The organism is Lysobacter sp. Soil_C_59, assembly GCF_057656415.1.
On record NZ_JBDGKK010000002.1, the window covers coordinates 564,094 to 621,764 of the forward strand.

Annotated in this window: 45 protein-coding genes (2 of these 45 only partly in view); 30 read left to right on the forward strand and 15 right to left on the reverse strand. The window is 67.8% G+C overall.

Annotated features, from left to right (window positions below):
* From AC3A3Q_RS06035 to AC3A3Q_RS06065, 7 genes are all read right to left on the reverse strand, one after another.
* Positions 1–522: the 5' portion of an HvfC/BufC family peptide modification chaperone gene (locus AC3A3Q_RS06035; protein ID WP_487585360.1), read on the reverse strand. It extends 240 nt beyond the left edge of the window; 522 of the gene's 762 nt are visible here — the first part of the coding sequence; the start codon lies at positions 520–522; its stop codon lies off the left edge, out of view.
* A 26-nt stretch (positions 523–548) separates the two neighbouring features.
* The gene (gene bufB / locus AC3A3Q_RS06040; RefSeq protein WP_487585361.1) at positions 549–1,430 is read right to left on the reverse strand and encodes an MNIO family bufferin maturase; all 882 of its coding nucleotides are present in this window, start codon (positions 1,428–1,430) and stop codon (positions 549–551) included.
* Between the two features lie 2 nt (positions 1,431–1,432).
* The gene (bufA2, locus tag AC3A3Q_RS06045) at positions 1,433–1,885 is read right to left on the reverse strand and encodes a BufA2 family periplasmic bufferin-type metallophore (protein WP_487585362.1); all 453 of its coding nucleotides are present in this window, start codon (positions 1,883–1,885) and stop codon (positions 1,433–1,435) included.
* Positions 1,886–2,118: 233 nt separating this feature from the next.
* The gene (locus tag AC3A3Q_RS06050) at positions 2,119–5,802 is read right to left on the reverse strand and encodes an indolepyruvate ferredoxin oxidoreductase family protein (protein WP_487585363.1); all 3,684 of its coding nucleotides are present in this window, start codon (positions 5,800–5,802) and stop codon (positions 2,119–2,121) included.
* Positions 5,803–6,069: 267 nt separating this feature from the next.
* The gene (gene nagA, locus AC3A3Q_RS06055) at positions 6,070–7,206 is read right to left on the reverse strand and encodes an N-acetylglucosamine-6-phosphate deacetylase (RefSeq protein ID WP_487585364.1); all 1,137 of its coding nucleotides are present in this window, start codon (positions 7,204–7,206) and stop codon (positions 6,070–6,072) included.
* Between the two features lie 4 nt (positions 7,207–7,210).
* Positions 7,211–8,245, reverse strand: a complete 1,035-nt coding sequence (locus AC3A3Q_RS06060) for an SIS domain-containing protein (RefSeq protein ID WP_487585365.1) — start codon at positions 8,243–8,245, stop codon at positions 7,211–7,213.
* Positions 8,246–8,391: 146 nt separating this feature from the next.
* A complete protein-coding gene (locus AC3A3Q_RS06065; protein WP_200608142.1) occupies positions 8,392–9,135 on the reverse strand; it encodes a GntR family transcriptional regulator in 744 nt (247 codons plus the stop codon).
* A 172-nt stretch (positions 9,136–9,307) separates the two neighbouring features.
* On the opposite strand from AC3A3Q_RS06065, the gene zwf reads away from it, so the two are divergent.
* The 5 genes from zwf (at position 9,308) to AC3A3Q_RS06090 (ending at position 15,711) form a co-directional block, all read left to right on the forward strand.
* Positions 9,308–10,783 carry a glucose-6-phosphate dehydrogenase gene (gene zwf, locus AC3A3Q_RS06070; protein ID WP_487585366.1) on the forward strand — a complete coding sequence of 492 codons (1,476 nt, stop codon included), beginning with the start codon at positions 9,308–9,310 and terminating at the stop codon, positions 10,781–10,783.
* 64 nt (positions 10,784–10,847) lie between these two features.
* Entirely contained in the window at positions 10,848–11,561 is a 714-nt protein-coding gene (gene pgl / locus AC3A3Q_RS06075) for a 6-phosphogluconolactonase (protein WP_487585367.1), read from the forward strand.
* A gap of 28 nt (positions 11,562–11,589) precedes the next feature.
* Complete coding sequence (gene edd, locus AC3A3Q_RS06080; RefSeq protein WP_487585368.1) at positions 11,590–13,416, forward strand: phosphogluconate dehydratase; 1,827 nt, start codon at positions 11,590–11,592, stop codon at positions 13,414–13,416.
* Positions 13,417–13,543: 127 nt separating this feature from the next.
* Positions 13,544–14,170 (forward strand): bifunctional 4-hydroxy-2-oxoglutarate aldolase/2-dehydro-3-deoxy-phosphogluconate aldolase, encoded by a 627-nt coding sequence (gene eda, locus AC3A3Q_RS06085; RefSeq protein ID WP_487585369.1) that lies wholly within the window; start codon positions 13,544–13,546, stop codon positions 14,168–14,170.
* Between the two features lie 80 nt (positions 14,171–14,250).
* Positions 14,251–15,711 (forward strand): DUF1254 domain-containing protein, encoded by a 1,461-nt coding sequence (locus AC3A3Q_RS06090; protein ID WP_487585370.1) that lies wholly within the window; start codon positions 14,251–14,253, stop codon positions 15,709–15,711.
* Between the two features lie 74 nt (positions 15,712–15,785).
* Here the strand turns inward: AC3A3Q_RS06090 and AC3A3Q_RS06095 are convergent, their stop codons facing one another.
* The 5 genes from AC3A3Q_RS06095 to AC3A3Q_RS06115 all read right to left on the reverse strand — a co-directional run bounded on the left by AC3A3Q_RS06095 (position 15,786) and on the right by AC3A3Q_RS06115 (position 21,912).
* On the reverse strand, positions 15,786–16,148 hold the full coding sequence (locus AC3A3Q_RS06095) for a cupin domain-containing protein (RefSeq protein WP_487585371.1): 363 nt from the start codon (positions 16,146–16,148) through the stop codon (positions 15,786–15,788).
* A gap of 266 nt (positions 16,149–16,414) precedes the next feature.
* Entirely contained in the window at positions 16,415–17,773 is a 1,359-nt protein-coding gene (locus AC3A3Q_RS06100) for a DUF1996 domain-containing protein (RefSeq protein ID WP_487585372.1), read from the reverse strand.
* A 165-nt stretch (positions 17,774–17,938) separates the two neighbouring features.
* A complete protein-coding gene (locus tag AC3A3Q_RS06105) occupies positions 17,939–19,267 on the reverse strand; it encodes a peptidase MATCAP family protein (RefSeq protein WP_487585373.1) in 1,329 nt (442 codons plus the stop codon).
* A gap of 134 nt (positions 19,268–19,401) precedes the next feature.
* Positions 19,402–20,436, reverse strand: a complete 1,035-nt coding sequence (locus AC3A3Q_RS06110; protein WP_200608155.1) for a LacI family DNA-binding transcriptional regulator — start codon at positions 20,434–20,436, stop codon at positions 19,402–19,404.
* 162 nt (positions 20,437–20,598) lie between these two features.
* A complete protein-coding gene (locus tag AC3A3Q_RS06115; protein WP_487585374.1) occupies positions 20,599–21,912 on the reverse strand; it encodes a sugar MFS transporter in 1,314 nt (437 codons plus the stop codon).
* Between the two features lie 369 nt (positions 21,913–22,281).
* Here AC3A3Q_RS06115 and AC3A3Q_RS06120 point away from each other — a divergent pair, with 369 nt between their 5' ends.
* The 6 genes from AC3A3Q_RS06120 (at position 22,282) to AC3A3Q_RS06145 (ending at position 33,014) form a co-directional block, all read left to right on the forward strand.
* Complete coding sequence (locus AC3A3Q_RS06120) at positions 22,282–23,292, forward strand: glucokinase (protein ID WP_487585375.1); 1,011 nt, start codon at positions 22,282–22,284, stop codon at positions 23,290–23,292.
* A gap of 139 nt (positions 23,293–23,431) precedes the next feature.
* Positions 23,432–26,200 (forward strand): TonB-dependent receptor, encoded by a 2,769-nt coding sequence (locus AC3A3Q_RS06125; protein ID WP_487585376.1) that lies wholly within the window; start codon positions 23,432–23,434, stop codon positions 26,198–26,200.
* Positions 26,201–26,319: 119 nt separating this feature from the next.
* Complete coding sequence (locus AC3A3Q_RS06130; protein WP_487585377.1) at positions 26,320–28,668, forward strand: family 20 glycosylhydrolase; 2,349 nt, start codon at positions 26,320–26,322, stop codon at positions 28,666–28,668.
* Positions 28,669–28,820: 152 nt separating this feature from the next.
* Entirely contained in the window at positions 28,821–29,429 is a 609-nt protein-coding gene (locus AC3A3Q_RS06135; protein WP_487585378.1) for a tetratricopeptide repeat protein, read from the forward strand.
* Positions 29,430–29,659: 230 nt separating this feature from the next.
* Positions 29,660–31,372 (forward strand): gamma-glutamyltransferase, encoded by a 1,713-nt coding sequence (gene ggt, locus AC3A3Q_RS06140; RefSeq protein WP_487585379.1) that lies wholly within the window; start codon positions 29,660–29,662, stop codon positions 31,370–31,372.
* Position 31,373: 1 nt separating this feature from the next.
* Positions 31,374–33,014, forward strand: coding sequence for a putative 2OG-Fe(II) oxygenase (locus AC3A3Q_RS06145; protein ID WP_487585380.1), 1,641 nt, complete (start codon positions 31,374–31,376; stop codon positions 33,012–33,014).
* 27 nt (positions 33,015–33,041) lie between these two features.
* On the opposite strand, the gene AC3A3Q_RS06150 is transcribed toward AC3A3Q_RS06145, so the two are convergent.
* Positions 33,042–34,529, reverse strand: a complete 1,488-nt coding sequence (locus tag AC3A3Q_RS06150) for an AAA family ATPase (RefSeq protein ID WP_487585381.1) — start codon at positions 34,527–34,529, stop codon at positions 33,042–33,044.
* Positions 34,530–34,656: 127 nt separating this feature from the next.
* Here AC3A3Q_RS06150 and AC3A3Q_RS06155 point away from each other — a divergent pair, with 127 nt between their 5' ends.
* From AC3A3Q_RS06155 to AC3A3Q_RS06235, 17 genes are all read left to right on the forward strand, one after another.
* The gene (locus AC3A3Q_RS06155; RefSeq protein WP_487585382.1) at positions 34,657–35,562 is read left to right on the forward strand and encodes an AEC family transporter; all 906 of its coding nucleotides are present in this window, start codon (positions 34,657–34,659) and stop codon (positions 35,560–35,562) included.
* A gap of 182 nt (positions 35,563–35,744) precedes the next feature.
* On the forward strand, positions 35,745–36,734 hold the full coding sequence (locus AC3A3Q_RS06160; RefSeq protein WP_487585383.1) for a hypothetical protein: 990 nt from the start codon (positions 35,745–35,747) through the stop codon (positions 36,732–36,734).
* A gap of 70 nt (positions 36,735–36,804) precedes the next feature.
* Positions 36,805–37,437 (forward strand): nucleotide-binding protein, encoded by a 633-nt coding sequence (locus tag AC3A3Q_RS06165; protein ID WP_487585384.1) that lies wholly within the window; start codon positions 36,805–36,807, stop codon positions 37,435–37,437.
* Positions 37,438–37,535: 98 nt separating this feature from the next.
* Positions 37,536–38,012 carry a SixA phosphatase family protein gene (locus AC3A3Q_RS06170; RefSeq protein ID WP_487585385.1) on the forward strand — a complete coding sequence of 159 codons (477 nt, stop codon included), beginning with the start codon at positions 37,536–37,538 and terminating at the stop codon, positions 38,010–38,012.
* 23 nt (positions 38,013–38,035) lie between these two features.
* The gene (locus AC3A3Q_RS06175) at positions 38,036–38,656 is read left to right on the forward strand and encodes a YceI family protein (RefSeq protein WP_487585386.1); all 621 of its coding nucleotides are present in this window, start codon (positions 38,036–38,038) and stop codon (positions 38,654–38,656) included.
* Complete coding sequence (locus tag AC3A3Q_RS06180) at positions 38,656–40,740, forward strand: phospholipase D family protein (protein WP_487585387.1); 2,085 nt, start codon at positions 38,656–38,658, stop codon at positions 40,738–40,740. The genes AC3A3Q_RS06175 and AC3A3Q_RS06180 overlap by 1 nt, the downstream gene beginning before the upstream one ends.
* Positions 40,741–41,133: 393 nt before the next feature.
* On the forward strand, positions 41,134–41,331 hold the full coding sequence (locus tag AC3A3Q_RS06185; RefSeq protein ID WP_487585388.1) for a hypothetical protein: 198 nt from the start codon (positions 41,134–41,136) through the stop codon (positions 41,329–41,331).
* 45 nt (positions 41,332–41,376) lie between these two features.
* The gene (locus tag AC3A3Q_RS06190; protein ID WP_487585389.1) at positions 41,377–41,565 is read left to right on the forward strand and encodes a hypothetical protein; all 189 of its coding nucleotides are present in this window, start codon (positions 41,377–41,379) and stop codon (positions 41,563–41,565) included.
* A 364-nt stretch (positions 41,566–41,929) separates the two neighbouring features.
* Positions 41,930–42,289: a hotdog fold thioesterase gene (locus AC3A3Q_RS06195; protein WP_245157008.1), complete on the forward strand. Its 360-nt coding sequence runs from the start codon at positions 41,930–41,932 to the stop codon at positions 42,287–42,289.
* Between the two features lie 622 nt (positions 42,290–42,911).
* Positions 42,912–45,473, forward strand: coding sequence for a glycoside hydrolase family 3 protein (locus AC3A3Q_RS06200; protein WP_487585390.1), 2,562 nt, complete (start codon positions 42,912–42,914; stop codon positions 45,471–45,473).
* Positions 45,474–45,649: 176 nt separating this feature from the next.
* Positions 45,650–46,456 carry a lysophospholipid acyltransferase family protein gene (locus AC3A3Q_RS06205; protein ID WP_487585391.1) on the forward strand — a complete coding sequence of 269 codons (807 nt, stop codon included), beginning with the start codon at positions 45,650–45,652 and terminating at the stop codon, positions 46,454–46,456.
* Between the two features lie 77 nt (positions 46,457–46,533).
* Complete coding sequence (locus AC3A3Q_RS06210) at positions 46,534–47,517, forward strand: YheT family hydrolase (RefSeq protein ID WP_487585520.1); 984 nt, start codon at positions 46,534–46,536, stop codon at positions 47,515–47,517.
* Between the two features lie 103 nt (positions 47,518–47,620).
* Positions 47,621–49,687 (forward strand): tetratricopeptide repeat protein, encoded by a 2,067-nt coding sequence (locus tag AC3A3Q_RS06215; RefSeq protein ID WP_487585392.1) that lies wholly within the window; start codon positions 47,621–47,623, stop codon positions 49,685–49,687.
* A gap of 132 nt (positions 49,688–49,819) precedes the next feature.
* Entirely contained in the window at positions 49,820–50,446 is a 627-nt protein-coding gene (locus tag AC3A3Q_RS06220) for a YbhB/YbcL family Raf kinase inhibitor-like protein (RefSeq protein ID WP_487585393.1), read from the forward strand.
* A gap of 60 nt (positions 50,447–50,506) precedes the next feature.
* Complete coding sequence (locus tag AC3A3Q_RS06225) at positions 50,507–51,586, forward strand: diguanylate cyclase domain-containing protein (RefSeq protein ID WP_487585394.1); 1,080 nt, start codon at positions 50,507–50,509, stop codon at positions 51,584–51,586.
* Between the two features lie 247 nt (positions 51,587–51,833).
* Positions 51,834–52,745 (forward strand): fimbrial protein, encoded by a 912-nt coding sequence (locus AC3A3Q_RS06230; protein ID WP_487585395.1) that lies wholly within the window; start codon positions 51,834–51,836, stop codon positions 52,743–52,745.
* A 108-nt stretch (positions 52,746–52,853) separates the two neighbouring features.
* Positions 52,854–53,366: an RDD family protein gene (locus tag AC3A3Q_RS06235; RefSeq protein ID WP_487585396.1), complete on the forward strand. Its 513-nt coding sequence runs from the start codon at positions 52,854–52,856 to the stop codon at positions 53,364–53,366.
* Between the two features lie 28 nt (positions 53,367–53,394).
* On the opposite strand, the gene AC3A3Q_RS06240 is transcribed toward AC3A3Q_RS06235, so the two are convergent.
* Positions 53,395–54,237 (reverse strand): META domain-containing protein, encoded by an 843-nt coding sequence (locus tag AC3A3Q_RS06240; RefSeq protein ID WP_487585397.1) that lies wholly within the window; start codon positions 54,235–54,237, stop codon positions 53,395–53,397.
* A gap of 83 nt (positions 54,238–54,320) precedes the next feature.
* Positions 54,321–55,175 carry an undecaprenyl-diphosphate phosphatase gene (locus AC3A3Q_RS06245; protein WP_487585398.1) on the reverse strand — a complete coding sequence of 285 codons (855 nt, stop codon included), beginning with the start codon at positions 55,173–55,175 and terminating at the stop codon, positions 54,321–54,323.
* Between the two features lie 271 nt (positions 55,176–55,446).
* On the opposite strand from AC3A3Q_RS06245, the gene glnA reads away from it, so the two are divergent.
* Positions 55,447–56,856, forward strand: coding sequence for a type I glutamate--ammonia ligase (gene glnA, locus AC3A3Q_RS06250; protein ID WP_241917733.1), 1,410 nt, complete (start codon positions 55,447–55,449; stop codon positions 56,854–56,856).
* A 206-nt stretch (positions 56,857–57,062) separates the two neighbouring features.
* On the forward strand, positions 57,063–57,671 hold the 5' portion of the coding sequence (locus AC3A3Q_RS06255; protein ID WP_487585399.1) for a TorF family putative porin. 150 nt of this gene lie beyond the right edge of the window; 609 of the gene's 759 nt are visible here — the first part of the coding sequence; the start codon lies at positions 57,063–57,065; its stop codon lies off the right edge, out of view.

The window sequence follows — 57,671 nt, forward strand, 5'->3', positions numbered from 1 at the left end:
CGGTTCCTGCCCGTCCTTGAGCGCCTGCCAGGTTTCGACGCTGTTGAATCGCGCCTCGTACAGCTGAAAGCTGGGATGGAAGGCCAGGCGCAGGGTCGGCCAGGAGACCTGCGGCAGCGCAATCACATCCTCCCAGGCCAGACGCTCGCCATCGGCAGCGTCGAAGCCGTCGAGCAGGCAGCGCTCGAACCGTGCAAGTTCCGCTACCTGCGGATGCGCGGCGAAGGGCTCGGCGCTGGCAAGGAACGCCGGCAGGCCCGAACCGAAATCCCGCAACGAGCGCACACGCGAGGGATGGGCCGCTATGAAGTCCTCGCACATGCGCTCCCACAGTGCGTCGCCCAAATAGTTGCCCAGCACCGCGTGGTCGTGCTCGAGCGCATCGCGCAATCGCGCCCCATAGGCATGGCCGTAGATGCCCAGGCCCAGTTCGGCGGGCATCTGGCCGCAGGCAAGCAATGCCTTGATGCCAGCATCGCCACCGCGCAACCGCGCCAGGAACTGCCGCTGCAGGTCGACCAAGCCATCGTCCGCGGGCCGCGACGCGATCACGCCGCCACCGCCGGCATCGCGCGGGCAAATGCCGCACGCGCCAGATCGAGCTCGCCCAGCAGCTCCGGCAGCGGCGGGAAGTGGTCGTCGCGCTCGATCATCGTGCTGACCGCGCCGAAGCGCGCGATCGCACTCTGGTACAGCGCCCACACCGAATCGGGCACGTCGTGGTCGTGGGTATCGATGCAGTGCGTACCGTAGTCGCTGTGGCCGGCCAGGTGAATCTGCCAGACCCGGTCGGCCGGAATGCCGGCGAGGTAGTCGTGCGGATCGAAGCCGTGATTGCGCGCGCTGACCTGGATGTTGTTGACGTCCAGCAGGATCCGGCAACCGCTGCGCCGGGCGATTGCGGCAACGAACTCCCACTCGGGCATGTCCGAATCGCGGAACTCGACATAGCTGCTCAGGTTCTCCAGCAGCAGCTCACGACCGAGGAACTCCTGCACCTGCTCCACGCGATCGACCACGTGCGCGATCGTCGCTTCGTTGTAAGGCAGCGGCAGCAGGTCGTGGCTGTTGATGCCATCGACGCCGGTCCAGCACAGGTGGTCGGAAACCCAGGCCGGTGCGATGCGATGCACCAGCTCGCGCAGCCGCTTGAGGTAATCGCGGTCGAGCGGATCGGTGCCACCGATCGACAGCGACACGCCGTGCATCGCGATCGGATGGTGCGCGCGGATGCGGTCGAGGTAGTGCAGCGGCTTGCCGCCGTCGACCATGAAATTTTCCGAGATGATCTCGAACCAGTCCACCGCCGGCGGTGAAGCCAGGATCTGTTCGAAGTATTCGGGGCGCAGCCCCAGCCCGAAGCCGAGCCAGGGACGGGACTCCGGCGCACGCGCGCCGGAGTCGCCTGCGCCGCTATTGGCGGCGCGCATGCTCACCCGGCATTGCCGCCGGTGTTGGAGCAGCTGGCCGCCGGCAGTGCGACGAAGCCCTTGCCCTTGCAGCTGCCGTGGCCCTTGCAGGCGTTGTCGGCGGTCTTGCAGTCGTTGTGGCCCTTGCAGGCGTTGACGCCGTAGCAGTGCACCTGGTCGCTGGCCGCGCCGGTGAAGTTGATCTTCGGATCGATGCGCTTGCCACCGATGTCGGCGCAGGCCTTCTTGGTCGCGGCGACGAAACCCTTGCCCTTGCAGCTGCCGTGGCCCTTGCAGGCGTTGTCGGCGGTCTTGCATTCGTTGTGGCCCTTGCAGGCATTCACGCCGGAACAGTGCACCAGGTCGACCTTGTCCGATGACTTGGCCTTGGCGCTGGCGGCGGGTGCGGCGAAGGCCATGCCGGCAGCGATCAAGGCCAGGGCAACGCCGGAAACGGGAACGATGGGGGACTTCATGTGGGTGTATCTCCAATGGCGGGGTCGGGGGACGCGACGTTGCGTCCTCGCTCCATAAGTGGCGGCGCAGGCGCGATAAGGTCCGCATCGGGATTGGCACAGCAGTGGCGGCGCCTTTGCAAAACCAGGCGAACGTCCGCGAAGCGACGCTGGAGGGTTCGCGGTCAACGCAAAAGAAAAAGGCCGGCTCCTGGGAGCCGGCCTTCTGCATTCCATCGATGTCGCCCGGGCGCTTACGCCACCTTGACGATCCGCAGCGGGTTGTCCCACTCCTTCAGGAGCTCGGCCTCGCGGGTCTTGGCTTTGTGCAGGTGGTCTTCCTTGACGTGGCCGTAGCCGCGGATGTGCTCGGGGATGCTGGCGATCTCGGCGGCGAGGCCGACATTGCTGCGGTCGAGCTTGCCGAGCAGGCCTTCGATCGTCGCGAAGTAATCGACGATCAGCTGGCGCTCCATCCTGCGCTCCTCGGTCTTGCCGAAGATGTCGAAGGCGCCGCCGCGCAGGAAGCGCAGCTTGGCCATCCACTTGAACGCGGTGAACACCCACGGACCGAACTCCTGCTTGATCAGGCGGCCCTGCGCGTCCTTCTTCGCCAGCAGCGGCGGCGCGAGGTGGAACTTCAACTTGTAGTCGCCGTCGAACTGCTGCTCCAGCTTCTTCTTGAAATCGCCGCTGGTGTACAGGCGCGCGACCTCGTACTCGTCCTTGTACGCCATCAGCTTGAAGGCGTAGCGGGCGACGGCCTCGGTCAGGTCGGTGGTGCCGGCGACGTTGCGCTCGGCCGCGTGCACGCGCGCGACGAAATCACTGTAGCGGCGGGCGTATGAGGCGTCCTGGTACTCGGTCAGGAACGCCACGCGGCGCGAGATGACCTCGTCGAGCGAACGCGACAGGCGCGCATCGTCCAGCGGCAGGAAGGCGACGTTGTCGCCGCCGTGAGCGGGAACGTGGCGCAGCTCGTCTTCCTTGCGGGTCGTGCGCGGCGCGCTGGTCGCGCCCCACTCGTTGCCTTCCCACGCACCCGGCGAGAGCATCGGCAGCTCGTGCGGGGTCGATTCGGCGGCGGTCTGGGCATTGCGCACCAGACCGGCGGCTTCGGCCACGGCGTTGGGATCGACCACGGCCAGGCGGCCCCAGGCGAACGCGGTCTTGTTCATTTCGATCGCGGCGCCGTTGAGCTCGACCGCACGCATGATCGAATCCAGCGACAGCGGCACCAGCCCCTGCTGCCATGCGTAGCCGAGGATGAAGAGGTTCGACGCGATCGCATCGCCCATCAGCGCGGTGGCGAGCTGGGTGGCGTCGACCACGTGCGGGTCCTTGCCACCGAGCGCGACCTTGATCGCGGCGATGATGTCGGTCGCCGGGAACTGCATGTCAGGACGCGTGGTGAACGTGCCCGGCATCGCTTCATAGCTGTTGAGCACGACCGAGCTGCGGCCCGAACGCACCTTCGACAGCGCCCAGTAATCGTTGACCACGACCATGTCGCAGCCCAGCACCAGGTCGGCCTCGCCGGCGGCGATGCGCACGGCGTGGATGTCGGCCGGGGTGCGGGCGATGCGGATGTGGGTGGTGACCGCGCCGCCCTTCTGCGCCAGGCCGGTCTGGTCGAGCACGCTGGCGCCCTTGCCCTCGAGGTGGCCGGCCATGCCGAGCAGCGCGCCGATCGTCACCACGCCGGTGCCGCCGACGCCGGTGATCAGGATGTTCCAGGGCTGGTCGAGCGAGGGCAGCTGCGGCATCGGCAGGTCGCTCAAGCGATCCTTTGCGCCCGAACCTTTCTTCTTGCGCAGGCCACCGCCTTCCACCGTCACGAAGCTCGGGCAGAAGCCGTTGACGCAGGAGTAGTCCTTGTTGCAATTGGACTGGTCGATCTCGCGCTTGCGGCCGAACTCGGTTTCCTTCGGCAGCACCGACACGCAGAACGACTTCTTGCCGCAGTCGCCGCAGCCTTCGCAGACCAGCGAGTTGACCATCACGCGCTTCTGCGGATCGACCATCTTGCCGCGCTTGCGACGACGACGCTTCTCGGTGGCGCAGGTCTGGTCGTAGATCAGGACGCTGGTGCCCTTCACTTCGCGCAGGCGCTTCTGGACGTTGTCCAGTTCCTTGCGGTCGAAGAACTCGACGTCCGACGGGAAGATCTCGCGCTTGCTCCACTTGCCGATGTCGTCCGACACCAGCACGATGGTCTGCACGCCTTCCGAACGCACCTGGTGGGCGATCTGCGGCACCGACAGCGTGCCGTCGACCGGCTGGCCGCCGGTCATCGCGACCGCATCGTTGTAGAGGATCTTGTAGGTGATGTTGACGCCGGTCGCGACCGACTGGCGGATCGCCAGCGAGCCGGAGTGGAAGTACGTGCCGTCGCCGAGGTTCTGGAACACGTGCTGCGTTTCGGTGAACGCCGCCTGCCCCGACCACGTCACGCCTTCGCCGCCCATGTGGGTGAAGGTGTCGGTGCTGCGGTCCATCCAGGTCACCATGTAATGGCAACCGATGCCGCCCAGCGCGCGCGAGCCTTCCGGCACGACGGTGGAGGTGTTGTGCGGGCAGCCCGAGCAGTAGTGCGGCACGCGCGGGAACTGCGCCCGCGGCAGGGCCAGCTCGGACTCCTTCTCGGCCATCCAGCGCAGCACGTTCTCGATGTGCTCGCTGTTATGGAACTTCTGGATGCGGCGACCGATCACGCCGGCGATGGTCGCCGGAGTCAGTTCGCCCGTGGACGGCAGGATCCATTCGCCCTGTTCGTCGTACTTGCCGACGATCGACGGACGCTGGCCGCTCCAGTTGTACATGTACTCCTTCATCTGGCGCTCGATGAAGGCGCGCTTTTCCTCGACGACGACGATGTCCTCGAGGCCCTGCGCGAAACGGGTGATGCCGACCGGTTCCAGCGGCCAGGTCATGCCGACCTTGTAGACGCGGATGCCCAGGTCGGCGCAGGCGTTCTCGTCCAGGCCCAGGTATTCCAGCGCCTGCAGCACGTCCAGGTAGGACTTGCCGGTGGTGACGATGCCCAGGCGCGCGCGCGGCGAGTCAATGACGGTGCGGTCGATGCCGTTGGCGCGGGCGAAGGCCTGCGCGGCCTTCACCGCATAACGGTGCAGGCGCATCTCCTGGTCCATCGGCGGATCGGGCCAGCGGATGTTGAGGCCGCCGGCCGGCATCTCGAAGTCGTCCGGCGTGATGATCTGCATCGCCAGCGGATTGACGTCGATGGACGCCGACGACTCGACCGTCTCGGCGATTGTCTTGAAGCCGACCCAGCGGCCGGTGTAGCGCGACATCGCCCAACCGAGCACGCCCATGTCGAGGATGTCCTGGACGCCGGCGGGGTTGAGGATCGGCATCATCGCGCTGACGAACTCGTCTTCCGAGCCGTGCGGCAGCGTCGACGAGCGGCAGGCATGGTCGTCGGCGGCGAGTGCGAGCACGCCACCGAACTTCGACGTGCCGGCGGCATTGGCGTGCTTGAACACGTCACCGGTGCGGTCCACGCCCGGGCCCTTGCCGTACCACATGCCGTACACGCCCTCGACCTTGGCGCCCGGGAAGAGGTTGGTCTGCTGCGTGCCCCAGACCATGGTCGCGCCGAGGTCCTCGTTGAGGCCCGGGGTGAACTTCACGCCGGCCGCTTCCAGGTGCTTGCGCGCGCGCCACAGCTCCAGGTCGAAACCACCCAGCGGGCTGCCGCGGTAACCGGAGATGAAGCCGGCGGTGTTCAGGCCGGCGGCCTGATCGCGCAGGCGCTGCATCAGCGGCAGGCGCACCAGCGCCTGGACACCACTGAGGTAGATGCGGCCCTGTTCGCGGCTGTACTTGTGCTCGAGCGAGTAGTCGGTATCGAGCACCGAGTTGGTAAGCGCGGTGTTCGCCGAGGACGGCGAGCTGAGTTCGGCGGTGCTGGTCATGCGTGGCTCCGGCGCGCCGGGGGGCGCGGGGGTGGCTGCGGACGCCCGTAACCATGCCTCGCGACGGGTGGTCGCGACGCAAAAGTCCGAGCAAAGACTCGGAATTGTAGCAGTCAGACCACTCTGAGCCGGGTGTCGGGCATGGCCGCGCCGAACAGGCCGCGTCTGCGCCCTGTTCAGTTATCAACTACGTAGGAGCGAGCTTGCTCGCGACCGCGGCATGGCGGAGTCCTGGCGAGCAAGCTCGCTCCTACGACCGGAGTTGGCTTAGGTCTGGCCGTTGATCCAGCTGCCCTGCACCTGCAGGTCGTGGTCGAGCAGGACCAGGTCGGCGCGGAAGCCCGGGGCGATGCGCCCCAGTTCGCCGCCCAGGCCGAGGAATTCGGCCGGGTAGGTCGAGGCCATGCGGCAGGCTTCTTCCAGTGGCAGACCAAGCCGCTGGACCGTGTTGCGGACCGCACCGGCCATGTCCAGCGCCGAGCCGGCGAGGGTGCCGTCGGCGGTGGTGCACTTGCCGTCGCGGCAGGTCATGGTCACGCCATAGAGCTCGAAGTCCTCGCGCTCGCCACCGACCGGTGGCATCGCGTCGGTCACGAGCATCATCTTTCCAGGCGGTCGTGCCGCGATCGCCACCCGCAGGGCGGCGTCGTGGACGTGGTAGCCATCGACGATCAGGCCACTCCAGGTGTACGTGTTCTCGAGTGCGGCGCCGACCCCGCCGGGCTCGCGACTGTTCATTGGCGTCATCGCGTTGAACAGGTGGGTGACGCCGCGGATGCCGGCGCTGAAGCCGTCGCGCATCTGTTCGTAGGTGGCGGCGGTATGCCCGGCGCAGAGGATGAGGCGCCGCGCGGCGAGCTCGCGCAGCGTTTCGGCGGAGAAGCGCTCCGGTGCCAGGGTCAGCATCGTGCGGCCGTTGCCGAGCGAGGCGACCAGGTCGAGTTCGTCCTGGTCCGGGGTGTGGAACTTGGCCGGGTCGTGCACGCCCTTGCGCGCGGCGTTGAGGTACGGGCCTTCCAGGTGGATGCCGAGGATGCCCGGCACGCCCTGCGAGATGGCCTCGCGCGTGGCCGCGATGGCGCGCGCCATCACCTCGGTGTCGTCGCTGATCAGCGTCGGCATCATGCCGGTGGTGCCGAACCTGCGGTGCGCCTTCGCGATTGCGCGCAGGCCTTCCACCGTCGGCTCGTCGTTGAACAGCACGTCGCCGCCGCCGTTGACCTGGGTGTCGATGAAGCCTGGCACCAGGTAACCGCCGGCGAGGTCCACCACGGTTGCGCCCTTGGGCGCCTGGCCAGGCAGCACGGCCACGATGTGGCCGTCTTCCACGATCACGCAGACGTCGGTCTCGAAGCCGTGGTCGGTGAGGACGTGGCCGTTGTGGAAGGCAGTGGTGGTAGTCATGGCATCAGACGGTTTCGGTGACCTTGTTCAGATGCGGCGGCACGTCGGGGTTGTGCCCGCGCGCCACGGCCAGTGCGTTGACCGCCTTGTAGAAGCTCTGCACCGCCAACAGCGGCGTGCACGCCGGATGCGGCGAGGCCGGCATCGGCAGGGCATCGTCGCGATGCTCGCCCGGACGCGCCAGCCACACCGGTGCGCCGCGCTTGTGGAATTCCTCGACCACGGCCACGGTGCCGGCGCCGGTGTCGTCGTCCTGGGCAAACGCCAGCACCGGGAAGCCTGGGCCAACGATCGCCATCGGGCCGTGCTTGACCTCGGCCGACGAGAACGCCTCGGCGTGCAGGCCGCAGGTTTCCTTGAACTTCAGCGCCGCTTCCTGGGCCGCGCCGAGACCCAGGCCGCGACCGACCACGAACAGGTTGTGGGCATCCTTCAGGCCTTCGACCAGCGGCGACCAGTCCTGCTCCCAGGCGGCGCGAAGGGCTGCCGGCAGTTCGTCGGTGGCCTTGAGCAGGGCGGCATCGCCGCTCCAGCGTGCGGTCAACTGCAGCAGGGCGGCCAGCGAGCACAGGTAGCTCTTGGTCGCCGCGACGCTGTTCTCCGGGCCGGCGCGCAGCGGGATCACGGTGTCGGCGAGCTTCGCCAGTGGCGAGTCCTCGACATTGACCAGGGCCACGACGAGCGCGCCGGCGGCCTTGGCGATCTCGGCATTGCGGACCAGGTCCGGACTCTTGCCCGACTGCGAGATCGCCACGAACAGCGCGCCTTCCATATGCGGCTGGATGGCGTAGACCGAGCCGACCGACGGCGAGGCCGAAGCGGTGATCAGGCCGAGCGTGGTCTCGAACAGGTACTTGCCGTAGGTGGCGGCATGGTCGGAGCTGCCGCGTGCGCAGGTGACGATGAAACGCGGGGGGTCCTGCTTCAGTCGGGCGACAAGAGCATCGATGATGCCGGCATTGGCGGCGAACTGGCCGGCAACGACGTCAGCGGTCTGCTGCGCTTCGGCGTACATCTTGGTCGCGGTGGCGGCGATCATGGGGATTCCTGAAGAAATAACCCGTCATTCCCGCGCAGGCGGGAACCCAGCGTCGTTGGCTCTGCCCGGACGGGGCACCGGCAAAGTCACTGGGTTCCCGCCTGCGCGGGAATGACGGGTTGAGGGAGGTGGTTGGCCGCCAGCGCTCATTCGCTCTGCAGCTCGGCAACGAAATCGTAAGCATCGCCGCGGTAGAACGAACGCGTGTATTCGACGATGCGGCCGTCATCGAGGAAGGTGCGGCGCTCGATGAAGAGACCGGGGCTGCCCTCGGCCAGGTTCATCAGCCGCGCCTGCTCGGCGTCGAAGGCGATCGCGCGCAGGCGCTGCAGCGCGCGGGTCGGGCGCAGGCCGAGCTTGGTGAAAGCCTCGTACAGCGAGTTCTCGACCAGGCTAGGGTCGGCCAGCACCGATTGCGGAACGACGGTGCGTTCGAGCGCCAGGACGATGTCGTCGGCAATGCGCAGGCGGTAGTAGCGAACAACCTGGGCGCCCGGTGACAGGTTCAGCGCCATCGCCTCGTCGGGCGTGACCTCGCCGACGCTGCGCTCGAGGAAGCGCGAGGTCGGGTCCAGGCCGCGCGCACGCAGGTCGTCGGTGAAGCTGGTGAGCTTGGAGAAGGATTTGACGATGCGCTCGGCGACGAAGGTGCCGGCGCCCTGGCGCTGCATCAGCAGGCCGTCGCCGACCAGGCCGGCAATGGCCTTGCGCACGGTGACCCGCGACAGGTCGAGCAGCTTGCTCAGCTCGCGCTCGCTCGGCAGGGCCTGGCCGGCGGTCAGTTCGCCGTTCTCGATGGCGTGCTGCAGGGTCCGGCGCAGGTGCTGGTAGGCCGGCGCGCGTCGCGCATCGGCCTGGCGGCTGAACTCGTTGACGAGATAGTCCTGCATGGACAAAAGATACCAGTGAGATACCAATGACGGCAACCCGCCCCCGAATACGTATTCAGGACTCGACTAAAGTCGGGGGTTTGCGGACCTGGTATTTGACTGGTATCGTCACTGGTATGGTTCTGGTCTGGTTCTCCTTGGCAACCCCCACCCCCTCCGCGCGGAGCATCCCGTGAGCCCCTCCATCGCGCCGATGGCGCCATTCGATCTGATCATCTTCGGCGGCACGGGCGACCTGGCCCTGCGCAAGCTGCTGCCGGCCCTGTTCCACCGCTATGTCGACGGCCAGATCGTCGCCGGCACCCGGATCCTCGGTCTCGCCCGCGACACCCTCGGCGACGAGGCTTACCGCGAACGCGTCCGCGAGGCGCTGCAGAAGACCCTCGCCGACGACCCGCGTTCGCCGGCGGCACTGGAACCGTTCCTGGAGATGCTCGGCTACCGCCGCATCGACCTCAGCGCCGACACCGGCTGGGCCGAGCTGGCGGGCGAGTTGTCCGACGAGTCGCGGGTACGCGTGTTCTACCTCGCCGTCGGCCCGGACCTGTTCGGCAGCGTCGGCGCGCGCCTGCAGGCGCATGGCCTGACCGGTGCCAACACCCGCGTGGTGGTGGAAAAGCCGATCGGCCACGACCGCGCCAGCGCCGTGGCCATCAACGACGCGCTCGGCAAGGTCTTCGACGAATCGCAGATCTATCGAATCGACCATTACCTCGGCAAGGAAACGGTGCAGAACCTTATCGCCCTGCGATTCGGCAATGCCCTGTTCGAACCGCTGTGGAAGGCCGAGCACATCGACCACGTGCAGATCACCGTGGCCGAAACCGTCGGCCTGGAGCGCCGCGCCAGCTACTACGACAAGTCCGGCGCGCTGCGCGACATGGTCCAGAACCATATCCTGCAGCTGCTGTGCCTGGTGGCGATGGAGCCGCCGTCGTCGCTGTCGGCCGACGCGATCCGCGACGAGAAGCTCAAGGTGCTGCGCGCGCTGCGCCCGATCGAGAACGGCGCGACCGCGCAGCAGACCGTGCGTGGCCAATACCGCGCCGGCGCCGTCGAAGGGCGCCCGGTGCCGGGTTACCTGGAAGAGCTGGGCCGCAACGACTCGCGCACCGAAACCTTCGTCGCCCTCAAGGCCGAAGTGCGCAACTGGCGCTGGGCCGGCGTGCCGTTCTACCTGCGCACCGGCAAGCGCCTGACCGACCGCATGTCGGAAATCGTGGTCACCTTCCGCCAGGTGCCGCACTCGATCTTCGGCGAACTGGCCGAACCGATCTATCCGAACCAGCTGGTGATCCGCCTGCAGCCCGATGAAGGCGTGAAGCTGTGGCTGATGAACAAGGTGCCCGGCCCGGGTGGCCTGCGCCTGCGTCGCGTGCCGATGGACCTGAGCTTCGCCGAGACCTTCGGCGGTCGCCAGCCGGAAGCCTACGAACGCCTGCTGATGGACGTCGTGCGCGGCAATCCGATGTTGTTCATGCGTCGCGACGAAGTCGAAGCGGCATGGGCCTGGATCGATCCGATCCGCGCCGCGTGGGAGGCCAGCGCCGAAGCGCCGAAGGCCTACACCGCCGGCAGTTGGGGCCCGAGTGCCGCGGTCGCGCTGATCGAACGCGACGGAAGGACCTGGCATGAAGACGCTGTCTGACCCCGTGCAAGCCGTCCTGCCAGCTGGCACCCAGGCTCAACGAATCCATGCGGAGCGATTCAAAGTGCTGACCCCGGACCCCTTGCCGCTGCGCGAGCATCTGTTCGATGACCGCGCCGATCTCGCCGTGGCACTGGCCAGGGCGGTCGCCGCCGACCTGCGTGGCGCCATCGCCCGGCGCGGCCATGCCCGCCTGGCGGTGTCCGGTGGCACCACGCCGCGCGCCTTCCTGATCGAGTTGTCGAAGCAGGCACTGGACTGGGCGCACGTCACCGTGGTGCCGGTCGACGATCGCTGGGTCGCGCCGGACCACCCGCGCTCCAACGAGCGCCTGCTGCGCGAGACGCTGTTCCAGGGCGACGCCGCGCAAGCGCAACTGCTGCCGCTGCGACGCCCGACCGAAACGCCGGAAAGCGCATTGCTGCCGGTGCTGACGCAGGTGGCCAACGAGGCGCTGCCGCTCGACGTGGTGGTGCTTGGCATGGGCGAGGACGGCCATGTCGCTTCACTATTTCCTGATCTGCAGCGCCGCGACATCGGCCTGCAGCCCACCGGCCGCGCGCCGGTGCTGGCGGTTCGCAGCGCCTCGGCGCCGGAGCCGCGGATCACGCTGACGCTCAGCGCGATCTTCACCGCGCCGTCGCTGTACCTGCATATCGAAGGCGCGAAGAAGCGCGGCGTGCTCGATGACGCCGCACGTGACCCGCGTTCGAAGTTGCCGATCCGTTCGGTGCTGTCCGGCGCGCCGGTGGTGCCGATGCTGTTCTGGAGTCCTTGAAAGGACTGACCACCGGGAATCGAAGTTCATGCCTGCCCTGCACCCCGTAGTTGCCGAAGTCACCCAACGCATCGTCGAGCGCAGCCGCGATCGCCGCGCTGCCTACCTGGCGCGGATTGATGCCGCCGCCGGGCGAGGGCCGCATCGCGCCACGCTGTCGTGCGGCAATCTCGCCCATGGATTCGCGGCGTGCTCGGCCAGCGACAAGGCCGCGCTGCGCAGTGGCCAGGCGCCGAACCTGGGCATCGTCAACGCCTACAACGACATGCTCTCGGCGCACCAGCCGCTGGAACGCTTTCCGTTCCTGCTCAAGCAGGCCGCGCGCAGCGTCGGCGCGACCGCGCAGGTTGCCGGCGGCGTGCCGGCGATGTGCGACGGCGTCACCCAGGGCCGCGCCGGCATGGAGCTGTCGCTGTTCTCGCGCGAAGTGATCGCACTGTCGACCGCCGTGTCGCTGTCGCACGACATGTTCGATGCCGCGCTGTACCTGGGCGTGTGCGACAAGATCGTGCCGGGCCTGCTGATCGGTGCGCTGAGCTTCGGCCACCTGCCGGCGATCTTCGTCCCGGCCGGGCCGATGACCTCGGGCCTGCCGAACGACGAGAAGTCGCGCGTGCGCCAGCGCTACGCGGTCGGCGAAGCCACGCGCGAAGAACTGCTCGAAGCCGAAGCGCAGAGCTACCACGGCCCCGGCACCTGCACTTTCTACGGCACCGCCAACTCCAACCAGATGCTGATGGAGTTGATGGGCCTGCACCTGCCGGGCGCCAGCTTCATCAACCCGGACAATCCACTCCGCGATGCGCTGACCGCGCAGGCCGCGCGTCGTGCCGCGCAAATCACCGCGCTGGGCGACGACTATCGACCGGTAGGCCGGATCATCGACGAGCGCGCCATCGTCAACGGCGTCGTCGGCCTGCATGCGACCGGCGGTTCGACCAACCACCTGCTGCACCTGATCGCGATTGCCGCGGCGGCAGGCATCGAACTGCGCCTGGAAGACTTCGATGCGTTGTCTTCGGTGGTGCCGTTGCTGGCGCGCGTGTATCCCAACGGCAGCGCCGACGTGAACCATTTCCATGCCGCCGGCGGGCTCGCCTTCCTGATCGGCGAGCTGCTCGACGCCGGGCTCGCGCACGGCGACGTCGAGACCATCGCCGGCCCCGGCCTGGCGCGCTACCGCGTCGAAGCCAGGCTGGCGCCGGACCAGCAGGTCGAATACGTGCCGGCGACCGGACGCAGCGGCGATCCCACGGTCCTGCGTCCGGTTGCCGACCCGTTCCGTGCCGACGGCGGATTGCGCGTGCTGCACGGCCCGCTCGGAACGGCCGCGATCAAGGTTTCGGCGGTGCCGGAAGATCGCTGGGTGATTGAAGCGCCGTGCCGCGTGTTCTCCGAGCAGGGACAGGTCAAGCACGCCTTCGAGCGCGGCGAACTCGACCGCGACGTGGTCGTGGTCGTCCGCTTCCAGGGCCCGCGTGCGAACGGCATGCCGGAGCTGCACCAGCTCACGCCTACGCTCGCCGTACTGCAGAAGCGCGGCCACCGCGTTGCGCTGGTGACGGACGGACGCATGTCCGGCGCATCGGGCCAGGTGCCGGCGGCGATCCATGTCAGCCCGGAGGCCGAGTGCGGCGGCGACATCGCCCGCCTGCGCGATGGCGACGTGGTTCGCGTCGATGCGCGCAACGGCAAGCTCGAAGTACTGGTGGCGGCGGACGAGTGGAAGCTGCGCGAGCACGCCAGCGCCGATCTGTCGTCCAGCCATGTCGGCATGGGGCGCGAGCTGTTTGCGGTGTTCCGCAATGCGGCGGCGACGGCGGACCTGGGCGGCGGGATCTTTGGCGTTGCCTGAGAACGCCTGCCAGCACGCCGTCATCCCCGCGAAGGCGGGGACCCAGCGGCGTTGCATGCGGCGGCAAAGACACTGGGTTCCCGCCTTCGCGGGAATGACGATGGATTGATAACTGGAGAACTCATAGATGGGCCTGCTTGAATCCGTACTGCACGTCGCCCCGGTGATGCCGGTGGTGGTGATCGAGGACGCCCGCCACGCCGTGTCGATGGCGCGCGCGCTGGTTGCCGGCGGCATCCCCGCGATCGAGATCACGCTGCGCACGCGCGTCGCGCTCGATGCGGTGCGCGCGATCGCCAACGAAGTCGAAGGCGCGATCGTCGGCGTCGGCACGGTACGCAAGCCGCAGGACCTGCTCGATGCGCAGCAGGCCGGCGCGCGCTTCGCCGTCTCGCCGGGCTCGACGCCCGACCTGATCGCCGCGGCCAAGGATTCGCCGCTGCCGTGGTTGCCGGGTGCCGCCACCGCCAGCGAGGCGATGACGCTGTCCGAGCACGGCTTCATCTTCCAGAAATTCTTCCCGGCCGAAGCCGCAGGCGGCGCTGCGGCACTGCGTTCGCTGCATGGCCCGCTGCCGGAGATTCGCTTCTGCGCGACCGGCGGCATCGGCGCGCACAACGCCCGCGACTACCTGGCCACGCCGAACGTCGCCTGCGTCGGTGGTTCGTGGATCACGCCGTCGCGCCTGGTGGCAGCGGAGGAGTGGGGCGCGATCGAAGCACTTGCACGCGCGGCGACCCTGCTGCGCGCCTGACACGCAAGAACGCAGCGTGAAGGGCACGCACACAGCGCCCGTCCTAGCATCGCCCCACTGTCCAAGCGTGGGGCCGCGTCATGAAGGATTCTTTGTCGGACATCCGCCTGTCCGCATTGCTCGTTGCAGTCGCGCTGTCGCTGGCGCTGCCCGCCTGCAAGCCTGAAACCCCGCCGGCAGCGCCGACCACGGACCAGCCCGCGGTCGCAGGCCAGGCCGACCAGGTCACCGAAACCCGCGCCATTGCCAAGGACGCCTACATCTGGGGCTTCCCGATCGTGGAAAGCTACAAGTCGATGTACGCGCAGGCCATCGACGCCAACGGCCCCGACTTCCACGCGCCGTTCAACCAGATCGGCAGCGCCGCCAGCGTCGCCACGCCCAAGGACACGGCGATCATCACGCCGAACTCGGACACGCCGTACTCATTCCTGTGGATGGACCTGCGCGCCGAACCGGTGGTGGTCACCATCCCGGCGCTGGGCGGGAAACGCTATTTCTCGGTCCAGCTGATCGACATGTACACCCACAACTTCGCCTACATCAACAAGGCGCTGACCCAGGGCAGGGCCGGCAAGTACATGATCGCCGGCCCGGACTGGAAGGGTGATACGCCCAAGGGCATCGACAAGGTGTTCCAGGCCGAGACGCAGTTCGCCTACGGGTTGTTCCGCACGCAGTTGTTCGCGCCGGACGACCTGGCCAACGTCAAGAAGCTGCAGGCCCAGTACAAGGCGCAGCCGCTGAGCCAGTTCCTCGGCACGCCGGCCCCGGCGCCGGCGGCGAAGATCGACTTCCCGGCGTATGACGCAGCCAAGGCAAACAACCTGGGCTTCTTCGGCTACCTCAACTTCCTGCTGCAGTTCATGCCGCCCAATCCGGCCGATGCGGAAGCGCGCAAGCGCTTGGAAGCGATCGGCGTCGCCCCGGGCAAGCCGTTCGACGAAGCGGCGCTGTCGCCGCAGACGCGCCAGGCCCTGCTCGACGGCATCGCCGATGCCGACAAGGACCTGCAGGAATTCACCGCCACCCGGATCAACACCCAGCAGGTCTTCAGCGCCGATCTGTTCGGCACCCGTGACTTCCTCAAGGGCAACAACCTCTACCGCTTCGCCGGCGCCAAGCTCGGCATCTACGGCAACTCCGGATCCGAAGCCGATTACCTGAGCTACTTCGTCGACGCCAAGGGTGCACCGGCGGATGCCTCGCAACACGACTACGTGCTGCGCTTCGGCAAGGATGATCTGCCGCCGACCAACGCGTTCTGGTCAATCACCATGTACGACGGCAAGAGCAAGCTGCTGGTCGACAATCCGATCAACCGCTACCTCATCAACTCGCCGATGCTGCCGAGCCTCAAGCGCGATGCCGATGGCGGCCTGACGCTGTACCTGCAGCACGCCTCGCCCGGCAAGGACAAGGAAGCCAACTGGCTGCCGGCGCCGAACGGCCCGTTCTACGCGATCCTGCGCAACTACAGTCCCGCACCGGCGGTGGTCGACCACAGCTGGAAGAAGCCGCCGCTGGAAGTGACGCGCTGAGGGGCGCCGGCGATACACAAGCACGGAAGGGAGCCATCGGGCTCCCTTCCTGCTCCCCCGACGTTGCTCCAACGCTACTTGAGCTCGATCACGACCGTCTTGACTGCGGTCTTGCCGGAGTTGGTGGTGTCGTGCGTGACCGGTCCGCTCCACACAGCCTCGCCCGGCTTGCGCGTCATGGTCTTGGTCTCGCCATTGGCGACCTGCGTCGCCGTGCCGCCGGTGACGAAATAGACGACGTTGTCGCCGTGGGAGTGCACGCCGGTGCTCGCGCCAGGCGGCATGTTCAGTTCCAGTACGCGCACCTTCTCGTTGTCGAGCAGGACCTTGACGTTCTTGCCCGCTGTCTGCGCCATGTCCTGCGCGCAGGCAACCGAAAATACGGACGCGCACGCGAATGCGACCAGGCACGTGGCTGGTATGACGATCGATTTCATAGGGAGGTCTCCGTGGCTCACCGCGAGCGCGAAGATCCGATGTCAGGGCATGCCTGCACGCATGGACGTAACCGGAGTGGTCACTCGCAGTTCGGGGTGCCGACCTGGTGAACCCGTCCGCCCCGGGGCCGGTAACCGGGCGGAACACGATGCGCGGCACCGTCCTTCGATGCCGGAACCGGGGATTTCCCGTCGCGGGATGCGGGGGCTGCAGATCGGGCCGGTCCAGACCAATAACGCCGGCTGGCGGCGAAGAAGGCCATGCTTCACCGGGCCCCGGCAGGGAGCGGGCGCAGCGTCTGGAAGTAAAGCAGCGGCTTGTTCCCGCTCTCGCCCGAATGCAGCGTGACGACGTGACCATTGGCCGGGCCGCTGATGCAGAACGAGATCCCGGTTTCGCCCCGGTCCATGGCCGCGACCACGGCCGCGGTCACGTCGAAGTTCCGGTATTGCGGTGCGTGATCGAGGTACAGGGCGCCGACCTGGCTGCCGCAGGTGGGGGCATCGTTCCACGTCACCGTGTTCTCGTCCCATTCGTTGGCCAGCGACTGCGCCCTGATCGTGTAGGCCGCCGAATCGGTGCCGCCAAACACGCGCAGGAAGATGCCGCTGAAGGACACTTCCGAGAGGCCCTGCGGGATCGCGAAGCGCAGCAAGGCGGTGCGCGCGGACGCGCCTCCCTCGATCTCCAGCGACGTGGACTGGCCAGAATTGGCAGCCGGAGCGGCGCTGCTGATGGTGCTGTCCGCCGCGGCTTCCGCATAGGCGTAGGCGACGTCCTTGTTGCAGGCCACATCGCGGTTGAGGCAGTAGTCGACCATGTACCGGGCACTGGCCGGCTGCCAGCCGTGCATGAAGTCGGCATGGGCGCTGTACAGCGATCCCCAGCGTGCCTGCACCTGGCCGTCGACGATCCCTGGATCAAGCGAAAGTTCGGCATCGCGAAGGTCGCCGTCGAAGCCCAGGTTGTACTGGATGTTGAAGTTGAGGCGGGCAATGCGCACCGGATAGTTGGTCGGGCAGGCGCCATCAACGCTATGGACGGCGTTCCTGTAGCCACGGGAAGGGGCCAGCGTGCGACCGTCCCAGCAATCGGGAAAGAGCACGACGATGTTGAACTGGGCACCATGCACCGGATCGACCGGGCACGCCTCGGGTTTTGTGCTGGTGTAGCCCGCATAGGCGCAGTAGAAATTGATCGTCGGTGGCGTGGGCCCGGTCGCCTTCGGGTTGCCCCCGATCAGCTGCAGGCCCGTTGGCAGGGGCACCACCGGAAAGTTCGCCGCGTTTCCCGCCGAGTAGTAGGTCTTCTGCAGATCCGGTCGCACGATCTGCGTGCCGCCTTTCCGGCGCAGCTGCGGCGCCCAGTACGCGGACGAGTCGGCGGCGTTGTCGCAGCTGTTGCCGGGCAGTGCCAACAGGTCCGCATTGGTGGTGGAGGCATCGCTGCTGGTATTGCCGAAGAAGTCGTGCACCATCGACCGGCCCGGCTTTCCGGGAAACATGATGGGATCGTCCGGCAGCGTGTGCGAGTACGCACATTCGACGTTGAACTGTCCGGCCGTGGCAGTGGCCGGGGCTGCAAGCAGGGCGGCCATCAGCAGCCGCAGGAATGCGGAATTCATAGCTTCCTCCATGAGACATGCTGCTCCATGCAGATGCAGCGATCTGGCCGCACGGCATGTGTGCGGCGTCGCGAAAGTAGTGGGGTCGCAATGATCGGCGCGTGAGAAAACGCGTGACGAAGTCACGCGCGCGGGCGCAGAGGAACCTCGTCGGTTCCGGCAGGATCAGCCGCCGATGCCCGATTCCTCGAGCGTCTCGTCTTCCGCATCGACGAAGCGCTGCAGCGTCAGGTGCTCCAGGCGCAGGCGCTGCACCACCATCGAGAACGCCATCACCGACAATACCCGCTGCGGGTCGCGCGCCCACGGTGGCAGGTAGCGCGGCGGCACGATCAGGCCGTTGTTGCGGTAGGGCTCCAGCACCACCGTGTCGGCGACCGTCACCCGACCGCAGAACAGCAGCGGCAGCAGTTCGCCCCGTCCTTCGTGCAATGCCTTGCAGATGAAGGCGTAGATGCGCAGCACCCCTTCCAGGTAGGCGCCGTCCTTGGTGAAGCAGACCAGGCCGCGCGCGTTGCCACCGCGGAAGATGCGCGCCGCGCTGCGGTAACTTTCGACATCACTCTGCCCGGCTTCGAGGAAGCCGCGGAAGACCTCGATGAAATCGGCGCCCTTGAGTGCCTGTTCGACCATCACCACGCGCAGCGCGACCCGACGCAGCCGCGCGATGTCGATCGCGCCGGTGATGATCTCGGAGAACGTTGCCAGCCCTTCCTGGGCACGGGTGGTTCGCGGCGCGCCGCAACCCAGCGAGGTCAGGTAGGGCTGGTGCTTGCCGTTGAGCGCGGTCAGCGTGTGGATGAAGGCTTCGTGCTGGATCAGCTGTTCCAGGTCGCGCTCGGAGAACATCGCCGTCGCACGCAACGTCACCCGCTTGCTACCGGCCGTGGCCTTGGAGGCCAGGTTCGGATCGAGCACGACCTCAACCTTGTCATGGCTGAAGAACGGATCGATGCGCTCGCGCAGGCGCCGGGCGAACTCCGGCGCCTCGATGTCCACGGGTATTCCCGGCAGCAGGCGGTCGTTGATCAGCTCGTCGGTAACGCGCAGCAACTCGCGGGCGACGTCGGCGTTGGTCGACTCCTGGTTCGGATAGAGATGGTCGGGGCGGCCGTAGAGCAGGGCCGAGCAGCGGGTGTACTCAGGCGTGCCGATGGCACCGAGCATCTGTGCGGCGACGCGATAGCTCCAGGCCGACTTGTACAGCCACATGCCCAATGGGTGGCCACGGTCGATGCGGCCGAGCAGGTTGTCGAGTCCCTCGATCTCCGCTTGCATCGGGTGCGGCTGCGTGGTCGGTTTTGGCAGTTCGGGGCGGCCGACGCGCCAGCCGGCAAGGAAGCGCTCCTCCAGCTCCATCGGCCAGTCGATGGCCTTGAGCACGCGGATGCCGCGGCCGAGTTTGACCAGGGTGCGGTCCTGTTCGAACAGCGGAATCAGCGCCGGATCCTTCAGGGCATCGGGCGCAGGCGGGGCAGTGGGAAGGGCCGGCATGCGAAGCTCCCCTCGGGCGAGGAATCGTGGCCGCAGCAGCCTGCGCGATGGCGCGATAAAGGCAGGTGATGGCCCGACGTTAGAGCAAGCGCAAATGGATCCCGGCTTTCGCCGGGATGACGGTGCGGGCGGTGTCAGGCCTTCGGGCGCGGCGGCGCGGTCGAACCGCGCACCACCAGCTCGGGGCTGAAGCCCTCGTTGGGCAGCGGCCGGCTCGGTGCGTGTTCGCGGATTTCCTGCAGCAGGCGGTGCGCGGCGTGGCGGGCGATTTCCTGCGTGGCCTGCTTGGCGGTGGTCAGCGCCGGCCAGCTCTGCTTGGAGAACGGGCTGTCCTCGAAGCCGGCGATCGACAGGTCGTAGGGCACGTTCATGCCGCTGGACTTGGCCGCCGCCAGCACGCCGGCGGCGATCTCGTCGTTGCTGCCGAAGATCGCGGTCGGCCGGTCGGCCAGCGCGAACAGGCGACGGGCGCCGCGGAAGCCGTCGTCGAAGGAGTAATCGCCCTCGACCACCAGCTCCGGATCGAGGGTGAAGCCGTACTCGTGCAGCGCTTCCTCGTAGCCCTTGTAGCGCTCCCAGGACGAGCCGTGCGACTTGCCGCCCCAGAGGAAACCGATGCGGCTGTGGCCGAGCTGGATCAGGTGCTCGGTGATCTCGTAGGCGGCGTCCTTGTCATCGACGTAGACACAGGCGCTGCCGTCCTGCGGGTCGGCGGCGGCCGAGACGATGCGGACCAGGCGCACGCCGTGGGCGACCAGCTCGGTCACCAGCTCGTTGCGCTCGGACATCGGCGGCGCCAGCACCAGCCCGGCCAGGCGCGAATGCTGGACCAGGTCGATCAGCTCGCTGGCGAGGTTGGGCGAGGACGAATCGCAGGGGTGGATCTGCAGGCCGTAGCCGGTCTCGCGGCAGACCGAAAGCACGCCGTTCTGCACCGCGATGACGTAATAGGGATTGGGGTTGTCGTAGACCAGGCCGAGCGCATAGTTCTGCGCGCTGCGCAGGCTGCGTGCCGACGGGTCGGGCTGGTAGCCCAGGTCGTCGATGGCCCGCTGCACGCGGGCACGGGTGCTCGCCTGCACGCTGGGTTCGTCGTTGATGACGCGCGAGACGGTCTTGAGCGACACCTCGGCGCGCTCTGCGACGTCTTTTATCGTGGGTCTGCGCACCGAAGCCTCGCGTGGTTCCGGCGGATGTTCCGCCGGTGGAACCGCCGCGTCGTGTGACGCGGCGTAAAGACGACTAGCCTAACCACCAGCGCAGGTGATGTGAATCGAATTTCCTGCGTTGCCAACAGCATCCGGTGGCGTGTGGACTGGTCGCACGGATGGTCAGGTGCGCTGCGAAGCCGGCGCGCCGCTGGCAACGGCGGGTGCATGGCCAACGCTGTGGCCACGCAGCGCGAAGTACAGGATGTACAGGTAGCACGGCACCATCAGCAGGACGAACACGAGCTGGAAATCGTGCTGCTGCTTGAAGTGCACGAACAGCTGCGGAATCACCGCGCCGCCGGAGATGCCCATGATCAGCAGCGCAGACCCATATTCGGTGAGCCGGCCCAGGCCCTGGATCGCCAGCGGGAAGATCGCCGGCCACATCATCGCGTTGGCGAATCCCAGCGCGGCGACGAAGCCGACCGAGACGTAGCCGGTGGTGAGGAACGCACCGACGGCCAGCAACACGCCCAGGATCGCCGAGAACGACAGGTAGCGTTCCTGCGAGATGAAGCGCGGGATGGCGACCAGGCCGATCAGGTAGCCCAGCAGCATCCCACCCAGGGTCAGCGAGGTGAAGAACTTGGTCTTGTCCAGCGGCAGGCCGAATCCCTGGCCGTAGGTGCCGATCGCGTCGCCGGCCATCACCTCCACGCCGACGTAGACGAAGATGCACAGCGCCCCCAGCCATACGTGCGGGAACTGGAACAGGCTCTTCTTGCCGCCGTGCCTGCCGTTGTCGCCTTCGGAGTTGACGTCTTCCGGGCGGATTTCCGGCAGCGGCGAAAACAGGATCGCCACCGCCAGCAGGGCCAGCAGGCCGGCCATCAGCATGTAGGGGTCGTGGATGCGGGCGGCGAACTCGTTGAGCAGCTGCTCCTTGGTCGCCGCATCGGCGCCTTCGACCTGTGCGGCCAGGTCGCCCATGCCGTGCATCACCAGCGTGCCGATGACCAGCGGGGCCAGGATGCCGGCGACCTTGTTGCAGATGCCCATCACCGCGATGCGCTGCGCCGCGCCCTCGATCGGGCCGAGGATGCTGATGTAGGGATTGGAGGCGGTCTGCAGGATCGCCAGGCCGGCACCGATGATGAAGATGCCGGTCACCGCGCCGCCGTAGACACGCGCCGTCGTGTACTGGCCGAACACCACCGCGCCGACGGCCATCAGGAACAGGCCCAGTGCCATGCCCTTCTTCATGCCGGTCTTCTTCAGGATCATCGAAGAGGGCAACGCCAGCACGAAGTACGAGATGTAGAAGGCGAACGGAATCAGGAATGCCAGCGTCTCGCTGACGTTGAAGGCCAGCCTGGCAAACGAGATCAGCGGGCCGTTGAGCCAGGTGACAAAGCCAAAGATGAAGAACAGCGCGCCGATGATCGCGATCGAGCCGTAGTGGCTGCGCGAGCCGGTGGCGATGGTGGTGGACATTGGTTCCCCTCCCAAGGAATGCGGTCAATGTCGCACGATGACTCATGCGACATCCGTCGGCCAACGTTGTCACAAGTCGAGACGCCACGCTAGAGGCCCTTTCCTATAAGGGTTTCAGGGTCAGCCCGATACCCAGGGCTTGCTGCGTCGCAGCAAAAATCGCCCCCGCCGACGCCCCGATTCCGGCCTTTCTGACAATTTCGTAACTTTCTGTTGACAACGTTGTCAGTGGCGAGCCAAATTCGGCCCGTGCCGGTGGGGAACCGGCGCCAGCGGAGGGAACATGCAGTGGGATTCGACGGAAACGCCAAGCCAGTCATGCCCTCTCGTGAGCGCGCAGCCCATGCGCGCCGGCCGCGGGTGAGCGCCGTGCCTACGCTCGTGCATCCCGACACCCGCTTCATCGCCGCCGACGTCGGCGGCACCCACACCCGCGTCGGCCTGGTCCGCGCCGGTGGTTCCGATGAATCGCACGTGGTGGTCCTGGCGCACCGCAAGTACGTGTGTGCCGACTACCCGAGCCTGGCCGCGATCCTGGCCGACTTCATTGCCGGCAACAGCGCCTGCGCCGGCATCGACCGGGTCGCCATCGCCAGCGCCGGCGTCGTCCTCGACGACGCGGTCATCAATTCCAACCTGCCATGGCGCATTTCGCTGTCGCAGCTGCGCAGCGAGCTGCACCTGAGCGAGTTGCAGTACATCAACGACTTCCAGGCCGCCGCGCATGCCGCGCAGTGCATGGATCCGGGCGACTCGCTGCTGCTCACCCCGGGCGTCAGCGACGCCGCCGCCGGCCCGGTGCTGGTGGTGGGCCCGGGCACGGGTCTTGGCGCAGCAATCCGCATCCCGCATCGCGGTGGCACCGTGGTGCTGCCGACCGAAGCCGGCCACACGGCGTTTGCCCCGGGCAACGCGCGCGAAGCGGCGATGCTCGACTGGGCGCGCCAGCGCGGCCAGACGCACGTGCCGACCGAACGATTCGTCTCCGGCCCCGGCCTGGTGCACCTGTACGAGGCGATCTGCGCCATCGACGGCATCGAGCCGAGCCTGCGCGCCCCGGCCGCGATCACGGAAGCCGCCCGCCAGGGCGACGTGCCCGCACGCGAGGCCGTGATGACCTTCTGTGCCCTGCTGGGCAGCGTGATCGGCGACCTGATCACCGTCAGCAGCGCCAAGGCGGTGTTCATCGCCGGCGGCATCCTGCCGCGGCTGAAGGACTTCCTGCCGCAGAGCCAGTTCCATGCTCGCCTGCTCGACAAGGGCGTGATGCACGCCGCGCTCGAGCGCGTGCCGGTGCGGCTGATCGACAACGAGCGCCTGGGCGTCATCGGCGCGGCCAGCTGGTATCTCGAGCACGCCTCGCAGCAGGCAGGCGAATGAACCAGGCACGAAGCAGCAGTTTCAGGACAACGGAACCGCGTCGCGGCACACGCCGGGCGCGGACCAGAAAACTGGCTCCGTAACGCCGACGCAAGAATCGGCATCGCGGAGTCGCACACAGCCCGTGGGAGGGAGAGCAATGAAACTTCGCAAGTCAATGCTATCGGTGAGTATCGTCGCGGCGCTCGGCTTTGCCGGCACCGCCATGGCGCAGGACACGGCCGCACCGGCCGCCGCCTCGTCGCAGGAAGCCAAGGACCTGGACACCGTCGTCGTCCGTGGTATCCGCGGCGCCATCGAGCAATCGCTGGAAACCAAGCGCGGTGAAGTGACGCGTGTCGAAGTGGTCACCGCCGAGGACATCGGCAAGATGCCCGACAAGAACGTGGCCGACTCGCTGGCCCGCGTCCCCGGCGTCACCATCAGCGCGGCGAGCGCCAACGAAGGTGCCTTCGACGAGAACGACCGCGTCAGCATGCGCGGCACCAGCCCCAGCCTGACCCAGACCCTGATCGACGGCCACAACATCGGCACCGGCGACTGGTTCGTGCTCAACCAGACCGGCACCGTGGGCCGCAGCGTCAGCTACTCGCTGCTGCCGGCCGAACTGGTCGACAAGGTCATCGTGCGCAAGTCGTCCGAGGCCAAGCTGGTCGAAGGCGGCGCCGTCGGCAACATCGACATCCAGACGCGCGACCCGCTCAACTTCGAAGATGGCTTCAGCATCTTCGGTTCGGTCGGCGCGGTGTACGCCGAACAGCCGGACAAGATCGATCCGCAGATCTCGGTGCTGGGCAACTGGAAGAACGACGACGGCAGCTTCGGCCTGACCGTGCAGGCCTTCAGCGAAGAGCGCCACCTGCGCCGCGACGGCCAGGAAGTCCTCGGCTACGAGCAGATCGCCGCGGGTTCCGCGATCGCGCAGAGCAACCCGGACCTGGCAGGCGTCTTCTACCCGACGTCGATCGGTTCGGCCCTGTTCGAGCAGGAGCGCAAGCGCACCGGCGGCATGATCGCCGCGCAGTTCAAGCCGACCGACACCCTCGAGTTCGGCGCGAAGTACTTCCGCTCCGACCTGGAAGCGCACAACTACAACCGCAACTACCTGGTGTGGGGTGCGCGCATCCTTGGCCAGGGCGCAGGCCAGGCGCCGGATCCGGGCTACATCGTGCGTGACAACACGCTCGTGCAGGCCAACTTCACCGCCGACCCGACCCGCCAGTACGGCATCTACGACGAGATCTCGCGTCCGGGCGACGAGTCCAGCACCGAGTTCTTCGCCGTGGACGGCAGCTGGGACGTCAGCGAAAGCCTGCGTTTCAGCGCACAGGCCGGCACCTCGGAAGGCCGTGGCAAGACCCCGACGCAGGACGTGGCCGAATGGGACACGGGCCTGGGCACGGGTGGTGGCTGGCAGCTCAACGGTGTCGGCGCGGCCAACTGGAACCTGGGTTCGGCCAACACGGCCCAGCCGGGCACGCCGCTGGTGGACTACAAGCTCGACTGGATCTTCGGCTTCCAGGACATCGACGTGGTCGATGAGGAAGACTGGGGCCAGATCGATGGCCAGTGGTTCCTCGACAACAAGTCGCCGCTCGATTCGCTCGAGTTCGGTGTGCGCACCGCCAAGCACGAACGCAACCTGGACCAGGTCACCGCCCAGGGCCCGGCCTGCCTCGTCAACGGCGCGGTCGACCCGTCGTGCCCCCCGGGCTCGCAGTCGCCGTTCGACGCCGCCAACTTCCCGCAGGGTTTCCGCAACTATCCGGGCGACTTCGCCAACGGCATCAGCGGCAACTTCCCGCGTGACATCTGGTACCACACGCCCGAGCAGCTGGCCGAGTTCAACCGCTTCACCAACCGCGACAAGGCCGCCCGCTTCTTCTTCGCCGGTGCCTACGGTCTCGAGGAGCGCAGCTCGGCGGCCTACCTGCAGCTGAACTTCTCCGGCGACAACTGGACCGCCAACGTCGGCATGCGTTACGTGGAGACCGAAGAAAAGGTCACCAACTACGTCAACGCGAGCGCTACCGATCCGGCTGCCATCACCACGTCGCTCTTCGGCCCGTACAAGACCGTGCTGACCGAAAACACGTACAAGGACTGGCTGCCGAGCGGCAACCTGAAGATCGATCTCAACGACACGATGGTGCTGCGTTTCGCCGCATCGCGCACGCTGACCCGTCCGGACTTCTCGGCACTGGCCGGTTCGGTCAGCCTGATCCCGCCGGCAGTGGTCGGTGGCGTGGGCAGCGGCTCGGGCGGCAACCCGAACCTGGCGCCGATCACCTCGAACAACCTCGATGGCACGTTCGAGTGGTACTACGCCGATCAGGCGCTGGCGTCGGTCAGTGTGTTCAGCATGGACATCGGCAACTACGTCTCGCTTGACCGCAGCCGCCAGCAGTACCTCACCATCGACCAGCTGCATCCGGCCCCGGGCGCGATGGTGGATTACGACCTCACGGTCCCGGTCAATTCGAATGCCGAAGTCAACGGCGTCGAGCTGGCCTGGGAAGGCCCGATCGTCGAGAACTTCGGTGCCTTCGCCAACTACACCTACGCTGAAGGCAGCACCGATGACGGTCAGCCGATGGTCGGCCTGTCCGAGAACACCTACAACGTCGGCCTGTGGTTCGAAAACCAGACGTTCAACGCCCGCGTGAACTACACCTACCGCTCGGAGTTCTTCAGCGGCCTGGATCGCGCCTCGGCATTCTGGCAGGACGAAGTTGACTCGGTGTCGGCGTCGTTCGGCTGGAAGATCAACGACAACTACTCGCTGAGCCTGGACGCGCTGAACCTCAACAACCCCAAGACCAAGTACTACGCCGAATCGAAGGAGCGCCCGCGCTCGGTCTACGAGAACGGCCGCCAGTACTACCTGAACTTCCGCTTCAAGTTCTAAGGTTCCCGCGAGGGAATCGCTTCAACGAGCGGGCCCGGTCACACCGGGCCCGCTTGCTATGCGACAGTCACCGGCGACACGCATGCATCCGTGCCGCCCGCAGATGAGAAGAGGGATTGATGAAACTGCATCCAGTTCTGACCGCAGTAGCCGGCGTGACCATGGTCATCGGGTTGTCGGCCTGCAAACGCGACGCGAACGCGCCTGAAGGCCCGGCCACCGCCACCAGCGCCAAGCCCGTCACCTCCGCCGCAGCGACGCCGGTCATTCCGCGCCCGGCCAAGGTGGAACTGGGGCAGGGCCGCTTCGTCCTCGATCCCGATGTGCGCATCTCGGTGGTCGGCGGCAACGCAGAAGCCACCCGCATCGCCAATGATTTCGCCGCACGCCTGCAGAAGTCGCGCGGCTTTGCCCCTGCCGTCGGCACCGATGCCGCGAAGATCACCTTCCAGCTCGATCCCAAGGCACCGCTGTCCAGCGACGAGGCCTACACGCTAGACGTCACCACCAATGGCGTGAAGCTCACCGCCCGTGCGCCGGCCGGCCTGTTCTACGGCGCGGTCACGCTGTGGCAGCTGGCCACCGCCGATGGCGCGCAGGGCACCGCGGCCATCCATGCCCAGCACATCGAAGACGCGCCGCGCTTCCAGTGGCGCGGCATGATGCTCGATGTCGCCCGCCACTTCCGCACCGTCGACGAAGTGAAGGCGCTGCTCGACCAGCTGGCGCTGCACAAGATCAACACCTTCCACTGGCATCTCACCGATGACCAGGGCTGGCGCATCGAGATCAAGCAGTACCCGAAGCTGACCGAAGTGGGCGGCTGCCGCATCCCGGCCGGTGCCGCCGGACGCGATGCCAAGGGCGGACCCAAGCCTTACTGCGGCTTCTACACCCAGGACCAGATCCGCGAGGTGGTGAAGTACGCCGCCGATCGTCACATCACCATCGTTCCGGAGTTCGACCTGCCCGGCCACGCCCAGGCCGCCATCGCCGCGTATCCCGAACTCGGCGTGACCGGCAAGGCGCCGCCGGTGTCGCCCGACTGGGGCGTGCACACCTGGCTGTTCAACACCGAAGACGGCACCTTCACCTTCCTCGAGAACGTGCTCGACGAGATGATGGCGTTGTTCCCGGGCAAGTACATCCACCTCGGCGGCGACGAGGCCGCCAAGGACCAGTGGCAGCAGTCCGCCGCGGTGCAGGCCAAGATCCGCGAACTCAAGCTCAAGGATGAAATGCAGCTGCAGAGCTGGTTCATGGGGCGCCTTGGCAACTACATCGAAACCCACGGCCGCCGCCTGATCGGCTGGGACGAAATCCTCGAAGGCGGTCCGCCGGCCGACGCCACCGTGATGTCGTGGCGCGGCACCGACGGTGCCATTGAAGCGGCGCGCGCCGGTCACGACGTGGTGCTGGCACCGGCGCCGGACCTCTACCTCGACCATCTCCAGAGCGACCTGCCGGACGAGAACCCGGGTCGCCTCGACGTGTTCGCGCTGAAGCAGTACTACAGCTACAACGTGGTGCCGCCGCAGCTCAATCCGGAGCAGGCCAAGCACGTGCTCGGCGCGCAGGCCAACCTGTGGACCGAGCACCAGCGCACCAACGAGCGCATGCAGCGCGCGTCGTTCCCGCGCGTGGCGGCATTGGCCGAGAACGTGTGGACGCCCGACAACCGCCGCGACTGGCAGGACTTCCTGCAGCGCATGGTGCCGGACATGGCGCGCTATCGCGCCAGTGGCTTCCAGGCCTCCGACAGCGCCTTTGCCGTGCACTTCGTCGCGGCCCCGGCCGCCGACGGAAAGGGCACGCTGACGCTGTCGAACCAGAGCCAGTTCGGTGAGATCCGCTACACCACCGACGGCAGCGAACCGACGGCGTCGTCGCCGGCGTACGGCCAGCCGCTGACCGTGGCCCTGCCGACGACCGTCACCGCCAACGTCTTCGCCGATGGCGTCGCCCTGGCCGCGCCGCGCAAGTTCGCCGTCGACCTGCGCAGCCTGCGCGCGCGCGGCAGCCATGCCCTGCAGTCGTGCAAGAAGGGCCTGGCGCTGCGCATGGAAGACGACGCGCCGGCCGCCGGCGAGGGCAGCGAACGCGCCCTGCTGCTGGCCGACGTGTTCGACCCGTGCTGGGTCTACGACGACGCCGACCTCGACGGCATGACCCATCTGGAAGTACGGGTTGGTCAGTTGCCGCACAACTTCCAGCTGTGGCGCGACGCCAAGCTGGTGGTCACCCGTCCGGCCACGATCCCCGGCGGCGCCCTGGAAGTGCGACTGGACGGTTGCGAGGGCAAGCCGGTGGCGACGCTGCCGCTGGCCCCGGCGCGCACGTCCGACGGGCTGACCACGCTGCAGGCGACGCTCCCGGCCACCACCGGCAAGCACGACCTGTGCTTCATCTTCGCCTCGGGCGAGTACAACCCGATGTGGGTCGTGGACGAGGTCGCGCTGCTGCCCTGAGGCCCGCCAGCTTTGCCAGTGCTGCCCTCCGGCTTGCCGGGGGGCGGCCAAACGGCGCGACCGCACGCGCCGAGCGTGACGCGGCGCGCCAAATGCAGGTTAGGATTGGCCCGTTACAGGGGACCCCACACATGCTTGCTCGCAGCCTACTCATGACGGCCTTGTTGGCCGCCACCGGCGCCGTGTCGGCGCAAACCTTGCCCAAGCCGGCCGAGTTCTACTTCGCCGCCGATGCCAATACCGTCAAACCGGTGATCGCCGTGCGCGAAACCGGCGACGTGGCGATGGAAAAACTCGCCAAGACCGTCGAGCGCAACCCGCGCGCCAAGGCCGAGGTCGCACAACTTGCGCACCTGGCAATGGACGCCGGCCGCGCCGACCTTGGTCGCCAGCTCTATGCACGCGCGCTGCGGCAGATCGATCGCAGCGACGGCATGTGGCGAGCGGTGGTCTGGAACTACGGCTGGGACCTGTATCGCACCGGCGACAGCGAAGGGGCGTTCGCGCAGTGGCGCGCGTTGCTGGAAGCGCGCAGCGTAACCGCCTCGTGGATTCCGCCGACGTTCGCCATCGCGCTGTGGTCGCTGGGCCGCAAGGACGAAGCCGTGCAGTGGTATGCCGCGGCGGTACGCACCGAGCCGCAGCAGTGGAACACGGCGAGCCAGTTCGCGCGCCTGTTGCCGGAGTGGCGCGACGACGAGCGCGCGACGCTGGCCGAAGTGCAGGCCGCCTGGGCCGCCAACCCGCCGACGTGGCCTTGATGGCCTGACCTCGCGCGCGGGGTCATCGCCTTCCTTCGACTTCGCTGCGCTACGCTCAGGACGAACGGTGCCTGCCGGGACCGTTCGTCCGGAGCTTAGCGGCGTAGCCGCGAAGTCGAAGGAAGCGACGCCCCATCCGGCCCCGTATCGCCCGCGAACGGGCAAACCGGCACGGTACCCAGCCCCGCGGCCCGCGTTAGGATGCGTTTTTCCCATGCGGATCACCCGGCATGCGTCTGCTGTTCACCGCTGTCCTCCTGAGCCTCCCTCTTTCCGCCATGTGCGCCGACCGCATCACCGGCAAGCCCTTCGCAACGCGCAGCGAGGTCTACGCCCCGCATGCGATCGCCGCGACCTCGCATCCGCTGGCCACGCAGATCGCGCTGGACGTGATGAAGAACGGTGGCAGCGCGGTCGATGCGGCGATCGCCGCCAATGCCGCGCTGGGACTGATGGAGCCGACCGGCAGTGGCGTCGGCGGTGACCTGTTCGCGATCGTCTGGGATCCCAGGACGAAGAAGCTGTACGGCTACAACGGATCGGGCCGTTCGCCCAAGTCGCTGACCCTGGCCGAGTTCCAGCGTCGTGGCCTGACCGACATCCCTCCGCATGGCCCGCTGCCGGTGACGGTGCCCGGCGCGGTCGATGCCTGGTTCGCGCTGCACGGCCGCTTCGGCCGCAAGCCGATCGCCGACGACCTCGCGCCGGTCATCCGCTACGCCCGCGAAGGCCACCCGGTGCACGAAGTGATTGCCTACTACTGGGGCCGCAGCGTGCCGACGCTGTCGAAGTTCCCGGGCTTCACCGAGCAGTTCACCGTTGACGGAAAGCGTGGCCCGCAGACCGGCGAGATGTGGCGCAACCCGAACCTGGCCAACACCCTGGAGAAGATCGCCAAGGGCGGCCGCGATGCGTTCTACAAGGGCGACATCGCCCGCACCATCGACGCCTATTTCAAGGCCAACGGCGGCTTCCTCAGCTACGACGACATGGCCTCGCACCAGGGCGAATGGGTCGAGCCGGTCAGCACCGACTACCGTGGCTACGACGTGTGGGAGCTGCCGCCCAACGGCCAGGGCATCGCGGCGCTGCAGATCCTCAACCTGCTCGAGCCCTATGACATGAAGTCGTATGGCTTCGGCAGCCCCGAGCACGTGCACCTGTTCGCCGAGGCCAAGAAGCTCGCCTTCGCCGATCGCGCGCGCTGGTATGCCGATCCCGCTTTCGTCGGGGCGTCCGCCGGATCGACGGTGAAGAAGCTGATCTCCAAGGACTACGCCGCCCAGCGCCGCAAGCTGATCTCGATGGACAAGGCGCTCAAGGAAGTGCAGCCGGCCACGCCGAAGGAACTCGACGAGGGCGACACCATCTACATGACCGTGGCCGATGCCGACGGCATGATGGTGTCGCTGATCCAGTCCAACTACCGCGGCATGGGCAGCGGCATGGCACCGCCGGGACTGGGCTTCATCTTCCAGGACCGCGGCGAGCAGTTCGTGCTCAAGGAAGGCCACCCCAATTCGTTCGAGCCGGGCAAGCGTCCGTTCCACACCATCATTCCGGCGTTCGTGACCAAGGGCGGCAAGCCGTGGCTCAGCTTCGGCGTGATGGGCGGCGCGATGCAGCCCCAGGGCCACGTGCAGATCCTGCTCAACCTGATCGACTTCGGCATGAACCTGCAGGAAGCCGGCGACGCGCCGCGCATCCAGCACGACGGCAGTACCGAGCCGGCCGGGCAGGCGACGGTGATGAGCGACGGCGGCGAGCTCGACCTGGAAACCGGCTATTCCTACGAGACCGTGCGTGCACTGATGCGCAAGGGTCACTCGGTGCGTTTCGCCGACGGCCCGTACGGCGGCTACCAGGCCATCATGGTCAATCCCAACGGCGGCTACGTCGGCGCCAGCGAATCGCGCAAGGACGGCCAGGCGGCAGGCTACTGACATGCAATCTCCCGAGGTGACGGCGCTGCTGCGTCGCGCCTGGGCGGCGCTGCAACAGGGCCAGCCGGTCGCGGCCCGCGCCGATTGCGAAGCGGCCCTGCAGCGGGCGCCGGAGTCGTTCGACGCGTGGCGCCTGTATGCCGTGGTTCTGCAGGCGCAGGGCGATACCGGCCGCTGCCGTGGCGCGCTCGAACGCGCGCTGGCGCTGCGTCCCGGCGACGGCGGTACCGCCCTCGACCTGGGTACGTTGTGGCTGCAGTCCGGCGACGGCGCCACCGCGCTGCCGTTGCTGGCAACGGCCATGCGCGCCCTGCCGCAGGAACCGCGCGCGGCATTCCGCTACGGCACGGCGGCTTTCCTGTGCGGAGATTTCGCGGCCGCTGCCTCCGGTTTCGAAGCCGCGACCCGGCTCGACCCGCAGTGGACCCAGGCCTGGAACAACCTCGCCGCAGCGCGCGGACGGTTGCAGCAATACCCGTCGGCGATCACGGCTGCCCGCAATGCGCTGCGACTGGATCCCGATGCCGCCAGCTCGCACCAGGCCCTGGCTTCGCTGCTGTCGAACCTGTTCGACCGCCCCTCGCTGGAGGAAGGCCAGCGCTGCGCGCTGCGCGCGCTGCAGCTCGATCCGTCATTGGCCGAGGCGCACCGCAACGCCGCCATCGTTCTGCGCAAGCTCGGCGAGCCGGCGCGCGCGGAAGCGCACGCGCGACAGGCGCTGCAGCGGGCGCCGCGCGACATCGACACCATCGATACGCTGGGCGAGCAACTTCTGCTCAACGGCGACACCGCCGGTGCCGTGACGACCTACGCCCAGGCGATCGCCGCCGGCGTGCGCTCGCCGGTCCTGCAGCGCCAGCACGGCATCGCCCTGCTCCAGGACGGGCAGCCCGACGCTGCCAGCCAGGCCCTGTCGCAGGTGTTGCAGGCGCAGCCCGACGACCAGCGCGCGATTGCCCACCTGGGCGTGGCGATGGCCGCGCAGGGCCAGGCCGAAGCCGCCGGGCGGTGGCTTGGCCTGCACCGGCACGTGCATGCGATCGAGCTGCTGCCGCCTGATGCCTATATCGATCACGCGGCATTCCATGCCGCGCTCGCCGCCGACATCCGCCGCCACAGCCAGCAACGCTGGGAACCGGCCGGACTGGCGGCGCGCAATGCCTACCTCAGCGGCGACCTGCTTGCCGACCGCACCTCCGCGATCGTCGGTTTCGAGGAGCGGTTGCGCGCGGCCATCGATGCGTTCCTGCAGCGCAGCCGCGCCCAGGCGGCCATGGCCGGTGGCGACGCCGATGTCTTCCTGCGCAACGTGCCGGGCAACTACCGCCTGCACGTCTGGGCGACCCAGGCCGCCGAACGCGGCTACATCGATACCCACATCCACGAGGACTCGTGGTTGTCGGGCGCCTATTACGTGGAATTGCCGCCGGCGATCCGCGCCGATGACCGCAGCCATGCCGGCTGGATCGAATTCGGCCGTCCCTTCGCCAGCCTGCCGCAGTGGCCAGAGGCTGCACTGCGCCAGGTCTGTCCGCGCACCGGGACGCTGCTGCTGTTCCCGTCCTACATGTTCCATCGGACCTTGCCGTACACCGGCAGCGGCGAACGCATCAGCATTTCCTTCGACCTGGCCGCCACCTGAGGGCGGCCTGGTCCGATCACCGGCGCGTCAGTCCGCCTGCACCGTCCGCCCGTTAGCCCATTCGCGCAGCGACTGCACCTGCTCGGCCATCAGCACCGACAGCGGCCGGGTCTGCTTGAGCTCGGCGCGCAGGGTGAAGTCGTTCAGCGGCGCTTGCGCCGCATGCGCCGAGTACAGGGCGGCGACGATGGCCTGCTCGATCTCGGCGCCGGAAAAGCCGTCGCTGGCCGCGACCAGCGACGCCATCTCGAAGCTGGACGGATCCAGCGCGCGCCGGCGCAGGTGCAGGCCGAACAGCTGCTCGCGCGCGCTCGCGTCGGGCAGGTCGACGAAGAAGATCTCGTCGAAACGACCCTTGCGCAGCAGCTCTGGCGGCAGTGCGTCGATCTGGTTGGCCGTGGCGACCAGGAACACCCGCGACTTGCGCTCGGCCATCCAGGTCAACAGGTAGCCCAGCACGCGGCGCGAGACGCCACCGTCGCTGTCGCCACCGTCGCCAGCCAGGCCCTTCTCGATTTCGTCGATCCACAGCACGCACGGCTCAAGCTGCTCGGCCGAGGACAGTGCCGCGCGCAGGTTCTTCTCGGTCTCGCCATGGAACTTGTCGTAGAGCGTGCCGAAGTCCAGTCGCACCAGTGGCACGCCAAAACCGGCGGCGACGGCCTTGGCCAGCATCGACTTGCCGCAACCCTGCACACCCAGCAACAGCACGCCCTTGGGCGGGTCGAGCCCGGGCGGCGCCTCGCCGCTGGTGAACACGCCGCGACGCTGCTCGATCCAGCGCTTGAAGCGGCGCGCACCGGCGACCTCTTCCATGCGCGCGCTGTCGTATTCGTAGTGCAGGTGGCCGCTGCGGTTGAGCAGCTCGAACTTGAGCTTGGCCAGCTGCGGCAGGTCGCCCGGGCCGAGCGCGCCGTCGTCGTGGAGCAGGTGGCGGGTGATGCGGCGCGCATCGATCGGGTCGAGGCCGCGCAGGTTGCGCACGATCTGTTTCACCGCCTCGGCGTCGGCCTCGACGCGGCGCCCGCCATGCTCCCGGGCATAGGCCTCGGCCTCCTCGCGCACCAGCTTGAGCAGGGCATTGGCATCGGGCAGGCGCGGCGTGAAGCGCACGGCCAGCGCATCCAGTTCCGGCGGCAGTTCGACCTTGTGGCCGACCAGCACCAGCACGTGCGGCTGGCAGTCGCGGCGCTGGATGATGTCGCGCAGCAGGCGCTGGGTGCTGGCGTAGCCCAGGTAGGGATGGATATCCAGCAACAGATAGATGCCGCGCTGGGTGGCATCGCGGATCGCATGCAGCGTGGTGGAGGCATCCGGCGCCACTTCCGGCGGATCTTCCTTGTCCAGGTCGATCCGGCGCAGGCCCTCGGTGATCGACCAGCGGTGCAGCGCGCGCCACACCTGCATCAGTGCTTGCCGGAACAGTTCGACCACGCGCGCCTCGTCGCGGGTCTCGATGACGATCAGGGGAGTGTTTGCGCGGATAAGCGCGGTCAGGTCCTGCAGTTCGCTCATCGCGTGTGGCTTTCCGGGGCTTCCGTGTCGGTGATTGATGATAGCGGCAGCACTGGCGGATTTCCGGACACGAGCGTCGCCGCGAAGCGCCGAAGTACCATGACCGTTCCCTCGCACGGACCCGAACATGGCCTTCGACGCCTTCGCCCTGATCCTGGCGATGCTGGTGCTGGGCTATGTCTTCCAGCGCCTGCGCGCGTTGCCGGCCGATGCCGGGCGGACCCTGAACCTGGTGGTGCTGTACGTCTGCCTGCCGGCTGCGGTGCTGCGCTACGCCCCGCGCCTGCAGCTGGAGCCGGCGCTGCTCGCGGTTGCCGCGGTGCCGTGGCTGCTGCTCGGTGCCACCGTGCTGGTGGTGGGCCTGATGTCGCGATGGCTCCGGCTGCGCCGTGACGAGCATGCCGTGCTGCTGCTCACCGTCGCCCTGGGCAATACCAGCTTCCTCGGCTATCCGCTGACGCGCGCGCTGATCGGCGAACACGCGCTGCCGTACGCGGTGGTCTACGACCAGTTCGGCGTGTTCCTGATGCTGTCGACCTTCGGCCTGTGGGTGCTGGCGCACTACGGCGGCGAACACGCGCCCACAGCTCGCGACATGGCGCTGCGGGTGTTGAAGTTCCCGCCGCTGTGGGCGCTGCTGGTCGGCTTCACCGTCATGCCCGAGCATCCGCCGGGCTGGATCGAAGGCGGCCTGCAACGGCTGTCCGAAGCGCTGTTGCCGCTGGCGATGCTGACGATAGGACTGTCGGTGCGGCTGACCCTGCCGCGCGACGAGCTCAAGCCGCTGGCCGCGGGGCTGGTGCTCAAGCTGGCGCTGATGCCGGCACTGGCGGCGCTGCTGGTGCCGCTGCTCGGGCTGCAGGGAGAAATGGCGCGCGCCACCGTGCTCGAGTCGGCGATGCCGCCGATGGTTACCGCCGGCGCGCTCGCCATCGGCCACGGGCTGGCGCCGCGCCTGGCCGCGGCGATGGTCGGTTACGGTGTCCTCCTGTCGCTGCTGACGCTGCCGTTGTGGGCGCAATGGGGAACCTGAGGATGCCGGGCCAATCGAACCGTTCGGGATGGGTTGCAGCTGCAATCGCGCTGGCGTGCGTTGCCGGTTGCGCAAGGACAGAGGGCGTGCCGACGGCGCAGGCGGGTGGCTCGCCTGCCACCGCCGCATTCGCGCGTGTGCATGCTTCGCCGCGGCCGGCAGTTGCAGCCACTGCGCTCCCCGTGCCTTCGCCGCCCAGCGCCGCGGAAAATGCCGCACTGGAAAAGTGGAATGCGGAGCTTGGCGCTGCGCTTTCGAAGTGGCTGGCCGCCCTCCCGGGTGACGCCGATTCCGCACTGGCCGAGGCGCTGCTGACGCCGCTGTTGGCGGCCGATGGGAGCACGCCCGAGACCGACGCTGCGCTGGGGGAGGCCGCCCGTTTGCAACCTGACGACCCCGACATCGCCTGGCTCGAAGCAATGCGTTGTCCGCCTGGGTCCACCCTGTGCGATCGCGCGTCGGGCCTGCAACGGCTGATGCGTCTGGATCCCGACAACGCCGCGGTCTGGATGGCCGCCGCCGACCGCGCGTACCAGCAGGGCGACATGGCGGCGTTCGACGAGTACCTGCATCTCGCGGCGCAGGCCAGTCACTACGACAGTCGCCACGGCATGGGCTCGCAGCGCCTTGCCGACCTCCTGGCATCGGCGCCCTTGCCGCCGCGGTCGCAGCAGGCGGAGCGGGCATTGCGTCGGATGGCCGGCCTGGGCCCCGGCCAGGCGCTGTCCGACGCAGACCTGAAGACAGTGCTGGCAGCGATGCACGGTCAAAGCCCGATGGATATGCCTGCGGTGGCGCCGGCGTATCGCCTCTGCCGGCCACCGCTGCCTGCTTCCCGTCGCGGGGACTGCATCGGCGCATCGACGCGCATGGCCGAAGGCGACATCCTCCTGAGCCGCATCATGGGTGCCCACCAGATGGTCAACCTCACAGCAGGGACGCCTGCCAACCGCTATTGGCGCGAACGCCTGCGGCAGGAGAAGTGGCTGCTGGCCTCCACCAGGACATTCCCCGACTGGACCTCGCCGGACTCCCTTCGGGCGGTGTGGCAGCTGGGCGAAGTTCCCGCCCTGCAGGCCTGGCTCAAAGCCAACGACCACGCCATGCCTCCCGGCTGGCTGCCAGACAATCCCCGCGAGCGCGACGTCATCACCCTCGGACCCTCCGGCTGAGCCCGCCATCGCGATGGTCGCGCCACGGCGGCCCGGTGTACGCTGCGCCTTCCATCCAGAGGGAGTTCGCATGAAGACCGTGCTGGTGGCCAGTTCCAAAGGGGGCGTGGGCAAGACCACGATTGCCACCCATATCGCCGCGCAATCGGCCATCGATGGCCTGCGTACCGCGCTGGTCGATGCCGATCCACAGGAATCCTCCACCCGCTGGGCGCAACGCCGCGCACTGCTCGACAGCGCCGTGCTGCCGCTCGACGGAACCCGCCGCAAGGCCTGGCGCAAGCATCTGCCCGATGACACCCAGCGCCTCGTGATCGATGCACCTGCCGGCGCGATGGCCGACGATCTCGACAGCTTCCTCGACCAGGCCGACGCCGTGATCGTCCCGATCCAGCCCTCGGCGCTGGATATCGATGCCACCGTGCCGTTCCTGGATTCGCTGGCCCGCCACCCGCGGGTGCGCAAGGGCTCACTGCGCGTGGGCCTGGTCGGCAACAAGATCAAGCCATGGACCAATGCCTCGCAGCAGGCGCTCGAGCTGCTGGCCGCCTGGCCGTATCCGGTGGTGGCGCAGCTTCGCGACAGCCAGGCTTACGTGGTCCTGACCGGCCTGGGCAAGAGTCTGTTCGACTACCACTCCGCGCAGGTGCGCGAGCACCAGGACGACTGGCAGCCTTTGCTGAAGTGGTTGAAGAAACCGTGAGGAGCAGGTTGATCAGTTCGACATCACGCCGGTCGAGGATAATGCACGCTCGATCTTCATCCGATCCTCGGTCCAGACGCGAAAAGGTAGCGACGCGAATGCGTGAATTGATCCTGCTGCGCCATGCCCACGCCGAACCTGCCGGTAACGGCCAGGCCGACCTGGACCGCCCGCTCTCGGCCGAAGGGCTGGCCGAGGCCGAAGCTGCCGGCCGCTGGCTGGCGGCCAACAAGCTGGTGCCCGACTGCGTGCTGTGTTCGCCCTCGCGGCGTACCCGCGAAACACTGGAAGCGGTGCTGGGCGCGATCGGCTATGTCGACCAGCGCATCGAACCGTCGATCTACGAGGCGACGCCGGGCACGCTGATCGCCCTGGCCGACACCCACGGCGAGTCCGAGCGCTTGATGGTGGTCGGCCATAACCCCGGTCTGGAACGGTTGGCCGCGCTGCTGCACAGCGGCCAGTCGGGCGATTACCGCGGCATGCCGCCCGGCGGCATCGCCGTGCTGAGCGTGCCTGCCGAGACCAGCCTGGAGCCGGGAGTGGCCCAGCTCAGCGCTTTCTGGTGGCCGTGACGACGAGTTCGCGATGCGCCCCCGTGGCGCTGTTGTCCTGCGTGCTGATGTCGTGCCTGTGGACGTGCCTGTTGTGGGGCTGGGGCTGGCCTGCGCTGGCCCGGCAGGCGTCGGCGCCCGCACCTGCTGCCGCGCCCGCGGCAGCGACGGTGCAGGGGTTCGACACGCGCTACACGCGCTTTGGTTTCGAACTGCGCACGCGCTGGGGCCAGCGCGTGGTCGGCGTGTTCCCGCAGTACGAGGGCGACGTGATGCAGTTGCCCGATGGGCGCCACCTGGTCCGCATCGTCCTGCGCACCGGCGCTGTGGTGGTCGCCGAATCCGAGCGTTACACGGCCATGGCGCGTGGTCCGGGCTTCTTCGACTCGCAAAACTACCCGTTGATCGAGTTCGAGTCCGACCCGCATCCGCAACAGCTGATCCAGTCCGGCGGCCGCCTGCGCGGTCGACTGACGATCCATGGCGTCAGCCGCATCGAGTCGTTCGAGCTGTCGCCGGCGACATGCGACCGGCCGGGCAAGGACTGCGAGGTCGTCGCCAGCGGCAGCATCAGCCGCTCTGACTACGGCCTCGACGGCTGGCAACTGGCCCTGACCGACCGGGTCCGCTTCACCATGCGCGTGCGCGTGATCGAGGCCAGGTGATGCCCAGGCACTTGCGGTGGGCGGCGGTCGTACTGGCGCTGGCGGTGTCCGGCTGCGCCTCGCTGTCCAATGCCGAGCGTGATCGCGCCAGCGCGATAGTGGTGGCGGCGCGGTCGACGCAGCTCGATTGCGTCCGCGATGACGCCTGCGCGCAAGCCTCGCCGCTGCGCCAGCTGGCTTCACGCGCCTTCGCCGGATCGACCGAGCAGGCACCGCGCCATTACGCGCTGATCCTCGATGTCGGGCCGGATGCATTGCTGGCGCGCATCAACCTGATCCGCAGCGCCACCACCGCGATCGACCTGCAGACCTACATCTTCGACGAGGACGACGCCGGCCGGCTGGTGATGGACGAGCTGCTGGCCGCCGCGCGCCGCGGCGTGCGCGTGCGCGTGCTGATCGACCAGTTGTCGGCGCTCAAGCACGTCGACACGCTGGCGGCGCTGGCCGCTGCCCACGCCAACTTCGAGCTGCGCCTGTACAGCCCGGTGCTCGGCCGCGCCCAGACCAGCTACCCGCAGTACGCGCTGGCGGCGGCATGCTGCTGGAACAAGCTCAACCAGCGCATGCACACCAAGTTGCTGCTGGTCGACGGCGCCGTCGGCATCACCGGCGGGCGCAACTACCAGGACGACTATTACGACTGGGACGACGAGTACAACTTCCGCGACCGCGACCTGCTTGTCGCCGGCCCGGTCGCGCACGTGATGGGCGCGGATTTTTCGCTGTTCTGGAACGACCGCCGCAGCGTCCCGGTCGAGCGCCTCAACGATGTCGGCCACCGACTGCTCCATGGCGGCGTGCCGCCGTTGCCGGCCGCGGTGTACGAGCGGCCGCAACGTGCGCAGGCGATGCAGCGCGATGCTGCCGATGTAGCCCTGGTCACGCAGCGACTGGCCCAGCACGCGTTGCTGGTGGGTGATGTGCGCTACATCTCCGACACCCCGGAAAAACACCACAGCAACGGCGCCGACCAGCAGGCAGTGGCGTCGGGGTCGCTGCGCGAGCTGATCGAATCGGCGCGCAAGGAAGTGCTGCTGCAGACGCCCTACCTGGTGCTGTCGGATGCGGCGCAGGAAATGTTCCGGCAACTGCACCAGCGTCCGCGCGAGGAGCGACCGCGGGTGATCGTCTCGACCAACAGCCTGGCCGCGACCGACGCCTTCATCGCCTACGCCTTGTCGTACAAGTACAAGCGCCGCTACCTGCGCGAATTCGGCTTCAACATCTTCGAGTACAAGCCATTCCCGCGCGATGCACCGATCGATGTCGCCACCACGGGCGCGGTCCTGCCGGCGTTCGATGCGTCGGGCGCGGGCAGCGGCGTGGTGCCTGACGGCACATCTCCAGACGGCACAGCTCTCGACAGCACCGACGCCGATCCGGCATCGCTCGAACCTGCGAACGCACTGACCGGCGAGGGCATCGAGACCGAACCGCCGGGCCGCCAGGCCGCGACCCCGCAGCAGACGCACCGCGAACTGCGCGAGCGTTACGACCGTCGCAGCGCGCTCGAACGCGAGCAATACCGGCGCGCGCTGTCGCGCGAGTACACCGCACTGCGCTACGGCTCGCGCAAGGCCAACCAGCCGGTGCCGCTGGAACGTGCCGGCGTGCGCATCGGCATGCATGCCAAGTCGATGGTGATCGACGAGAGGATTGGCGTGGTCGGCACGCACAACTTCGATCCGCGCGGTGACCACTACAACACCGAGAGCGCGGTGGTGATCGAGGACGTGGCGTTCGCCCAGGCGTTGGCGCAGAGCATCCGTCGCGACATGGAACCGGCCAACTCGTGGGTGATCGCGCGCCGCGACAAGCCGCCGGTGTTCTCGGGCCTGGACTATTCGATCGGCAAGATGTTCGAGGCGATGCCGATCTTCGACCTGTGGCCGATGCGCTACGCCACCAGCTACGAGTTCGTGCCCGGACCGGAGTGCCCGCAGCCTTTGCTGCCGAGCGATCCGGGCTTTCGCGCCTGCTACACCCCGGTCGGCGACTTCCCGGAAGTGGCGCTCGGTTTGAAGGGCATCACCACGCGGATCTTCACCGCGTTCGGCGCGGGGCTGGCTCCGATTCTCTGAGTCTGGGCCGCCTTTTCAGGGGGGCCAGGGCCCTTCAGGGGCAGCCTCCGTGGCCGCGTCCGGCGCCATCCGAAGCCCGGTTTCGCGCACTGGCCACTTCGCCCCCCGCTCGCGAGCCCCCATTCAGCATGCTTACCGTGACGCCCGTCACTGTCCCTGTTGGCCCGGATCGGGGGTCTTCGGGCCGTCAGCGTGACCGGGAGCGTTCACCCCTGCCATCAGTCATGGCAACGGTTCGCTCGAAATAGCTATCTATATCAGCAAGTTCCGGATGCGGTCCCGCTTCACCAGGTAGGTCTTCGGTGGGGTGACTTCTGGCCCATGGCGGAATCGATCTGGTGTTGTAGTCTACCAACACACCAAGTCACACCCCCGCTGACAAAGGACACCGCCATGAACGCCATCCGCCTCTCCAACCTGTTTGCCAAGCCGGCCGCCCCGGCCCGCCTGACCGCCAACCTGCTCAACGCCGCCCCGGCCCGCACGCATCGCGAACGCGATTTCGGCATCGGCTACGGCAACAGCAGTGGCTACGCCAGCAACCGCCGCTACACCTCCGAGTGGGGCCCGACGCGCTTCCGTTGCGCCTGAACCGCTACTCGCCACACCGCAATACCTCTTCGCCAGGACCACGCCATGAACGCCTTCACCCACACCCCGACCGTCCCCGCCACTGCTGCTCCGCGCTCGAACGTTGTTCCGATGCCGCAGCGCCATGTTCACCGCGAGCGTGACTACGGCGTCGGTTACGGCAACAGCAGCGGCTACGCCACCAGCCGCCACTACGCCCGGGACTGGATGCAGCCGCGCTTCCGTTGCGCGTGATCCGAGCGAAGAACCCACCGGATGAACGTATCGAATGACGCTGTCGCAGCAGTAACTCCTGATCAGCACCAACCGCTCCACCCGCACCACCGCACCACACAAGGCATCTCTCACTTCCCCCTGGCCCGGGGCCGGCACGTCGGACTCTCTCCGTGGCGACGCGCCGTCCTCCGGGCCGATTTTTTTGCTCCGTGACACCCCGGTTCGCCGCAATCTCCCGAGCCGCCGCAATGGCTGGCAGCCACCGCCCACGCTGGGCTAAGGTGGCGAAATGAGCGACGACACCACCCCCCCGCCGCAGCGCTCGCCGTTCCGCGGCATCCCCGACCTGGCCGACCTCAATGCGCTGTCCAAGGGCACCGCGATGGAACCGCTGGGAATCGTCTTCACGCAGATCGGTCCCGACTTCGTCCGCGGCACCATGCCGGTGGACGAGCGCACCCGCCAACCCTATGGCCTGCTGCACGGCGGTGCCTCGGTCCTGCTGGCCGAGACCCTGGGCAGCAGCGCCGGCAACCTGTGCGTCGGCAGCGACGAGGTCTGCGTCGGCATCGAGATCAACGCCAACCATCTGCGCGCCGCCCGCGACGGCATCGTCACCGGCACCGCCCGCCCCATCCACGTCGGCGCGCGCACCCAGGTCTGGGACATCCGCATCGAAGACGAGCGCGGCCGCCTGGTCTGCATCTCGCGCCTGACCCTGGCGGTAGTGGCGCGCACCTAGCCAGTCAATTGCGCCTGCGTCCGCGTCTGCCGCTGCCGCTGCCTTTGCCTCTGCGGAGCGGCGCCGTCCGCCGGGCCGGGGATTGCTCCGCCCCTTAGTCAGACATCCTGTCTGATGCGGGGCGTGGGTCATCCATGGCCCACTGCGGAGCAATCCCCGGCCCGTCGAACGACGCTCCGGAATTTCATTGCCCGGTCTTCGTCCTAAGCCCGTCATTCCCGCGAAGGCGGGAATCCAAGGACGTTGCTTCGCACTTGAAACCACCTCAGCCCTTCGCGGGCGTCCGTGACCAAACTCGCAACCGAGCGAGGGCACGGACACCGCCGCGGGCCGGCACAGCCCGAGTCCGACCGCTCCAGTTGCATCACGCGCGCGCTGCGCTCTCGCCAACAGCCGAAGTCAATAAAACCGTGTCAGCTTCCGGAAGGAGGAGGTGGGGTGTATTTCGCGAACAGTAAACGGAGCGAAGCGCAGGTTCGCGAAATGCACCCACCTCCTCCCCCGCCAAGGCCTCTCACCAAGGCCCCCCCAGAGACGGAAGGATTATTGACGCCGCCAGTCGATGGGCCGCAGTCTTGCCCCGCCAGCGAAAGCGCCTGGCGTGGGGATCACGGAGACGGCCTTGGACACAGCAGCACGCGCGGAACGACCGCGCAGGAAGAGCATCTGGGCAAGCCTGGTGGCAGTGGGCCTGGTGACAGGCACCGGCGTCGTCGTTGCCGCTGACGACGGCAGCGTCCATCCCGAGCTCTGGCCGAAAGTGGCGCGCGCCATACCGCTGGATCGCGCGACCGAGCGCCGCATCGACAAACTTCTGGCGACGATGACGCTGGAAGAAAAAGTCGGCCAGATCGTCCAGGGCGACATCGCCACGCTCACTCCCGATGACGTCCGCAAGTACCGACTCGGCTCGGTCCTGGCCGGCGGCAACTCCGACCCCGGCGCCAAGTACAACGCACCGCCCGCCGCATGGCTGGCCCTGGCCGACGCCTTCTATGAAGCGTCAATGGACACCAGCGGCGGCGGCAAGGCCATCCCGATCCTGTTCGGCATCGACGCCGTGCACGGCCAGAGCAACATCGTCGGCGCCACCGTCTTCCCGCACAACGTCGGCCTGGGCGCCGCGCGCGACCCCGCGCTGATCCGCGAGATCGGCCGCGTCACCGCGATCGAAACCCGCGTCACCGGCATGGAGTGGACGTTCGCACCAACCGTGGCGGTGCCGCAGGACGACCGCTGGGGTCGCGCCTACGAAGGCTATTCGGAACAACCGCAAGTGGTGGCCGACTACTCGGCGGCGATGGTCGAAGGCCTGCAGGGCAAGCCCGGCACGCCGGGGTTCCTCGACGGCCAGCACGTGATCTCCTCGGTCAAGCACTACGTCGGCGACGGCGGCACGGCCGAAGGCAAGGACCAGGGCGACAACCTGGCCAGCGAACAGGTGCTGCGTGACGTGCACGCGGCCGGGTACCCGCCGGCGGTGGCGGTCGGCGCGCAGGCGGTGATGACCTCCTTCAGCAGCTGGCAGGGCATCAAGCTGGCCGCGCACAAGGGCCTGATCACCGATGTGCTGAAGAAGCGCATGAACTTCGACGGCTTCGTCGTCACCGACTGGAATGCCCACGGCCAGGTCCCGGGCTGCAGCAACGATGGCTGCCCGCAGGTCGTCGTCGCCGGCATCGACATGTTCATGGCGCCCGACACCTGGAAGGCGGTCTACGAAAGCACGCTTGCCGCCGCACGCTCCGGCGAACTGCCGATGGCGCGCCTGGACGACGCCGTGCGCCGCGTGCTGCGGGTGAAGTACCGACTGCACCTGTTCGACGCCGGCAAGCCCTCGCAGCGCCCGATCGGCGGCAAGTTCGAATTGCTCGGCGCACCGGAGCACCGCGCCATCGCGCGCCAGGCCGTGCGCGAATCGCTGGTGCTGCTCAAGAACGCCAACCAGGTGCTGCCGCTTGATCCCAGGCGCAACGTGCTCGTCGCCGGCGACGGCGCCAACGACATGGGCAAGCAGAGTGGCGGCTGGACGCTCAACTGGCAGGGCGTGGGCAGCACGCGCGCCGACTTCCCCAATGGCCAGACCATCTGGGAAGGACTCGACAGCGCCGTGCGCGGCGCCGGTGGCCATGCCGAACTGGCGATCGATGGCCGCTACAAGCGCAAGCCCGACGCCGCCATCGTGGTGTTCGGCGAAGATCCCTATGCCGAGTTCCAGGGCGACATCCCGACGCTCTGGTACAAGCCCGGCGACGATCGTGATCTGGAACTGATCAAGCGACTGAAGGCCGAGGGCATTCCGGTGGTGGCGGTGTTCCTCAGCGGCCGGCCGTTGTGGATGAACCGCGAGATCAATGCCGCCGACGCATTCGTCGCCGCCTGGCTGCCGGGCAGCGAGGGCGGCGGCATCGCCGACGTGCTGCTGCGCGGCAGCGACGGCAAGGTCGCCCACGACTTCAAGGGACGGCTCGGATTCTCCTGGCCGCGTCGTGCCGACCAGTACATCAACAACGTCGGCCAGGCCGACTATTCGCCGCAGTTCGCCTTCGGCCATGGCCTGGGCTACGGCGATGACGGCAACCTGGCCAAGCTGTCGGAAGAGCCGGGCGTTTCGGCGGCGATGGGACGGCCGGGCGTGTACTACGCCCGCGGCGTGCTGACGCCGGGAATCACGATGCGCCTGCAGGGCGCGACCGGTGCCGCGGTCGATGCACCGGCACTGCCGGCCGCATCCGGCGATGGCAGCGTCAAGGTCCGCGGCGTGGACCACATGGCGCAGGAAGACGCGCGCCGGATCGAATGGTCCGGTGCCGGCGCGGCGACCGTGTCGCTGCATTCCGATGCCGCCAAGGAACTCGTTCGCGAGACCAACGGCGACGTGATGCTGGTGCTGACCGTGCGCGTGGATTCGCCGGCGCAGGGCGATGTCGCGATCGGAGTCGGCTGCGGCCCGGGTTGCGGCGCGACGCTGCCGCTCGCCGAGACCCTGGCCACCCTCGAACCCGCGCGCTGGACCACGCTGGGCATCCCGCTCAAGTGCTTCCAGGCCGTCGGCGCCGACATGAGCAAGGTCGACACCGTGTTGAGCTTGAAGGCCAAGGGACCCAGGCAGCTGTCGTTGTCGAAGGTTTCGCTCGGCGCGCAGGGCGATGCGGAAAAGGTGATGGCCTGCGCGCTGAAATGACCTGACACACAGGAGCGAGCTTGCTCGCGAACGCCTGGCAGCAAGCCGGTTCGCGAGCAAGCTCGCTCCAACATGCAGCGCGATCGCGCGCTGCCGCCATTCATCGCCGCAACATCCACCCACGTATGGCGAAACAGCGCTGGCCGCAGCGACATCGCTTCGGTATCGTGCCATCAATGAATGCGCCGTCCCCCCATGCCGGCGCGACGGCGCCGACCGCGGCGCCCGCCGCGCGCGTCCTCCGTTACCTCGTCCGCGTGCCACTGCTGCTGTGGCACGTCGTCGTCGACCTGCCACTGGTGTTGCTGCTCGGCACGCCGCTGACCGCTGGCGTGCGCGTCGGCAACGAGCGCCTGGACCATCGCGCGATCCGCGCCTGGTCGGCGGGCCTGATGTGGATCTTCGGCTTCCGCCTGCGCCGTGTCGGCGAACCGCTGCAGGGCGCGGCAATGTTCGTCGCCAACCACGTCAGCTGGATCGACATCGAGACCCTGCACAGCCAGCGCATGATGGGTTTCGTCGCCAAGCGCGAGATCGAAGGCTGGCCCCTGGTCGGCTGGCTGGCCGCGCGCGGCGAGACCATCTTCCATTCCCGCGGCAGCACCGAATCGCTCGGCGGCGTGCTGCACGAGATGCTGGCGCGCCTGCGCGCCGGGCGCTCGGTCGGCGTGTTCCCCGAAGGCGGCACGCGCGGCGGTCGCGAGATCGGCCCGTTCCATGCGCGCATCTTCCTGGCCGCGGTCGAGGCCGGCGTGCCGGTGCAGCCGGTGGCTTTGCGCTATGGCGAGGGTGGCGAGGCCCAGCACGTCGTGGCGTTCCAGGCGGGCGAGAGCTTCCTGGGCAACTTCGTGCGCCTGCTCGGTGAACCGACCCGGCTGGCCGAAGTGCACTTCCTCGAGCCGATCGCCCCTGGCGAGGCCGAAGGACGTCGTCGCATCGCCGATCTGGCCCGATCGCGAATTGTCGAGGCCATGACGGCTTGAGTTGTACGTTTACATCGCCATGGCATTCGTAAATTAGTGGGCGCACTCGAAATCGTATGGCTATGGTCCGAGGCATGCTGACTGCCGCCGACTACCGACCGCCACGCTGGCTGCGCAACGCGCACATCCAGTCGGCGCTCGGCTCCAGCTCGCTGCGCCGTCGCCATGGCGAGCGCAGCCTGGCCGAACTGGGCGCGGTCAGCACCGAACACCTGATCGACGCCGGCGATGCCCGCCTGCACGGCCTGCACAGCGCCATGCCCGACCGCGAGTCGCGCGGCCTGGTGCTGCTGCTGCACGGCTGGGAAGGCAGCGTCGACTCCAGCTACATGCGCCTGACCGCGGTGCAGCTGCTCAGGGCCGGTTTCGAGGTGTTCCGCCTCAACTTCCGCGACCACGGCAACACCCATCACCTCAATGAAGGGCTGTTCCACTCCAACCGCATCGACGAGGTCGTGCGCGCGGCGGTGGAAGTGTCGAAGCGCTTTCCCGGGCGGTCGATGGCCGTGGCCGGTTACTCGCTCGGCGGCAACTTCGCACTGCGCCTGGCGCTGCGCGCGCCAGCGGCGGGCCTGGAGCTGGCCCACGTCGCCTCGGTCTGCCCGGTGCTGGATCCGGCCCGGACCATGGAGTCGATGGAGAACGGCCTGCCTGTCTACCTGTGGTACTTCGAGCGCAAATGGCGCGACTCGCTGGCGCGCAAGCGCGAGCTGTTCCCGCAGGTGCACGCCTTCGACGACCAGGTGCTGGGCCTGCGCATGCGCCCGCTGACGCAGTGGATGGTCGAGCGCCACACCGAGTTCGGCACGCTGGAGCGCTACTTCGACGGGTATTCCATCGCCGGCGCCCGCCTGTCCGCGCTGCAGGTGCCGGCCAGCATCCTGATGGCGCAGGACGATCCGGTGATCCCGGTCGACGGCTTCCATGCGCTGACCCTGCCGGGGACCGCGCAATTGGAGATCGCCCCGTGGGGCGGCCATTGCGGCTTCCTCGAGGGCGCCAGCCTGGACGGCTTCGCCGAGCGCTGGATCGCCCAGCGCATGCTCGACGCTGCCGGTTAATCCGCGCAGCCCTCGAATCAGGCTGAAAACCCGGTCCTGCAAGGCGGGCCGGGCGCCCGGTAGCCGCTACAATCGCGGTTTCGCCTGAATCATCGAGCAGTCCATGTACGAACCGATCATTGACGCCCTGCGCCGCGGCGCGGCCAGCGAAGCGCTCACCGCAGCGCGCGAGGCCATTGCCGCCCAGCCGCAGGACGCCAACGCGCACCGCCTGCTGGCCGCCGCCCTGCGCCTGGACGGCGATCGCGAAGGCGCGCTGGCCGCCATCGGCCAGGCCATCGAACTGACGCCGGACGACGCCAACCTGCACCTGGAGCGCGCCGGCCTGCTGCTGAGCGAACGCCAGATCGACGAAGCCCAGGCGGCCCTTGCCCGCACCACCGGCCTGGACCCGAACCAGTTCCCGGCCTACATCATCCAGGCCCACCTGGCGATCGCCCGCGGCGACCTCAACGAGGCCGAGCGCCTGGTCCGCACCGCCGCACGCATCGCCCCGGAGCATCCGCACGTGGCCGCGGTCGAAGGCACGCTGGCACTGCGTCGCGGCGACGCCGACCGCGCCCTGTCGATCCTCAGTGGCGCCGCCGAGCGTGCGCCGGGCGACGCCCAGCTGCGTCACGCGCTCGCCTTCGCCTACCTCGGCAAGGGCCACCACGCCTTCGCCGAGCAGGCGTTCCGCAGCCTGCTCGAAACCGATCCGACCTCGCGACCGTTGCGCCTGATGGTGGCCAACCTGCTGCGCCTGCAATCGCGTCCGGCCGAAGCGGCCGACGAGCTGGTGCCGCTGCTGGAAGGCGAGACCGCCACGCCGGGCATGCACCGCCTGGTCGGCGAGCTGGAACTGGACGCCGGCCGCAACGAACTCGCGCTGCCGCGCCTGCGCGCCGCCTTCGCCGCGCAGCCGCTCGATCGCCGCAACATCCTGGCGCTGATCGAAGCCTGGCGTCGCCTGGAGCGCCTCGACGAAGCCCGCGAGACGCTCGACGCGACGCTGGCCGAACACCCGCAGGCGCCGGACCTGTGGCGCGCGCGCCTGCTGTTCGAGGAATTCGCCGGCGACCAGGCGCGCGAAGTGATCGCGCGCTGGCGCGAGGCGATGCCCGACTACATTCCGGCACTGGAAGCGCAGTCGACCCTGCATGACCAGTCCGGCGAGCACGACCAGGCTTTCGCCATCGCGCAACGCATCACGCAGCTGCAGCCGGGCCACACCCTGGCCGAGCTGCGCGTCGTCGACCAGCTGCTGCGCAGCGACCCCGACGCGGCGGTGCTGCGCGTGGAAGGCCTGCTGGCACAGGCGCCGGACCCCAGCGTCAAGCGCAGCCTGCGCCAGCTGCTGGGTCGCTGCTTCGATGCCGCCGGCCAGCCCGATGCGGCGGCTGCGACCTGGGCCGAACTGCACGCCGACGTCGTCGACGAGCGCCTGCCGCTGCCTGAACCCGGCAAGCCGATCACGCAGTGGCCGGAGCAGGCGCCGCTGCCGGAACCGGCACCGGGCATGCTGCTGCTGTGGGGCGCACCGGGTTCGCTGGTCGAATACATCGGTGCGACCCTGAAGCATTCCGGTGCACCGCTACTGGTCGACCGTTTCGGCGCGCAGCCGCCGACCGACCCGCTTCAGCGCTACAACACCGTGGCGGGCCTGATCGACGGCACGCTCGACCCGGCCTACATGGTCAGCCTGTGGCGTGCGGCGCTGCCCTCGCGCGGCATCCACGACGGCAACGTGTTCGACTGGCTGCTGTGGTGGGACAACGCACTGCTGCTGGGCCTGCGCCCGCACCTGCCCGAAGCCGTGCTGATGGTGGCGGTGCGCGACCCGCGCGACATGCTGCTGGACTGGCTCGCCTTCGGCGGCCCGGTGCCGCTGGCGCTGGCCTCGCCGCTGGAAGGCGCGCGCTGGCTGGCCCGGACCATGGAACAGATCGCCGAACTCAACGAGCAGGACCTGTTCCCGCACCGCCTGATCAAGATGGACGACGCCAACCCGACCGGCGTCGCCCAGGCCGTGGCCGATGCACTGGGCGCACGCGTGGCAGTGGTTCCGCAGGAACAGATCGGACCGCCGCATTTCGCCGCAGGTCACTGGCGCCGGTTCAAGGACGCCCTGGCCGAGGAGTTCGCGGTGCTGGCACCGGTGGCGCAGCGCCTGGGCTATCCGGCGGAATAATCCCGGCCTGCAAGGTCGGCCTGCAAGGCCGGCCCTGCCGCCGGCCTTCGTCGTATGGCAGTCCGGTGCGGTGGTGGCGTAGCCTGCGCGGACATTGCACCGGGCCCGACCGGCCCGGCAAGGAGGACCCCCATGTACATCCGCAGTGACAGCTTCGAGCACCGCCAGCGCATCCCGGCGGAATTCGCCGCCGGCCAGGCCACCGCCGACGGCTTTGGATTCGCGCCCAACCGCAATCCGCACCTGGCCTGGGGCGATGCCCCGGCGGGGACGAAATCCTTCGTGCTGCTGTGCGTCGATCCGGACGTGCCGACCGAGCCGGAGATGGTGGGCAAGCCCGGCGTGCTGATTCCGTCCGAGCAGCCGCGCTGCGACTTCGTGCACTGGGCGATGGTCGACATCCCGACCAGCGTCAGCCAGATCGTGGCTGGCAGCTGCAGCGACGGCGTGGTGCCGCACGGCAAGACCCGTCCGGCCGGTCCGGCCGGCGCGCGCCAGGGCATGAACGACTACACCGGCTGGTTCGGCGAGGATGCCTCGCTGGCTGGCGACTGGTTCGGCTACGACGGCCCGTTCCCGCCGCCGAACGACCTGCGCCTGCACCGCTATTTCTTCCGCCTGTTCGCGCTCGACATCGACCACCTGCCCGTGCCGGACCGCTTCACCGCCGCGCAGGCAACCAGGGCCATGCACGGGCACGTCCTGGACGAAGTGGCGATCTACGGCACGTACTCGTTGAACGCCAGCGTCAAGGACTGAACGTCAGGGACTGACTCCTCGCCCGCGAACGCGGGCATGCCATCGCACAGGGGAGTTGCGATGCAATACCAGGAAAAACTGGAGTCGCTGGTCGAGGCCGTGCAGCAGTTGTCGCTGGCACGCGACCTCGACAGCGTGGCGACGATCGTGCGCGCCACCGCGCGCACACTCGCCGGCTCCGACGGTGCCACGCTGGTCCTGCGTGACGCCGGGCAGTGCTACTACTACGACGAAGACGCGATCTCGCCCTTGTGGAAAGGCCAGCGTTTTCCGCTGAGCCAGTGCATCAGCGGCTGGTGCATGCTCAACCGCAGCGCGGTGGCCATCGAGGACATTTACCTCGACGAGCGCATCCCGCATGCGGCCTATCGCCCGACGTTCGTGCGCAGCCTGCTGATGACGCCGATCCGCACCATCGAACCCATCGGCGCGATCGGCAGCTACTGGGCGCAGCACCACATTCCCAGCGCCGAAGAGATGCACCTGCTGCAGACCCTGGCCAACGCTACTTCGGTCGCGCTGGAAAACATCCAGATGCATGCCGAGCTGGAGCAGCGCGTGCTCGATCGCACCGAGGAACTGGCGCGCACCAACCAGCTGCTGCGCGAGGAAATGCTCGAGCGCGAACGCGCCGAGCGCGAGGTGCGCCTGCTGTCGCTGACCGACGAGCTCACCGACCTGCACAACCGCCGCGGCTTCCAGGTGCTGGCGACGCAGGAGCTGGAAGTGGTGCGGCGCCTGCACCAGCCGTGCCGGCTGATCTTCATCGACCTGGACGGCCTCAAGCAGGTCAACGACCGCCATGGCCATGCCGCCGGCGATGTGATGATCCGCCAGGCGGCGGAACTGATGCGCGTGGTGTTCAGCGAGGCCGACGTGCTCGCGCGCTGGGGCGGTGACGAGTTCGCCGTGCTGGCGCTCGATCCCATCGACGAGGCCACCGTGCGTCGCCGGGTCGAAGTCGGCTTGAAGCAGTTGGCGGCACGGCACGCCAACCAGCCCTACGTGCTGTCGCTGAGCGTCGGCGTGATCGATCCGGCGGACACGCCAGGTGCCACCCTGTCGGAACTGCTGATGCAGGCCGACGCCGCGATGTACGCGATCAAAGCCGGAAAACCCTCGGCAAGAGTGACAGCCTAGTCTCCACTTCGATGAGGTGGCTCTTTGAGATGATTCTCATGGCCACCCCGGCGTAACGGCCCGAAGCTTGCCGCTTCGCCCAAGACCACCCGTCAGATTGATGCACCCCGGGCCGCCAGTAACTACTCGTTTACCGAAACCGATCCTCCGTCACCTCACACCGATCCTGGTGACGCTTTGCCTTTCCCTCACGGCGCATGAGGTGCGGGCAGCCGTAACCGACTGTACCGCCTCGCTTCCGCTCACCGTGAACCTGCAGACAGTTTCGGTACCGACCAATCTGGCGGCAGGTCAGGCCATTCCAGGTGCAAGGGGCAATTTCACGGTCACCGAGAACTGCATCAACAATACGCCGACAGGCGCTGTCAGCTGGTACCTGACGGATAACAGCGTTGGCACGTTCACGCTGGTTCCCGGATTCCAGGACGTCTACACCAGAACCGGAATGGTGGCGGGCGTGGGCTTGCGGGTTCGTGACCGCAATGGAACCGCACTGCAGCCCATTTCCTACGGAGGGGCGACATCCACGTTCGTCCTCGGTCCGGCCGTGACCGGAGTCAGCCAGGTTTCGGGGACGTTTGAACTGGTCAGGACGGCCGCCACCGTGGGTTCGGGCACGAGCGCCATCACGACATACATGCACGTGCACACCCAGGTCTACGGAAACCAGAACCAGAGTTCCAGTCAGATCAGCCTGTACTACACGGTCGCGCCGACCACGGTGCCTGCGTGCAGCGTCACCCAACAGGTCATTTCGGTGAACCTGCCGTCAATCAGCGCTTCGTCGCTGCCGGCAACGGGCGCCACGTCCGGCGGTAGCGGGTTCACCATCGGCCTCAACTGCGAAGCCAATTCGCACCCGAACATCAGCATGAGCGATGGCAACATGCTGTCCAACACTACCGCCACCCTGACGCTGGCGCCGGCCTCCACCGCCCGGGGCGTGGGCGTGCAGGTCCAGTACGGCGGGCAGGCAATCATCTTCGGGCCATCGCCGTTCTCGTACATCAACGGCACTGCGGTTTCTGCCAACAGCGTGAGCCTGGGCCAGCGCTCGGGCACGGTCCAGATCCCGTTCACCGCCCGCTACGTGCGCAATGGCACGTTGCAGGTCGGGTCGGTGCAGGCAATGGCCACATTCCTGCTTTCCTACCAGTAACCGGAAAGCCTTCCCGCACCCCGGCCTGAGCGCCGCGCCGCACTGCCGCCACGCTGCTAGCATCCAGCGCGGGGGAGGCCGCCATCCGGCGGCCGGGGCAGGGGAACCATGCAGGCAGACAATCCGTACGCCGCGCCGTCGGCGCTCGTGGGCAGCGATGTTGCGCTGGCATTGCCGATCCACACCGCCGGCCGCTGGCGGCGACTGTTCAACTGGATCATCGACAAGTTCGCGATCTTCAGCCTGTGGTTCATCGGGGTCGTCGTGCTGGTCATGGCAGGTGCGGACGAGGCCGTGGCCTGGCTGGAAGGTCTCAACCGATGGCAGGAGTACCTGATCAGCTTTCCGGTCGTGGTGCTTTATTACGGCGTCATGGAAGGCCTGCTTGGCGTGACGATCGGCAAGCTGTGCACGGGCACGCGCGTGGTCGACGAGCACGGACATCCGGTGCGCCTGCGCACCGCGTTCCTGCGCGGGCTGTGCCGATACATCCCGTTCGACGCCTTCTCGGTGCTGGCCAGCAACGACAGCACGGTGCGTGCATGGCACGACTCGGTGCCGCGCACGTACGTCGTGCTGAAACGCGCGCCGGCCGCCGCAACCGCGACGACCGGCGCCTGATGGCCGGCGACGTTGCCGCCCCGCGCGTCTACTTGCGCGAGGCCGCGACGTTCTCCGACTCGACCACCATGTCGAGCACGTAGGCAATCGAGGACCCGTCGGCGGGCGGGTTCTTGATCGTGTAGCGCTTCACCCGCACGACATTGCGCACGCCGTCGGTGTGCTGGTAACCCTCGATGTCCTGGTACAGCGCCTGCCAGTCGCCGGGCGTGCCGGTCTTGATGCCGCGCTCGTCATAGTGGAGCTCGCGAACCTGCAGGCACTGCTTGTTCGGGATCAGCGGGTGGCTGCAGGGCCTGGTCTGCGCCGCTACCTCCAGGAACGCGGTCTCGCCCGGACCGCCGTAACGCGTTTCGGCCGTGGGTTCGCCGCGGAACGTCAGCACCTCGCCGTCGGCGGAGGTCAGCGTCAGCTGCGGCTCGGCATCGCTGCGCAGCGCGATCGTCTGCGCTGCCTCCAGGCGCTTGCCGATGGCCTGGTCGAGTGCCATCAGCTTCGGATCGGTGCAGGCCATCAGCGTCGCGGCCATGCGCGCCACCTGCAGGCGGTCACCGGTGATCGTGTAGCCGCCGCCCATGCGGTTGCAGGCGTTACTCACACTGACGCGGCCGTCGCGGAAATCCAGTTGCAACGGCTTGTCGGCGCGGGCGAACAGCGCCTCGATGCGCTGGCCCTTGGCATCGACCGCCTGCTCGAGCTGCCAGTGCTGGCTGCCGAGCGCGGCGGCATCGATCGTGGTGCTTGCCACCGGGGTTGTCGCCGGCGCTGTCGCTGCAGGGGGCGTTGTCGCGGTTGCCGCTTCTGGCGGTGTCGGCGCCTTCGCGCACGCGGCGAGGGCCAGGGGAAGGGCAAGCAGCATCAGTCGTTTCATTGCGGTCTCCATTGCGGGTGCCAATGGGAACGCAAGACGACCTAAAACGGGGTGAAGGCGCACCCTGGCGCGCCGGCACCGATTCAGCTGCCGGTCGGCACCAGCAACAGCAGTGCCGCGCCCAGCACGAAGCGATAGATCGCGAACGCGGTGAAGCGATGGCTCTGGATGTAGTGCAGCAGCCACTTCACCGCCACGAACGCGGTGATCGCCGAGGCGACGAACGCCACTGCCAGCGCGGTCCAGTCCTCGTTCGCGGCTTCGCCGTTGCCCAGCACGTGCATCAGTTCGTACGCGGTGGCCGCGAACATGGTCGGGATGCCGACCAGGAAAGCGAACTCGGTGGCCGCCGCGCGCGAGGTCGTGCCGGCCAGCAGCGCGACGAAAATAGTGGCTGCCGAGCGCGACGTGCCCGGGAATACGCCGGCCACGACCTGGGCGATGCCGACCAGGATCGCCACCGTCCAGGTGATCGCGGCGCGTTCGCCGAGCTTGGCGGCGCGCTTGGCGGCGAAATGCTCGGCCGCGATCATCCACACGCCACCGAGCACCAGCGCCCATGCGATCGGCGTCACCTGGTCTGGCAGTTCGAAGCCGAGCTTCTTGACCACGATGCCGAGCACCGCGGTCACGCCGAACGCGGCGGCGAGCTTGAAGGCGTAGTCGCGCGCCTGCGCCGGGGTCAGCGCCATGCCGGCCGGGCTGTGCCCGGCATCGGCGCCGCGGCCGATGAAACCCATCGCCAGGTCCCACAGGCGTTGCCGGTAGATCAGCACCACCGCGAGGATCGCGCCGGCCTGGATCGAGATGTTGAACAGATCGCTGCGGTGGCCGAGCCAGCGTTCGGCAATCAGCAGGTGGCCGGTGCTGGAGATCGGCAGGAACTCGGTGATGCCTTCGATGATGCCGAGCAGCAGGGCGGCGAACAGGTCAGTCATGCAGTGGGCCGGTCAGGAGGTTGCGGGAGGCTCGGGTTCGGGAGCGCGCGAACGCGGCAGCATACCGGATCGCCGTTTGCACCTTGCTGAAGCAAGGGCGCCCAGAAGTGCACCATCATGGTGCGATCCGTACAACTCCGTGCCGGCGCCGCTATGCAAATCAGCACGTTACAGGCGCGTGAAGGTTGGCACGTTCATTGCTTCGTAATAGACAAGTGCGGCCCACGCGGCCGGCTTTTCCCGAATTGTCATCCCCTGTCCCGGAGTACCCATGTCGCTCGAACACGTAGAAAAGCTGATCAAGGACCACAAGGTCGAATTCGTTGACCTGCGCTTCGTCGACATGCGCGGCGTGCAGCACCACGTGACGTTCCCCAAGTCGATCGTCGAGCCGGGCCTGTTCGAGGACGGCAAGATGTTCGACGGTTCCTCGATCAGCGGCTGGAAGGGCATCAACGAGTCCGACATGGTCCTGCTGCCCGACGCCAGCACCGCGTTCCTGGACCCGTTCACCGCCGACCCGACGCTGGTGCTGACCTGCGACATCCTCGACCCGGCGACCATGCAGGCCTATTCGCGCGATCCGCGCGGCGTCGCCAAGCGCGCCGAGGCCTTCCTCAAGTCCAGCGGCATCGCCGACCAGGCCTTCTTCGGCCCGGAGCCGGAATTCTTCATCTTCGACTCGGTCCGCTTCGCCAATGAAATGGGCCACACCTTCTTCCACATCGACTCGGAAGAAGCGCACTGGAACTCCGGCCGCGAGTACGACGGTGGCAACACCGGCTACCGCCCGATGGTGAAGGGCGGCTACTTCCCGGTCGCACCGCTCGACTCGCTGCACGACCTGCGCGCCGAGATGTGCAAGACCCTGGAACTGGTCGGCATGGAAGTGGAAGTGCACCACCACGAAGTGGCCAACGCCGGCCAGTGCGAGATCGGCACCAAGTTCAACTCGCTGGTGAAGAAGGCCGACGAGCTGATGACGATGAAGTACGTCATCAAGAACGTCGCCCACCGCAACGGCAAGACCGCGACCTTCATGCCCAAGCCGATCGTCGGCGACAACGGCAGCGGCATGCACGTGCACCAGTCGCTGGCCAAGGGCGGCGTCAACCTGTTCACCGGCGACGGCTACGGCGGCCTGTCGCAGATGGCGCTGTGGTACATCGGCGGCATCTTCAAGCACGCCCGCGCGCTCAACGCCTTCACCAACTCGGGCACCAACAGCTACAAGCGCCTGGTGCCGGGCTATGAAGCGCCGGTGATGCTGGCCTACTCGGCCCGCAACCGTTCGGCCAGCTGCCGCATTCCGTTCGTGGCAAACCCGAAGGCACGCCGCATCGAGATCCGTTTCCCGGATCCGATCCAGTCAGGCTACCTGACCTTCGCCGCGCTGATGATGGCCGGCCTGGACGGCATCAAGAACCAGATCGACCCGGGCGCTCCGAGCGACAAGGACCTGTACGACCTGCCGCCGGAAGAAGAGAAGAACATCCCGACCGTGTGCCACAGCCTCGACCAGGCGCTGGAAGCACTCGACAAGGATCGCGACTTCCTCAAGGCCGGCGGCGTGTTCACCGACGACTTCATCGACGGCTACATCGCGCTGAAGATGCAGGAAGTGACGCGCTTCCGCGCCGCCACGCACCCGCTCGAATACCAGATGTACTACACCGTCTGATCGCTCCGCTCCCTCCCCTGCGAATGCAGGGGGGGGTTGCTCGAACTGTTTCAACCAACCCACGAGGTAAACCGAATCGACGGGCTGCGCCCGCCGCAAGGCGAAGTGCGTCCCGGTGATGGCGCGGGAGACGACACCAACGTCCGCGTTGCAAGAGCACGAAGCAATGACCGGGGAGGGGCCACCGCTTATGAGGAGCCTGCGTCATGTCGTCTCGAACCACTGCAAGCAAGACCTGCGCTGCAACCGTCCTTTCCATCGCGCTCGTGGGCATGGGGATGGCCAACGCACACGCCGGCACGTCCGGCTCACTGGCACTGACCAGTGACTATCTTTTCCGCGGCATCTCGCAGAACAACCAGGAACCGGCCCTGCAGGGTGGCATCGAGTATGCCGCCGACAGCGGCTTTTACGTCGGCAGCTGGGGCAGCAACGTCAGCTGGCTGTCGGACACCAACGTCTCACCGGATTCGATTTCCAACAGCGTCGAGCTCGACTTCTACGGTGGCTACCGTGGCAAGTTCGGCGAGAGCGTGGGCTTCGACGTCGGCGCGTTGTACTACTGGTATCCCGGCGACTATCCCTCGGGCTTCAACAGCCCCGACACCGGTGAGATCTACTTCGGCATCAGCGCCGGCGTGTTCGCCGCCAAGTACTCCTACGCCCTGACCGATCTGTTCGGCTACGCCGACTCTGACGGCAGCGGCTATCTCGACGCCGCGGTGAACTGGGAGTTCGTCCCCACCTGGACGCTCAACGCCCACGCCGGCAAGCAGTGGATCGAGAACAACGAGGACTTCGAGTACGTCGACTGG

Coding starts and splice junctions, on each gene's coding strand:
- AC3A3Q_RS06225 (WP_487585394.1), top strand. CDS start 50,507: ATGCAATACCAGGAAAAACTGGAGTCGCTGGTCGAGGCCGTGCAGCAG.
- AC3A3Q_RS06130 (WP_487585377.1), top strand. CDS start 26,320: ATGAAACTGCATCCAGTTCTGACCGCAGTAGCCGGCGTGACCATGGTC.
- AC3A3Q_RS06100 (WP_487585372.1), bottom strand. CDS start 17,773: ATGAATTCCGCATTCCTGCGGCTGCTGATGGCCGCCCTGCTTGCAGCC.
- edd (WP_487585368.1), top strand. CDS start 11,590: ATGCCTGCCCTGCACCCCGTAGTTGCCGAAGTCACCCAACGCATCGTC.
- AC3A3Q_RS06195 (WP_245157008.1), top strand. CDS start 41,930: ATGGAACCGCTGGGAATCGTCTTCACGCAGATCGGTCCCGACTTCGTC.
- AC3A3Q_RS06145 (WP_487585380.1), top strand. CDS start 31,374: ATGCAATCTCCCGAGGTGACGGCGCTGCTGCGTCGCGCCTGGGCGGCG.
- ggt (WP_487585379.1), top strand. CDS start 29,660: ATGCGTCTGCTGTTCACCGCTGTCCTCCTGAGCCTCCCTCTTTCCGCC.
- bufB (WP_487585361.1), bottom strand. CDS start 1,430: ATGCGCGCCGCCAATAGCGGCGCAGGCGACTCCGGCGCGCGTGCGCCG.
- AC3A3Q_RS06060 (WP_487585365.1), bottom strand. CDS start 8,245: ATGATCGCCGCCACCGCGACCAAGATGTACGCCGAAGCGCAGCAGACC.
- glnA (WP_241917733.1), top strand. CDS start 55,447: ATGTCGCTCGAACACGTAGAAAAGCTGATCAAGGACCACAAGGTCGAA.
- AC3A3Q_RS06190 (WP_487585389.1), top strand. CDS start 41,377: ATGAACGCCTTCACCCACACCCCGACCGTCCCCGCCACTGCTGCTCCG.
- AC3A3Q_RS06180 (WP_487585387.1), top strand. CDS start 38,656: ATGCCCAGGCACTTGCGGTGGGCGGCGGTCGTACTGGCGCTGGCGGTG.
- eda (WP_487585369.1), top strand. CDS start 13,544: ATGGGCCTGCTTGAATCCGTACTGCACGTCGCCCCGGTGATGCCGGTG.
- AC3A3Q_RS06065 (WP_200608142.1), bottom strand. CDS start 9,135: ATGCAGGACTATCTCGTCAACGAGTTCAGCCGCCAGGCCGATGCGCGA.
- AC3A3Q_RS06115 (WP_487585374.1), bottom strand. CDS start 21,912: ATGTCCACCACCATCGCCACCGGCTCGCGCAGCCACTACGGCTCGATC.
- AC3A3Q_RS06235 (WP_487585396.1), top strand. CDS start 52,854: ATGCAGGCAGACAATCCGTACGCCGCGCCGTCGGCGCTCGTGGGCAGC.
- AC3A3Q_RS06105 (WP_487585373.1), bottom strand. CDS start 19,267: ATGCCGGCCCTTCCCACTGCCCCGCCTGCGCCCGATGCCCTGAAGGAT.
- AC3A3Q_RS06095 (WP_487585371.1), bottom strand. CDS start 16,148: ATGAAATCGATCGTCATACCAGCCACGTGCCTGGTCGCATTCGCGTGC.
- AC3A3Q_RS06215 (WP_487585392.1), top strand. CDS start 47,621: ATGTACGAACCGATCATTGACGCCCTGCGCCGCGGCGCGGCCAGCGAA.
- AC3A3Q_RS06155 (WP_487585382.1), top strand. CDS start 34,657: ATGGCCTTCGACGCCTTCGCCCTGATCCTGGCGATGCTGGTGCTGGGC.
- AC3A3Q_RS06050 (WP_487585363.1), bottom strand. CDS start 5,802: ATGACCAGCACCGCCGAACTCAGCTCGCCGTCCTCGGCGAACACCGCG.
- AC3A3Q_RS06185 (WP_487585388.1), top strand. CDS start 41,134: ATGAACGCCATCCGCCTCTCCAACCTGTTTGCCAAGCCGGCCGCCCCG.
- AC3A3Q_RS06090 (WP_487585370.1), top strand. CDS start 14,251: ATGAAGGATTCTTTGTCGGACATCCGCCTGTCCGCATTGCTCGTTGCA.
- AC3A3Q_RS06135 (WP_487585378.1), top strand. CDS start 28,821: ATGACGGCCTTGTTGGCCGCCACCGGCGCCGTGTCGGCGCAAACCTTG.
- AC3A3Q_RS06125 (WP_487585376.1), top strand. CDS start 23,432: ATGAAACTTCGCAAGTCAATGCTATCGGTGAGTATCGTCGCGGCGCTC.
- AC3A3Q_RS06245 (WP_487585398.1), bottom strand. CDS start 55,175: ATGACTGACCTGTTCGCCGCCCTGCTGCTCGGCATCATCGAAGGCATC.
- AC3A3Q_RS06150 (WP_487585381.1), bottom strand. CDS start 34,529: ATGAGCGAACTGCAGGACCTGACCGCGCTTATCCGCGCAAACACTCCC.
- AC3A3Q_RS06240 (WP_487585397.1), bottom strand. CDS start 54,237: ATGAAACGACTGATGCTGCTTGCCCTTCCCCTGGCCCTCGCCGCGTGC.
- AC3A3Q_RS06170 (WP_487585385.1), top strand. CDS start 37,536: ATGCGTGAATTGATCCTGCTGCGCCATGCCCACGCCGAACCTGCCGGT.
- AC3A3Q_RS06220 (WP_487585393.1), top strand. CDS start 49,820: ATGTACATCCGCAGTGACAGCTTCGAGCACCGCCAGCGCATCCCGGCG.
- AC3A3Q_RS06165 (WP_487585384.1), top strand. CDS start 36,805: ATGAAGACCGTGCTGGTGGCCAGTTCCAAAGGGGGCGTGGGCAAGACC.
- AC3A3Q_RS06205 (WP_487585391.1), top strand. CDS start 45,650: ATGAATGCGCCGTCCCCCCATGCCGGCGCGACGGCGCCGACCGCGGCG.
- nagA (WP_487585364.1), bottom strand. CDS start 7,206: ATGACTACCACCACTGCCTTCCACAACGGCCACGTCCTCACCGACCAC.
- bufA2 (WP_487585362.1), bottom strand. CDS start 1,885: ATGAAGTCCCCCATCGTTCCCGTTTCCGGCGTTGCCCTGGCCTTGATC.